This window comes from Streptomyces sp. STR69 (assembly GCF_024519455.1).
Taxonomy (GTDB): domain Bacteria; phylum Actinomycetota; class Actinomycetes; order Streptomycetales; family Streptomycetaceae; genus Streptomyces.
In genome coordinates, this window is sequence record NZ_JALJRY010000004.1 from 169,914 (window position 1) to 226,607 (window position 56,694).

The 56,694-nt window shown below is 70.6% G+C and carries 50 protein-coding genes and 1 riboswitch (2 of these 51 running past the window's edge); of the genes, 14 read left to right on the forward strand and 36 right to left on the reverse strand.

Features of this window, described 5'->3' with window-relative positions; translation table 11 throughout:
• On the reverse strand, positions 1–996 hold the 5' portion of the coding sequence (locus tag OC490_RS09210) for an MBL fold metallo-hydrolase (RefSeq protein WP_262057347.1). It extends 219 nt beyond the left edge of the window; 996 of the gene's 1,215 nt are visible here — the first part of the coding sequence; its start codon is at positions 994–996; its stop codon lies beyond the left edge, outside the window.
• Positions 997–1,251: 255 nt separating this feature from the next.
• Between OC490_RS09210 and OC490_RS09215 the strand changes: the two genes are divergently transcribed.
• Positions 1,252–2,430 carry a Glu/Leu/Phe/Val dehydrogenase dimerization domain-containing protein gene (locus OC490_RS09215; protein ID WP_262057348.1) on the forward strand — a complete coding sequence of 393 codons (1,179 nt, stop codon included), beginning with the start codon at positions 1,252–1,254 and terminating at the stop codon, positions 2,428–2,430.
• 44 nt (positions 2,431–2,474) lie between these two features.
• Positions 2,475–3,089, forward strand: a complete 615-nt coding sequence (locus OC490_RS09220) for a TetR/AcrR family transcriptional regulator (protein WP_315986665.1) — start codon at positions 2,475–2,477, stop codon at positions 3,087–3,089.
• Between the two features lie 92 nt (positions 3,090–3,181).
• Here OC490_RS09220 and OC490_RS09225 read toward each other — a convergent pair whose 3' ends face one another.
• The 4 genes from OC490_RS09225 to OC490_RS09240 form a co-directional block, all read right to left on the reverse strand.
• Complete coding sequence (locus tag OC490_RS09225) at positions 3,182–3,967, reverse strand: SGNH/GDSL hydrolase family protein (RefSeq protein WP_262057578.1); 786 nt, start codon at positions 3,965–3,967, stop codon at positions 3,182–3,184.
• Positions 3,968–4,157: 190 nt separating this feature from the next.
• On the reverse strand, positions 4,158–5,081 hold the full coding sequence (locus tag OC490_RS09230) for a M23 family metallopeptidase (protein ID WP_262057349.1): 924 nt from the start codon (positions 5,079–5,081) through the stop codon (positions 4,158–4,160).
• Positions 5,082–5,085: 4 nt separating this feature from the next.
• Positions 5,086–5,248, reverse strand: a riboswitch (cyclic di-AMP (ydaO/yuaA leader).
• A 301-nt stretch (positions 5,249–5,549) separates the two neighbouring features.
• Positions 5,550–7,622, reverse strand: coding sequence for an alpha-galactosidase (locus OC490_RS09235; RefSeq protein ID WP_262057350.1), 2,073 nt, complete (start codon positions 7,620–7,622; stop codon positions 5,550–5,552).
• Positions 7,623–7,743: 121 nt separating this feature from the next.
• Positions 7,744–10,890, reverse strand: coding sequence for an AfsR/SARP family transcriptional regulator (locus OC490_RS09240; RefSeq protein ID WP_262057351.1), 3,147 nt, complete (start codon positions 10,888–10,890; stop codon positions 7,744–7,746).
• Positions 10,891–11,048: 158 nt separating this feature from the next.
• Between OC490_RS09240 and OC490_RS09245 the strand changes: the two genes are divergently transcribed.
• Both OC490_RS09245 and OC490_RS09250 read left to right on the forward strand, forming a co-directional pair.
• Positions 11,049–11,342 carry a winged helix-turn-helix transcriptional regulator gene (locus OC490_RS09245; RefSeq protein WP_262057579.1) on the forward strand — a complete coding sequence of 98 codons (294 nt, stop codon included), beginning with the start codon at positions 11,049–11,051 and terminating at the stop codon, positions 11,340–11,342.
• Positions 11,343–11,465: 123 nt separating this feature from the next.
• Positions 11,466–12,494 (forward strand): zinc-binding alcohol dehydrogenase family protein, encoded by a 1,029-nt coding sequence (locus OC490_RS09250; RefSeq protein WP_262057580.1) that lies wholly within the window; start codon positions 11,466–11,468, stop codon positions 12,492–12,494.
• A 383-nt stretch (positions 12,495–12,877) separates the two neighbouring features.
• Here the strand turns inward: OC490_RS09250 and OC490_RS09255 are convergent, their stop codons facing one another.
• The 5 genes from OC490_RS09255 to OC490_RS09275 form a co-directional block, all read right to left on the reverse strand.
• Complete coding sequence (locus OC490_RS09255; RefSeq protein WP_262057352.1) at positions 12,878–13,810, reverse strand: catalase family peroxidase; 933 nt, start codon at positions 13,808–13,810, stop codon at positions 12,878–12,880.
• A gap of 181 nt (positions 13,811–13,991) precedes the next feature.
• Complete coding sequence (locus tag OC490_RS09260; RefSeq protein WP_262057353.1) at positions 13,992–14,567, reverse strand: sigma-70 family RNA polymerase sigma factor; 576 nt, start codon at positions 14,565–14,567, stop codon at positions 13,992–13,994.
• 177 nt (positions 14,568–14,744) lie between these two features.
• Positions 14,745–15,011 carry an anti-sigma factor family protein gene (locus OC490_RS09265; RefSeq protein WP_262057354.1) on the reverse strand — a complete coding sequence of 89 codons (267 nt, stop codon included), beginning with the start codon at positions 15,009–15,011 and terminating at the stop codon, positions 14,745–14,747.
• A 44-nt stretch (positions 15,012–15,055) separates the two neighbouring features.
• A complete protein-coding gene (locus OC490_RS09270; RefSeq protein ID WP_262057355.1) occupies positions 15,056–16,450 on the reverse strand; it encodes an FAD-binding oxidoreductase in 1,395 nt (464 codons plus the stop codon).
• Positions 16,451–16,603: 153 nt separating this feature from the next.
• On the reverse strand, positions 16,604–19,720 hold the full coding sequence (locus OC490_RS09275) for a BTAD domain-containing putative transcriptional regulator (protein WP_262057356.1): 3,117 nt from the start codon (positions 19,718–19,720) through the stop codon (positions 16,604–16,606).
• A 137-nt stretch (positions 19,721–19,857) separates the two neighbouring features.
• Here OC490_RS09275 and OC490_RS09280 point away from each other — a divergent pair, with 137 nt between their 5' ends.
• From OC490_RS09280 to OC490_RS09290, 3 genes are all read left to right on the forward strand, one after another.
• Positions 19,858–20,154, forward strand: a complete 297-nt coding sequence (locus tag OC490_RS09280; protein ID WP_262057357.1) for a Dabb family protein — start codon at positions 19,858–19,860, stop codon at positions 20,152–20,154.
• A 109-nt stretch (positions 20,155–20,263) separates the two neighbouring features.
• Positions 20,264–21,058: an SDR family NAD(P)-dependent oxidoreductase gene (locus OC490_RS09285; RefSeq protein WP_262057358.1), complete on the forward strand. Its 795-nt coding sequence runs from the start codon at positions 20,264–20,266 to the stop codon at positions 21,056–21,058.
• Between the two features lie 134 nt (positions 21,059–21,192).
• Positions 21,193–21,990 (forward strand): tyrosine-protein phosphatase, encoded by a 798-nt coding sequence (locus tag OC490_RS09290; RefSeq protein ID WP_262057359.1) that lies wholly within the window; start codon positions 21,193–21,195, stop codon positions 21,988–21,990.
• 18 nt (positions 21,991–22,008) lie between these two features.
• On the opposite strand, the gene OC490_RS09295 is transcribed toward OC490_RS09290, so the two are convergent.
• The 20 genes from OC490_RS09295 to OC490_RS09385 form a co-directional block, all read right to left on the reverse strand.
• The gene (locus OC490_RS09295) at positions 22,009–22,134 is read right to left on the reverse strand and encodes a DUF6126 family protein (protein ID WP_262057360.1); all 126 of its coding nucleotides are present in this window, start codon (positions 22,132–22,134) and stop codon (positions 22,009–22,011) included.
• Positions 22,131–22,763 carry a helix-turn-helix domain-containing protein gene (locus OC490_RS09300; RefSeq protein WP_262057361.1) on the reverse strand — a complete coding sequence of 211 codons (633 nt, stop codon included), beginning with the start codon at positions 22,761–22,763 and terminating at the stop codon, positions 22,131–22,133. The genes OC490_RS09295 and OC490_RS09300 overlap by 4 nt, the downstream gene beginning before the upstream one ends.
• 60 nt (positions 22,764–22,823) lie before the next feature.
• Positions 22,824–24,209 carry an aspartate aminotransferase family protein gene (locus OC490_RS09305; protein WP_262057362.1) on the reverse strand — a complete coding sequence of 462 codons (1,386 nt, stop codon included), beginning with the start codon at positions 24,207–24,209 and terminating at the stop codon, positions 22,824–22,826.
• Positions 24,206–26,113, reverse strand: coding sequence for a 1-deoxy-D-xylulose-5-phosphate synthase (gene dxs / locus OC490_RS09310; protein ID WP_262057363.1), 1,908 nt, complete (start codon positions 26,111–26,113; stop codon positions 24,206–24,208). The genes OC490_RS09305 and dxs overlap by 4 nt, the downstream gene beginning before the upstream one ends.
• Before the next feature lie 26 nt (positions 26,114–26,139).
• A complete protein-coding gene (ispG, locus tag OC490_RS09315) occupies positions 26,140–27,297 on the reverse strand; it encodes a flavodoxin-dependent (E)-4-hydroxy-3-methylbut-2-enyl-diphosphate synthase (protein ID WP_262057364.1) in 1,158 nt (385 codons plus the stop codon).
• A gap of 4 nt (positions 27,298–27,301) precedes the next feature.
• Positions 27,302–28,324: an adenosyl-hopene transferase HpnH gene (gene hpnH, locus OC490_RS09320; protein ID WP_043671446.1), complete on the reverse strand. Its 1,023-nt coding sequence runs from the start codon at positions 28,322–28,324 to the stop codon at positions 27,302–27,304.
• Positions 28,325–28,329: 5 nt separating this feature from the next.
• Positions 28,330–28,971 carry a 1-hydroxy-2-methyl-2-butenyl 4-diphosphate reductase gene (locus OC490_RS09325; protein ID WP_262057365.1) on the reverse strand — a complete coding sequence of 214 codons (642 nt, stop codon included), beginning with the start codon at positions 28,969–28,971 and terminating at the stop codon, positions 28,330–28,332.
• On the reverse strand, positions 28,971–30,986 hold the full coding sequence (gene shc, locus OC490_RS09330) for a squalene--hopene cyclase (protein WP_262057366.1): 2,016 nt from the start codon (positions 30,984–30,986) through the stop codon (positions 28,971–28,973). The genes OC490_RS09325 and shc overlap by 1 nt, the downstream gene beginning before the upstream one ends.
• Positions 30,987–31,098: 112 nt before the next feature.
• Positions 31,099–32,232, reverse strand: coding sequence for a polyprenyl synthetase family protein (locus OC490_RS09335; protein ID WP_262057367.1), 1,134 nt, complete (start codon positions 32,230–32,232; stop codon positions 31,099–31,101).
• A complete protein-coding gene (gene hpnE, locus OC490_RS09340; RefSeq protein WP_262057368.1) occupies positions 32,232–33,662 on the reverse strand; it encodes a hydroxysqualene dehydroxylase HpnE in 1,431 nt (476 codons plus the stop codon). Before hpnE ends, OC490_RS09335 begins: the two co-directional genes overlap by 1 nt.
• The gene (locus tag OC490_RS49540) at positions 33,659–33,781 is read right to left on the reverse strand and encodes a DUF6380 family protein (RefSeq protein ID WP_381253466.1); all 123 of its coding nucleotides are present in this window, start codon (positions 33,779–33,781) and stop codon (positions 33,659–33,661) included. The genes hpnE and OC490_RS49540 overlap by 4 nt, the downstream gene beginning before the upstream one ends.
• Complete coding sequence (gene hpnD, locus OC490_RS09345; protein WP_200710412.1) at positions 33,781–34,731, reverse strand: presqualene diphosphate synthase HpnD; 951 nt, start codon at positions 34,729–34,731, stop codon at positions 33,781–33,783. The genes OC490_RS49540 and hpnD overlap by 1 nt, the downstream gene beginning before the upstream one ends.
• Positions 34,728–35,660 carry a squalene synthase HpnC gene (gene hpnC / locus OC490_RS09350; protein ID WP_410098599.1) on the reverse strand — a complete coding sequence of 311 codons (933 nt, stop codon included), beginning with the start codon at positions 35,658–35,660 and terminating at the stop codon, positions 34,728–34,730. Before hpnC ends, hpnD begins: the two co-directional genes overlap by 4 nt.
• A 356-nt stretch (positions 35,661–36,016) precedes the next feature.
• Positions 36,017–36,823, reverse strand: a complete 807-nt coding sequence (locus tag OC490_RS09355) for an ABC transporter ATP-binding protein (protein WP_262057369.1) — start codon at positions 36,821–36,823, stop codon at positions 36,017–36,019.
• Positions 36,816–37,745, reverse strand: coding sequence for an ABC transporter permease (locus OC490_RS09360; protein WP_262057370.1), 930 nt, complete (start codon positions 37,743–37,745; stop codon positions 36,816–36,818). Before OC490_RS09360 ends, OC490_RS09355 begins: the two co-directional genes overlap by 8 nt.
• Positions 37,746–37,894: 149 nt before the next feature.
• Positions 37,895–38,767, reverse strand: coding sequence for a glycosyltransferase family 2 protein (locus OC490_RS09365; RefSeq protein WP_262057582.1), 873 nt, complete (start codon positions 38,765–38,767; stop codon positions 37,895–37,897).
• A gap of 5 nt (positions 38,768–38,772) precedes the next feature.
• Positions 38,773–39,552, reverse strand: a complete 780-nt coding sequence (locus OC490_RS09370) for a CDP-alcohol phosphatidyltransferase family protein (RefSeq protein ID WP_262057371.1) — start codon at positions 39,550–39,552, stop codon at positions 38,773–38,775.
• Positions 39,530–40,591: an iron-containing alcohol dehydrogenase family protein gene (locus OC490_RS09375; RefSeq protein ID WP_262057372.1), complete on the reverse strand. Its 1,062-nt coding sequence runs from the start codon at positions 40,589–40,591 to the stop codon at positions 39,530–39,532. The genes OC490_RS09370 and OC490_RS09375 overlap by 23 nt, the downstream gene beginning before the upstream one ends.
• Positions 40,579–41,331 carry a phosphocholine cytidylyltransferase family protein gene (locus OC490_RS09380; RefSeq protein ID WP_262057373.1) on the reverse strand — a complete coding sequence of 251 codons (753 nt, stop codon included), beginning with the start codon at positions 41,329–41,331 and terminating at the stop codon, positions 40,579–40,581. Before OC490_RS09380 ends, OC490_RS09375 begins: the two co-directional genes overlap by 13 nt.
• Positions 41,328–43,112, reverse strand: coding sequence for a CDP-alcohol phosphatidyltransferase family protein (locus tag OC490_RS09385; protein WP_262057374.1), 1,785 nt, complete (start codon positions 43,110–43,112; stop codon positions 41,328–41,330). Before OC490_RS09385 ends, OC490_RS09380 begins: the two co-directional genes overlap by 4 nt.
• Positions 43,113–43,558: 446 nt before the next feature.
• Here OC490_RS09385 and OC490_RS09390 point away from each other — a divergent pair, with 446 nt between their 5' ends.
• Positions 43,559–44,503, forward strand: a complete 945-nt coding sequence (locus OC490_RS09390; protein WP_262057375.1) for a cation diffusion facilitator family transporter — start codon at positions 43,559–43,561, stop codon at positions 44,501–44,503.
• 200 nt (positions 44,504–44,703) lie between these two features.
• Entirely contained in the window at positions 44,704–45,297 is a 594-nt protein-coding gene (gene idi, locus OC490_RS09395) for an isopentenyl-diphosphate Delta-isomerase (RefSeq protein ID WP_093630369.1), read from the forward strand.
• A gap of 9 nt (positions 45,298–45,306) precedes the next feature.
• Here the strand turns inward: idi and OC490_RS09400 are convergent, their stop codons facing one another.
• Positions 45,307–45,819, reverse strand: a complete 513-nt coding sequence (locus tag OC490_RS09400) for an ATP-binding protein (RefSeq protein WP_262057583.1) — start codon at positions 45,817–45,819, stop codon at positions 45,307–45,309.
• A 204-nt stretch (positions 45,820–46,023) separates the two neighbouring features.
• On the opposite strand from OC490_RS09400, the gene OC490_RS09405 reads away from it, so the two are divergent.
• Positions 46,024–46,773 (forward strand): enoyl-CoA hydratase/isomerase family protein, encoded by a 750-nt coding sequence (locus tag OC490_RS09405; RefSeq protein WP_262057376.1) that lies wholly within the window; start codon positions 46,024–46,026, stop codon positions 46,771–46,773.
• 86 nt (positions 46,774–46,859) lie between these two features.
• Here OC490_RS09405 and OC490_RS09410 read toward each other — a convergent pair whose 3' ends face one another.
• Positions 46,860–46,985, reverse strand: a complete 126-nt coding sequence (locus tag OC490_RS09410) for a hypothetical protein (RefSeq protein ID WP_262057377.1) — start codon at positions 46,983–46,985, stop codon at positions 46,860–46,862.
• 114 nt (positions 46,986–47,099) lie between these two features.
• Between OC490_RS09410 and OC490_RS09415 the strand changes: the two genes are divergently transcribed.
• Entirely contained in the window at positions 47,100–47,969 is an 870-nt protein-coding gene (locus tag OC490_RS09415) for an SCO6745 family protein (protein WP_262057378.1), read from the forward strand.
• Positions 47,970–48,040: 71 nt separating this feature from the next.
• On the opposite strand, the gene OC490_RS09420 is transcribed toward OC490_RS09415, so the two are convergent.
• A complete protein-coding gene (locus OC490_RS09420) occupies positions 48,041–48,775 on the reverse strand; it encodes a DUF6585 family protein (RefSeq protein ID WP_262057379.1) in 735 nt (244 codons plus the stop codon).
• Between the two features lie 198 nt (positions 48,776–48,973).
• Here OC490_RS09420 and OC490_RS09425 point away from each other — a divergent pair, with 198 nt between their 5' ends.
• A complete protein-coding gene (locus tag OC490_RS09425; RefSeq protein ID WP_262057380.1) occupies positions 48,974–51,358 on the forward strand; it encodes a Tex family protein in 2,385 nt (794 codons plus the stop codon).
• A gap of 105 nt (positions 51,359–51,463) precedes the next feature.
• Positions 51,464–52,099 carry a DinB family protein gene (locus tag OC490_RS09430; RefSeq protein WP_262057381.1) on the forward strand — a complete coding sequence of 212 codons (636 nt, stop codon included), beginning with the start codon at positions 51,464–51,466 and terminating at the stop codon, positions 52,097–52,099.
• Positions 52,100–52,115: 16 nt separating this feature from the next.
• Here OC490_RS09430 and OC490_RS09435 read toward each other — a convergent pair whose 3' ends face one another.
• The gene (locus OC490_RS09435) at positions 52,116–53,759 is read right to left on the reverse strand and encodes an ABC-F family ATP-binding cassette domain-containing protein (RefSeq protein WP_262057382.1); all 1,644 of its coding nucleotides are present in this window, start codon (positions 53,757–53,759) and stop codon (positions 52,116–52,118) included.
• A gap of 48 nt (positions 53,760–53,807) precedes the next feature.
• Positions 53,808–54,833 carry an oxidoreductase gene (locus OC490_RS09440; RefSeq protein WP_262057584.1) on the reverse strand — a complete coding sequence of 342 codons (1,026 nt, stop codon included), beginning with the start codon at positions 54,831–54,833 and terminating at the stop codon, positions 53,808–53,810.
• An 84-nt stretch (positions 54,834–54,917) separates the two neighbouring features.
• Between OC490_RS09440 and OC490_RS09445 the strand changes: the two genes are divergently transcribed.
• Positions 54,918–55,877: an NAD(P)/FAD-dependent oxidoreductase gene (locus OC490_RS09445; RefSeq protein ID WP_262057383.1), complete on the forward strand. Its 960-nt coding sequence runs from the start codon at positions 54,918–54,920 to the stop codon at positions 55,875–55,877.
• Between the two features lie 66 nt (positions 55,878–55,943).
• Here the strand turns inward: OC490_RS09445 and OC490_RS09450 are convergent, their stop codons facing one another.
• Positions 55,944–56,694: the 3' end of a Xaa-Pro dipeptidyl-peptidase gene (locus OC490_RS09450; RefSeq protein WP_262057384.1), read on the reverse strand. 1,202 nt of this gene lie beyond the right edge of the window; only the last 751 of its 1,953 coding nucleotides appear in the window; its start codon lies beyond the right edge, outside the window; its stop codon occupies positions 55,944–55,946.

Consider the following 56,694-nt stretch of genomic DNA (forward strand, 5'->3'; position numbering starts at 1 on the left):
GGTCCACTCGCCGGGCTCGGCCCACGCGTGCAGCGCCAGATTGAACGTGGCCCAGTGGATGGGCAGCAGCACCCCGTGCGCCTGCCCGCCCTGGAGGTCCAGGTGGGCGCGCATGCCCTCCTCGGGCGTCATGTGGATGTCGGGCCAGAACTCGCTGTAGGCGCCGATCTGGATCATCGTGGCGTCGAACGGGCCGTGCGCGGCGCCGATGTCCTTGAAGCCCTCGAAGTAACCGGTGTCGCCGCTGTGGTAGATCCGGTGCTCGTCACCGGCGACGACCCAGGAGGCCCACAGGGTGTGCTGGGTGTTGCGCAGGCCCCGGCCGCAGAAGTGGCGGGCCGGGGTCGCGGTCAGGGTGAGGCCGCCGACCTTGGTCTCCTCGTTCCAGTCCAGCTCGCGCAGCCGGTCCGGTGAGACACCCCAGTGCTCCAGGTGGGCGCCGACACCGAGCGGCACGGCGAAGAGGGTGTCCGTGTCGGCCAGCGCCTTGATCGAGGGCATGTCCAGGTGGTCGTAGTGGTCGTGCGAGATGACCACGACGTCGACGGGGCCGAGAGCGGCCAGCGGCAGGGGTACCGGGTGCAGCCGCTTGGGGCCGGCGAACGGGAAGGGGGAGCAGCGCTCGCCCCAGACCGGGTCGAAGAGGACCCGGTGGCCGTCGATCTCCGCCAGCACGCTGGAGTGGCCCATCCACGTCAGGCGCAGCCCGGTGGCGGCGGGCTTGGCCAGGTCGGCGAGCGTGGTGGCGTGCACCGGCAGCGTGCCGTCGGGGGCGCGGCGGACGCGCGCCTCCTTGTCGAGGTAGGCCTTGCCCATCTCGCGCATCGTGCCGCCGGACGGGCGGACGTTCGTGTTGCCCCCGGGGTTCTGGAAGACCCCGTCCTTGAAATGGGGCGATCTGCGGATGCGCGCCAGGCGCTCGCCGCTCGGGTCCGCGCCGAAGGCCGCGGGCTGCAGCGCGCGGAGCCCGGAGCTCAGGGTACGGATTCCGGTCACGATGCCTCCAGGTGGAGTCGGTCAGGCTTTCCATTATGGTCGACCCCTGTGACAACGCCGGTGCATCGGCTTCACGGGGCCGTCATTCCAAGGAAAGACCAAAGTTCCACGCCCGGGGTTGACGCCGCGGACCGGAATTCGATCTTCCGTTGACAGGACCCGGCACCACTTCCGATACTGACTCGCCGTTCAGTACCCGCCGTCCGGTACGCGCTTCGCCACTTGCCCTGTCGGCCGACGCCGCGAGGAGTCCGTATGACCACCCCCTTGATGTCGCTCACCTGGACCGACCACGTCACCGGCCGCCGGGGCTTCCTGGTCGTCGACCGGCTGGTGCGCGGGGTGTCCAGCGGCGGACTGCGGATGCGGCCGGGCTGCACGCTCGACGAGGTGGCAGGGCTGGCCCGGGGCATGACCATGAAAGAGGCGCTGCACTACGACCCGGAGGGCCGGTACATCCCCCTGGGCGGCGCCAAGGGCGGCATCGACTGCGATCCCCAGGACCCGGTGTCGTACGGCCTCCTCGTGCGCTACCTGCGCGCCATGCGGCCGTACATCGAGAGCTTCTGGACGACGGGTGAGGACCTCGGGCTCACCCAGGACCTGGTCGACCGGGCCGCCGCGGAGGCGGGGCTCGTGTCGTCGATCCAGGCGGTGTATCCGCTCCTCGACGACGAGGCCGCGGCGCGGCGGCGGCTCGCGGACGCGTTCGCGGTCGAGGTGGACGGGATCGGTCTCGACGAGCTGGTCGGTGGCTGCGGGGTCGCCGAGTCGGTGCTCGCGGCGCTGGACCGGGTGGGCGTGCCGTACGCGGGGACGCGGGTCGCCGTGCAGGGTCTGGGCACCATGGGCGGGGCCACGGCGCGGTTCCTCGCGCGCGCGGGGCTGACGATCGTGGCCGTCGCCGACGTCAAGGGCACGGTCGTGAACCCGGCCGGGCTCGACGTGGACGCGCTGCTCGCGGCGCGGGACGCGTACGGCACCGTGGACCGGTCCGTGCTGCGCCCCGGCGACCGCGAACTCCCGGGTGGGGACTGGCTGTCCGTCGAGGCGGAGGTGCTGGTACCGGCGGCGGTGTCGTACGCGGTCGACACCACGAACCAGGGGGCGGTCACCGCGCGCTGGATCGTCGAGGCGGCCAACATGCCGGTGCTGCCGGAGGCGGAGGAGCTGCTGTCCGCGCGCGGAGTCGTCGTACTGCCGGATGTCGTCGTGAACTCCGGGACGAACGCCTGGTGGTGGTGGACCCTGTTCGGCGACATCGGTGCGGACGCGGACGAGGCGTTCGCCCACACCCGGCGTTCGATGCGCGCCCTGATCGAGCTGATGCTGGCCCGCGCGGAGGCCGACGGGACGACACCGCGCGCCGCCGCACACGCGATCGTCGCCGACCGGCTGCCGGTCATCGCGGAGCGGTTCGGCTGGTACCGGTGAGGCACGGGGCAACAGCTTCGCGGACCACGGAATAGGGTGGCCGCGTGGCGAGAGTGCGGTTGGGCGTGGCGGAGCGGCGTGCGGAGTTGTTGCGGGCCGCCGTCGAGCAGATCGAGGCGCGGGGTGTGGCGGCGGTCAGGATCGCCGACGTGGCCTCGGCGCTCGGAGTGAGCAACGCGCTGGTGCTCTATCACTTCTCGACCAAGGAGAAGCTCGTCGCCGCCGCGTTCACCTTCGCCGCCGAGGACGATCTCGCGCATCTGCGCAAGCTGCTCGGCCGCCGTACGACCGCGCTGCGCCGGCTGCGGGCGGCGGTGCGCTGGTACGCGCCGACCGGGCAGGCCAAGGGCTGGCGGCTGTGGATCGAGGGCTGGGCGGCGGCGCTGCGCGAACCCGCGCTCCTGGAGGTGACGCGCGATCTCGACCGGCAGTGGAAGCGGGCGCTCGCGGAGGTCGTCGCCGAGGGAGTGATCGCGGGCGAGTTCCACTGCGCGGACCCGAACGCGGCGGCCCTGCGCCTGACGGCCCTCCTGGACGGACTGGCCGTACAGATGACGGCGTACGGGGGCGCCGTGTCGCGGACGCGGGCCCTGGAGTGGGTCGACGAGGCGCTCGCGCGGGAACTCGGCCTGGAGCGGGCGGCGTTGACCGCTCCCTGAGACGGGCGGAGTTCCCTGGCGCAGCGGAACGGCCTGCGGTCGCTCTCAGACCCCGGGCACGTCCCCCTTCGCGCAGCGCCCCTGCCGCTCCGTCAAGCGACCGACTCGATCCGCATCTTGATGTCGTCGGGCGACAGCGCGCCCTTGGCCTCCACGTGGTCGCCGGAGGACTCGCCGCGCAGTCGGCGTCCGATCCACGGCACCAGGTACTCGCGCGCCCAGTGCACGTCGTCGCGGCGGATGTCGAGCGTGCCGCGCGGCGGCAGCGGTGGCCAGGGCTGGTCCGGGTCGGCCGGGACCTCGACGCCCAGGACCTGACCGGCGCGGAGCGCCACGCGCGTGTGCCCCTCGGGAGAGAGGTGGAGCCGGTCGCCGTCCCAGGCCCGGCGGTCCTGGACCGTCTTGAGGGACCACAGGTCGAGCACCGGGCAGCCGTAGCGGTCGGCGATGGCCCGCACATGTCCGTTGTAGGTGGCGATCTTGCCGCGCAGGTGCTTGAGCACGGGCACGTTGCGCGTGTCGAAGCCGGTCGTCACCAGGACGGAGCCGACGGCGGAGGTGAGGTCGGCGACCGCGCGTTCGAAGCGCTCGGCGACCTCGTCGGGGTCGGTGCCGGGACGGATGATGTCGTTGCCGCCCGCGCAGAAGGAGACCAGGTCCGGGCCGATCTCCTTGGCCCGGGTGAGCTGGTCGGCCACGATCTGGTCGAGCAGCTTCCCGCGCACCGCGAGGTTGGTGTACTCGAAGTCGCCCTCGGGCCGCCGGTCCGCGAGCAGTACCGCGAACCGGTCGGCCCAGCCGACCATCGCCCCGTCGGGCCCGGGGTCGCCGACGCCCTCGGTGAAGCTGTCCCCCACCGCCACGTACGACCCGATCACTGATCTGTTGTCACTCTTCGAATCGTTAGCCACGGCAACCATAGTTCACCCTGGACTGTGACCTACGCGATCGTATTTTGGGGTTGACGGGCGGTGAGATAAGCCACTTGTAAAGGGTTGTCCAAAGTCGGAATAAGCCCCTGGCCAGGGGCGTTGACCCCGGGAACTGCCCCGCGCCGGGCCCCTGACGTCAGCCGACTGTGACGCCGTGCGAGCGGAGGTAGGCGACCGGGTCCACGTCCGAGCCGTAGTACGGCGTGGTCCGGATCTCGAAGTGCAGGTGCGGGCCGGTCACATTGCCGGTCGCCCCGGAGAGGCCGATCTGCTGGCCCTCGGTCACGGTCTGGCCGGCCGAGACGGACAGCTGCGACATGTGGGCGTACTGCGAGTACTCGCCGTCCGCGTGCCGGATGACGACCTCGTTGCCGTAGGCGCCGTCATAGGCCGCCGAGACGACCGTGCCCGCGGCGACCGCCTTGACGGTGGTGCCGGTCGGGACGACGAAGTCGACGCCCGTGTGATAGCCGCTGGACCACATGCTGCCCGCGACGTGGTAGCCGGTGCCGATGGTGCCGCCGGTCACGGGGAGGGTGTAGCCGCTGGACGTGCTGGTGGTGTCGGCGCTCTGCGTGGCGGTCGTCTTCTTCGACGAAGAAGACGAGGAGGAGGACGAAGAGGAGGAACCAGACGAACTGGACGACGAGCCGGACGACTTGCTCGTGCCCGTCGTGGCCTTCTCGCCGAGGGAGAGCTTGAGGCCCGGGTGGATCAGCGACGGGTCGGCGCCGATGGCCTCGCGGTTGTCCTGGTAGATCTTCTTCCAGCCGCCGGTGACGTCCTGGTCCTCGGCGATCTTCGCGAGCCAGTCGCCCGCCTTCACCGAATACGTCTTGACGCCCCCGGTCTTCGCGGTCGCCGCCTTCTCCGTCACGGCCTTCTCGACCACCGGAACCGACTGAACGGCCTTTTCCGGAGCGGAAGTCGATGTGGCGGCATGGGCACCGGCGGCCCCCATGAGCGGAAGGGCGAGCGCGGCGCCGCCGGTTCCGGCTACGGCTATCGAGCGGGTGAGGCGCTGGGCCTTGGGACGGCGGTGCTTACCCTTCGCGGGCATGACGAATTCCTCTCCGGCGCCTGCGGGGTGAGCTGTCGGGTGCGGGCTGGAGATGCCCGGCCGCGCGCTGGTCGCGGCTTTACCCCAAGCCCGTTCCGGAGACCGGAACAGGCGTCCTACCTGTGGGTCCCCCGCTCCTGCCGCATACGGGTGGGTGTGTGCGGAGTCCGGTCGGCGGCAGGATTGGGCGTCCGTCCGGATTGGTGGCGAACGTAAGCGAGGAAGACGCAAAGGGACAAGCAGGGGGTTCCACGGTTTTTCGTTTCCTGTGATCTCCTGTGGGAATTCACAGTCACCCTGCGTGAATTCCCACTCGACTTCTTCCTCAATTCCCCTGGAAAAGCATGTCAATTACGTGAACATGACGAGCGACGTACGGTCACGGATATGACGCTGCTCACGTACAACCCCTCAGGTTCCCTTATTCCAGAGCGAGTTGTAACGAAGGCTGCAATTCGGGCAGAAGGCTCAGATGCGACGCAGCCGGAGAACCGTCGCATCGAGGTCACCGCGCAGCCCGGTCCGCAGTCCGTGGTGCAACAGGACGGCACCCCGGTGGACTTCGCCCGTTTCGAGGCATTCGTACGATGCTGTCGGGTCGAGCCCGCGCAGCCGGAGCGCCGGTACCGGCTCGCCGTAGTGCTGCGCCTGGAGCAGGGCGAGGACGACGCTCTCGTCGCCGCGTGTGTACTGCACGGCACTCAGTCCGCCGGTCGGCGGGCGCAGCCGGTGGAGGTCGCCGTGCTGCACGAGCGGCCGGATCTCCTTGTAGAGGCCGATCCACTCGCGGGCCTCGGCGAGCTCCTCCTCGGTCCACTCCGAGAGGTCGCCACCCACGCCGAGCACTCCGGCCATGGCGCTCACGAACCGGAAGCGCAGGCTGCTGACCCGGTCGTTGAGCTGGGTGTTGGGGCTGTCGGTGACCCAGGCGGCCATCACGCGCGCGGGGTGGATCTGGCTGAAGCCGTGCTGGATGGCGAGCCGGTCGAGCGGGTCGGTGTTGTCCGAGGTCCACACCTGGTCCGTACGGCTGAGGATGCCGAGGTCGATCCGGCCGCCGCCGCCCGAGCAGGACTCGAAGGCCACACCGGGATGGGCCTCCCGCAGCCGGTCCAACAGGGCGTAGAGCGCGCGCACATGGTCGACCCAGAGGCGCTGCGGATAGGCGTCGCCGGGCCAGCCGGCGTCGGTGAAGCAGCGGTTGAAGTCCCACTTCACATAGTCGATGGGGGCGCTGGAGAGGAGTCCGTCGAGCTGCTCCCAGAGGTACTCCTGGACGTCCTCGCGGGCCAGGTTGAGGATGAGCTGATTGCGGAACTCCGTCCGCTTTCGTCCCTCTTGATACTGCACCCAGTCCGGGTGGGCGCGGTACAGGTCGCTGTCCGGGTTGATCATCTCGGGCTCGACCCAGATGCCGAACTGCATGCCCAGTGAGTGGACGCGGTCGGCGAGCGGCTTGAGACCGGCGGGGAAGCGGTCCGGGTTGGGGGTCCAGTCGCCGAGTCCGGCGCGGTCGCTGGTGCGGGCGCCGAACCAGCCGTCGTCGACCACGAACAGCTCGACGCCTGCCGCCGCCGCACGCTGCGCGAGGACCTCCTGCTGCTCCTCGGAGATGTCGAACTGCGTGGCCTCCCAGGAGTTGTAGAGCACCGGCCGGTCCTGGTCCGCGTCCGGGATGACGTACGTCCGCTGGTAGGCGTGCCAGGTGCGGCTGGCGCCGCCGAAGCCGGCGTCGCTCCACAGGGCCGCGAAGAGGGGCGTCGTGAAGGACTCCCCGGCCGCGAGGCTCAGCAGCCCGGACTCGTCGTACCCGGCGCCGCCGGTGATCTGAACGCGCGCGTCCGGGAGCTGGGCCACGGCGATCCGCCAGGACCCCGACCAGCCGAGGGCGCAGCCGTAGACCTCGCCGCGCTCCTCGGTCGCGTCGGTGTCGAGCGCGACCCAGGGGAGGTACTGGTGTCCGGTGTGGCCGCGGCGGCTGCCGATGACCTTCTCACCGTAGGTGAGGGGGGAGCGCACCAGCCGTGACTCGGCGGCCCAGCGTCCGTGCACGTGCGACAGCTGCCACTCCTCCCGGTCGGGCAGCGTCCAGGTGGCGGAGTCGGCGCGCAGCAGCTCCAGCGGCTCGGTCCCCTCGTTGTCGAGGACCGTCCAGCGTTCCACGACGTCGCCGCGCGTCCGGTAGTGCAGGGTGATCGCCAGTCCGCCGTCGCGGAAGCGGAGCCGCAGTTCGTCGCCGTCCGTGTCGTAGCGGTCGAAGGTCCACTCGGTGCCGCGCCGTTCCGGTGTGCGCACCGACAGGGCGGGGCGGACGAAGCGGGGGCCTCCCTCGACCGGGTACTCCTCGTGCCCGTCGAGCGGGGCCTCGAAGGAGGAGCCGCCGGGGAGCGGGCGGGCGGCGAGTTCCTCGGCGTCGGCGAGCGCGATGCGGGGACCCCAGTGGAGATGGAGCAGTTCGTCGCGTTCGGTGAGATGGACGGCGTAACTGCTCGTGGGTCCGGACAGCACCCACGTACGGCCGTTCTCGGCGGTCTCCAGCATCAAGTCCCTCACAGATTCGAACAAGTCCACTCAAGCGCCAACATCATCAATGGTGCGGGACCTGCGAGGCAACGCCTGTGGAGAAGTCATAACCTGTGGAAACCCGTGTCACGCGTCCGGGTCAGCGATGCCGGCCCGGTCCGGTCAGCACTCCGCTGAAGCCGGCCAGGACGGAGGGGTTGGCGGCGAGCCAGGCCCGTACCCGGTCCGCCCCGTGCCCGTCGGCCGGACCGGACCGGAAACAGGTGTCCAGGGTGTCGAGCAGGGCGCCGACCGCGCGGCGGGCCAGTGGCTCGCGCACCCGGTCGTGCGCCTTGGCGGCGCGGTCCCTCCACAGCCGTACCTCGTCGGCCGCCGTCGAGGCGGTGGGCGGGCCGAAGGCCGCGACGGCCACCATGCCGAGGGCGGCCATCGCTCTGCGGTCGAGCGGTGCCGTGGGGCTGTCCCAGACGCCGGCGAAGAACGTCCGGGCCTCCGGGAAGCGGTCCCCGTGGAAGGCGAGCGCTCCGCGCAGGACGGCCGCGGCGGCGCGCACATCGTCCGCGCCCACTTCGTCGGCGAGCCGCGCCACCTCCGTGAGCCGGTGCCCGGCCGTGCCGATCGCGCCCTCCCCGATGTCCAGGCACACGATCCGCAGCGCGGTGTAGGCGTAGAGGGCGCGTGCGCCGATGGAGCGCAGGACGAGGACCGCCTCGGTCCAGTGCTCGCGGGCCCGGTCGCGGAAGCCGCCGCTCTCGTCCGCGTCGCCGCAGAGCACGAGGGAGAACGCCCTCGCGTAGTCGTCGCCCGCGGCGCGCGCCGCCGCGACGGCGGTCCGGCCGTGGGCACGGGCGCCGTCGATGTCCCCGCGCTGGAGGCAGTACGTCGTCCAGTTGGTCTGGAGGACAGCGCGGTCCCAGTGGAAGGCGGTGCCCGCGATCCCGTTCTCGGCCCGTACGAAGAGTTCCTCCACGTCGTCGTGGCGCCCGCTCAGCATGGCGTGGAACGGTTCGTGACAGGCTCCCAGGACGGCGAGGTCGGGGTTCTTCGCCCGTCGGCACGTCACCTGGTACTGGTCGATGAAGAGGCCGGCCTCGGCGTGCCGGCCGACGACGTGACTGAGCCAGACGAGCCAGGTGAGCGCGCGGAAGAGCGCCAACTCGTCCGCCTCGGTGGGCTCCACGACGTCGTAGGCGCGCAGGCTGCGCCGGAGTCGGTCGATGCCCTCCTCCTCCCGGCCGGTGATGGTCCAGTAGTAGGCCCGTCCCGCTTCCAGGCCCAGCGCCTCGGCCGTTCTCGCCCGGGCCATCAGCAGGTCGGAGGCCGCCCTGACGTTGGCGGATTCCGCGGTGTGCCGGCTGATCCACTCCCCCTGGTCGCCGGGCGCGATTCCGCCGGCGCTGCCGTGCACGAAGCGCAGGGCCCACGCCATGAAGCGTTCCTCCGCCTCGGCCTCCCGCCCTTCGGCCCGAAGCCGGTCCAGCGCGTACTCGCGGACCGTCTCCAGCATCCGCAGCCTGCTGCCGTCGGGCGTTTGGACGGTGAACAGGAGGGATTTGTCGACCAGTTGGGCCAGCACGCGCAAGGTCTCGTGGCGGTCCGCCCCGGGGAGGGAGAGCGCCGTCTCCGCCGTGTCGAGGGAGCAGCCGCCTACGTACAGGGCGAGTTCGGTCAGCACCCGCTGCTCGGTGGTGTCCAGGAGGGCGTAGCTCCAGTCGAGGACGGCGCGCAGGGTGCGGTGCCGGGCGGGAGCGGTCCGCTTGCCCTTGGCCAGCAGGGTGAAGCGGTTGTCGAGGCGGCGTTCGATCTCGGGCACGGGCAGCAACCGCACGTGTGCGGCGGCGAGTTCGACCGCGAGCGGCAGGCCGTCGAGTCTGCGGCAGAGCGAACGGATGTCGTCCAGCACCGGCCCCTCCGCGCTGAAGGCCGGGTCGATCATGACGGCCCGGGTGCCGAACAGCTCGGCGGCCTCGCCGTCGGACATCGGCGCCAGCGGGAACAGTCGCTCGCCCGCGACGGCCAGCGGAGCCCTGCTGGTGGCCAGGACGGTCAGCGCGGGACACCGGCCGAGCAGGACCGCCACGAGCGGGGCAACCGTGTCGAGCAGGTGCTCGCAGTTGTCGAGCACGAGCACGGCCTGACGCTCCGTCAAGAATGAGGTGAGCCGGTGCACATAGTCGTGCGGCGGCTGGTCCGGCCGTACCGAGGCGTCCGAAAGGCCCAGGGCCGCGGCAATCGCCGGAAGGACATCCGTGCCGTCCGCCGCGGCCAGCTCGACCCACCACGCGGCGTCGTACGAGGACGTCATCGACGCGCAGGCCTCCAGCACCAGGCGCGTCTTGCCGACACCACCGGGCCCCACGACGGTCACCAGCCGCTCCCGCTCCAGGGCCGCACGCAATCCGTCGAGGTCCGCCCCGCGGCCGACGAACGGGCCGAGGGGATGGTCGGGCCCGCCCCGGCCGGGGGCCGGACGGGAGTCGACGGATGCCGGGACCAGACGTACGACGTTCCTGGCCGCCGTCCCGGGGGACCGGTCGCGGGCGAGCAACTCCTCGTACAGGGACCGCAGTTCCGGGGAGGGATCGACGCCCAGCTCGGAGCGGAGCAGCCTGCGGCCCGCCTCGTACACGTCCAGGGCCTCCGCGTGGCGCCCGCAGCGGTGGAGGGCGAGCATCAGGCATGCCCGGGACCGTTCGCGCAGGGGTGCGCCGGAGACAAGTGCCGTGAGTTCGGAGACCAGTTCGGCGGCGCGGCCTAGTTCGAGACCGGCGGCAGCCGCGTCCTCCCGTGCGCCCAGGCGCAGTTCCTCAAGGCGCAGCCGCTCGGCGTCGAAGACCCGGCCCTTCAGATCGTCCAGGGCGCGGCCCCGCCACAGCTCAAGTCCCTTGCGCAGGACGCCTTCCGCGGTCCGGTACTCCCCCGCCGCCAGGTACTCGCGCCCCTCTCGGACCGCCGCCTCGAACCGGACCGTGTCGAGTTCGTCCTCCGGCGCCGGCACCAACTGGTATCCCCCGTAACGGGATTGAAGGCGCCGGTCCCCGCCGTGCGTCGCGAGGGCCGCGCGCAGCTTCGTCATCTGGACCTGGAGGGCGTTGACCGGGTCCTTCGCCCCGCGTTCCTCCCACAGTTCGTCGATGAGCGTGTCGCGGTGCACCACCGCTCCCCCGGCCAGCAGGAGCCGGCCGACGATCGCGCGGGAGACGGCACCCGGCAGAGCGACGGCACCGCTCGCGGCGGCGAGCTCCAGGCGGCCGAGGAGTCGGAAGTGGATGCCGTCATCGTTCATGTCTCGACCTTCGTGCACGTCGGCCACCGTACGGAAGCGGTGGCGGTTACCCGCAAGGGTTGCTGGTACCCGTTGGGTACCATCGCTGAATGACGAAGACTTCGAGCCTCTGCGACGACCCCAAGAGCGTCTACTTGGCCGCCTGCCCCTGCCGCGACATGCTGGATCTGCTGGCCAACAAGTGGAGCGCCCTCGCCCTGGGCGCCCTGGAGCCGGGCCCGCAACGCTTCGGCGCACTGCGCGCCCGGCTCCAGGGTGTGAGCCCCAAGGTTCTCACCCAGACACTGCGCCGTCTGGAGGACTACGGCCTGGTCGACCGCCGGATCTACGCCGAGGTGCCGCCCCGTGTCGAGTACAGCCTGACCCCGCTCGGCCTGGACGCCTGCGCGCCGCTCGCCCACCTGCGAACCTGGGTGGAGCAGAACATCGACCGTTTCCCCGACGCCGCCTGATCCGACCTGGACACTTCCCGATGGGAAGTAGGCTCCCTTGAAGGTTACTACCTCCCGATGGATACCGTTCGGAGCGTGGCCGCGGCCCTTCACCGGCCACCGCACGAACCGAGGAGATCCATGATGAGCGTGACCCCGAAGACGATGCCCGCAGTCGGCTACCTCAAGAGCCTGCCGGTCGACGACGACGAAAGCCTGCTGGACCTCGAACTGCCCGTCCCGGAGCCAGGTCCGCACGATCTGCTGGTCCAGGTCGAGGCGATCGCGGTCAACCCGGTGGACTACAAGGTCCGGCAGGGCAACGACCCGGGCGGCGAGCCCAAGGTGCTGGGCTGGGACGCCGCCGGCACGGTCGTCGCGGTCGGTGACAAGGTGGAGCTGTTCGCGGTCGGCGACGAGGTCTTCTACGCCGGCGCGATCGACCGGCCGGGCACGAACTCCCGCTTCCACGCCGTCGACGAGCGCATCGTCGGCCGCAGGCCCACCACGCTCTCCTTCGCCGAGGCGGCGGCACTGCCGCTGACCGCGATCACCGCCTGGGAGGGCCTGTTCGAACACCTGGGCCTGCGCCAGAGTCCGGAACAGACCGGCACACTGCTGGTGACCGCGGCGGCCGGCGGGGTCGGGGCCGTGGTGACCCAGCTGGCCCGGGCCCTCACCGGCCTGACCGTGATCGGTACCGCCTCCCGCCCGGAGACCGTGGAGTTCGCCCGCAGTATGGGCGTGACCCATGTGGTCGACCACCATCAGCCCCTGCCCGCACAGGTGGCCGAGGTCGCGCCCGGCGGGGTGGAGTACATCTTCGGCACGGCCGGTACGGACCGGAACCTCGCCGCGTACGCCGAGATCCTCAAGCCGTTCGGTGGGCTGCTCGCCATCGACGACTTCGGTGCCGTGGAGATCGGTCTGCTGAAGTCGAAGAGCATCTCCTTCCACTGGGAGTTCATGTTCACCCGCTCCCTGTACCGGACCCCGGACCAGGCGGTGCAGCACCACATCCTCGGCGAGATCGCCCGGCTGGTGGACGCGGGCAGCCTGCGGACCACGGCCACCCGGGACCTCGGCACGATCAACGCCGCACATCTGCGCGAGGCGCACCGCATCCTGGAATCCGGCGCCGCCATCGGCAAGGTGACGCTCACCGGATTCTGATCCGGGTGTGAACCTCCTCCTTCCCCGTCCCGTTTACCAAGCGGACGGGGAAAAGGCTTTCTCGTAACCACGGAAAGGTGACGAGCATGCGGGTCATGAGGTTCACGCCGGAGCAGCGCATCGATCACCTGCTCCGCTGGGCGGCGGAATGGAACGGGACGCGACGGGGACGAAGTATGTGGGCCTACTCGCTCAGCCTCGGGGGCTCCCATGCCCTGCTGAACGACTGGGTCAACAACGAGCGGCTCATGGATCTCCTCACCTCCGAGGAGAGGAGATCGGTACATGAGGCACGCGAGCGGGCGAGACAATAGCCTTCCCCAGTATTCCGAAGAGCGACGGGCACCGGATGTCTCCGGTGCCCGTCGCTCTTCCCGTCCTGTTCAGCGATTCCCGCTGCGCCTGCGGTACGACTCGGCGTACGCCCGGGCGCGAAAGGTGAGCACCGGGTCGTCGGAGAGTTCTATTCCGGCGGTGACCCGGGTGGGGTCGAACCGCTGCGCGGCCCAGTAGTCCTGGTCGTCGACCGGCGCGGTGATTTCCAGGCGTCCGGCGGTGATCTCCTTGCGCCGCTCCGGCCAGGCGACGGCGGGGTCGTGCGTCGGATCGTCCTCCTCGGCCGGCTGGACCTGGAGGGTGAACGCCAACGGGCCCTGCCGCAGGCGCTGGTGGAGTTCCTCGGTCAGGTACTGGTCCTGGCGGCCGGCCGCCTCCTCTGCGGACAGTTCCGCGCGGCCGGCCTCCGGCTCCCAGCGGTACCGCACCGGCTGCCTGTTGCCCGCCGCGTCGGTCCAGACGAACGCGTGGATCGCCCAGTAGGCGGCGGTGCCGTAGCCGACCGGCACCGGTGGGCGCTGGGTGACGGCCTCGGCCAGGTGCGGATGGGCGGCGACGTGGGCCTGCACCCTGCTCATGTCTGGTTCCCCGGTGGCGGGGTCCGGCCGCAGCGCCTCGGTCAGTTCGAGGAACTGTCCCGGGGTGGAGGCGACGAACAGCGGCACCGTCATCGCGACGAGATCGGTGTCGCCGCCGTTCGGCAGCTGGAACCGGACCGCCATCCCGCGGGCCACCGGCGCGGTGTCGCGTGAGCGCGGATTCCCCTCCGAGTTGGAGAACCGCACGATCACGGGGGTCGGCCGGTCCTGGAGGTGGGCCGCCGTGGTGAGGCCCGCCGCGTCGCCGGTCGGGGTGAAGGTCGCCTTGCAGCAGACGCCCCGCGCGCCGGAGCGCCGGTGTCCCGGATACAGCCCGTGCATGCGTTCCATGCTGTCGACGACCTGCTCGGCGGTGGGCAGATCTGCGGGGATGCTCGACATGTCGTTCCTCCACGACGGAAGTGAGATACCGCCAACGCGGTGCCGGAGCGCCGCCGGGGACCGGACGGGACGGCGGGCCCCGAGGCGTGGGACGAGCCGCTCGCCGAGGCCCGCCACGTTCCGGTACACGAGGAGGGCCGTGGAAACGGTTCACGCACCCGAGACACACTCCCGGCACCGTCTACGGGGTGTAGCCCCGCTCCGCCAGCGCGGCCCGAAGTGCCTTGAGGGCCAGGTGAGTTCGGGACTTGACCGTGCCCGGCGGGATGCCCAGCATGCTCGCCGTGCGGGCCACCGACTGGTCCAGGAACTCGACGTGGACGAGGATCTCGCGATGCTGCAGCGTCAGGTCCGCCAGCGCCTCGCGCACGATCTTCCTGGTGAGCGCCGGGTCCACGTGTTCCGGACCCGGCAGCTCCTGCAGCGCGCTGTCGACCGTCTCCGGAGGGCGGGCCTGCCGGGCGCGGTAGCCGTCGATGACGAGGTTGCGGACCACGGTGACGAGCCACGGCCGGATGCCCTCGGCCCCCGGGTCCAGGATCTCGGCGTGCTGCCAGGCGCGCAGGACCGCCTCCTGGACCAGGTCCTGGGCCTGGTAACCGTCGCCCCGGAGCAGTCCGGTGGCCACTCTCAACAGATAAGCGCCGTGCTTGTCGTAGACGGCCCGGATGAACGCCTCGTCCCGCGCCCGGTCACGCGTCCCGTCGTCCTGGCAGCCCGGCCGGATGTCCCGGATCGCTGTGCTGTGTTGCCTCATTGCCACGTTCCCCCAGTGCGCCGTGGGTCCTGTGCGGCGCACCAATTCGTTGAAAGCTGAACGGGGAAACCTTGGGAGGGGCCTCTTGCCGGCCGCTTGATGTCCGCTGTCCTCGCCCGCGCCGCCGAGGACAGTCGCGGGAAAGGAAAAGGACAGCGGGCACGCGCGCGTGCCGGGTCACTGCTGACGGGGTACGGGCGGCCCCTTGGCCAGGGCGGCCCGGACCGCCGCCTCCCGCAGTTCGAACAGTCGGCCCGACCAGTCGCCCAACAGCTCCTCGTCGGGCAGCAGTCGGACGGCGGCGAGCGCGGTGCGGATCTCGTCCACCTCACCCGCGCAGCCCGGGCACGCCCGCACATGGCGGCCGACACGTGCGGTTTCCCCGGGATCGAGGGCCGCCATGGCATAGGCGGCCAGTTCGGTTGTCTCCTGCTCGCATCTCACCGCGGTCTCCAGCCTGCCGACGCCGTCCGTCCCTCGGTCCCCGTCTATTCCGGGGTGATGGTGTGGTTGTTGACCCGGAAGAGGTTCCGCGGGTCGTACCGCCGCTTCAGGCGGCGCAGCCGGGCCAGGTCGGCGGCGGTGAACACATTCTCCGCCCGGTCGTCACGACCGGCGAAGTTCGTGTACGTGAGACCCGTGGACCACGGGCGCAGCCGCTCGACCATCCCGCCCAGCATCGCCGTACCGGCCTCGACTACCTCCGGCGGACCCACCGTCGCTCCCCACACGTTGAACACCGCGTCCCGCGCGGCGACGGGAGCAGCCACGGCCGGCCGGACCGCCAGCGCCCCGCCGAGATGCCTCAACTCCAGCACCGTGACAAGACCCCCGGCGGCCACCTGGGCACTCTCCACCAGGGAGTCGACGGCGGCGGACGGCAACTCGGCCAGCAGGACGCCCTGTTCCTCGTACGGGAAGGGTTCCGCCGGATCGGTGTGCACGAGGGCGTACGCGCCGTAGGGGTGCCGGGCGATCGTGTCGAACATCCCCGCACCGATGGCCCGGAACGGGGCGATGAGCTTCTCGGCGTCCTCGTCGGTGCCGAGATGGGTCACCCGGACGTGGGCGAGGAACCGGCCGCGCAGCGGTTCGGGCACCTGCGGGACCGGCGGGAAGTTCAGCAGCGCCACCGAGCAGGTGAAGGCGTCGGGAGCGTCGCGGACCACCTCGGGGAAGGCGCGGAGCACGGCCTCGACGTCCTCGGCGGGGAAGTAGATGCCGCCGCCGTAGAAGGAGGTCACCGGGAAGAGGCCGATCTCCAGTGCGGTCACCACACCGAAGTTGCTGCGTCCGCCGCGCAGACCCCAGAAGAGGTCCGGTTCGGCCTCCGGCGACACCCGGCGCAGTACGCCGTCCGGCGTGACCACCTCGATCGCCACGACATGGTCGGCGGCCCAGCCGTAGGACCGGCCCAGGAACGGGCTGAGTCCGCCGCCGAGGGTGAAGCCGACGACCCCGACGTCCGGGCTGGACCCGTTCAGCGGTGCGAGCCCTTCCTCCTGAGCCGGTCCTACGACGTCCGACCAGCGCGCGCCCGCGCCCACCCGGGCCACTCCACGCTCGATATCGATGTCGACCGCGCGCATCGCACCCGTCGTGACGAGCAGGAAGCCTTCCTCGGCCGGGAACGGCTGGTGTCCGGTGGCCATGACCCCGACGGGCAGGTCGTGCGCGCCGGCGAAGGCGACCGCGGTCTCCACATCGGCAGCGCTGCCGGCCGCGACGACCAGAGCGGGCCGCTGCCGCGACCGCAGGTTGAACCCCGCGACCGCCTCCTCGTAGCCCGCGTCGCCCGGGACGAACACCGATCCCCCGATCCGGTCGGCCAGTTCGGTGACGGCTTCTGCGCCGACAACGGTCCGGCCCTGGTACTCGGTCATGCTGCTGTGCCTTTCGTCGGAGCGTCGGCCACCCGGAAAGCAGGCGGAAACGGCTCCCCGACGCGACCGGATGCCGTCCGATGGCTGCTACGGCGCACACTCCGAAGAGGTTCACGGCGTGCGCGTGCCTGCGTGACGAAAGTTCGAAGGCGGTCAGCAGAAGGCGGCGAGCACCGAGGGGCCACCGGCGAGCCAGGAGCAGACCTGGTCCGGGCCGCCCTGCCCGCCCGCCCTGGACCGGCGGTGGGCGTCGAGCCGGTCCAGCAGTACGCCCACCGCGTGCCGGGCCAGCGGCTCCAGCAGTCCGCCCTGGGTACGGCGGGCCCGGTCGGTCCACGTCCGCGCGTCGGCGGCGGGGCCCGGCGGACCGAACGTCGCCAGGACCGCGAGTCCTACGGCGGAGACCGCCCTGCGGTCGGCCGGTGCCGCCGGACAGTGCCAGACCCCGTCGAAGAGCCTCGCCGCGTCCGCGAAACGGCCGTCCTGGAAGGCCAGCACTCCGCGCAGGTTGGCCACGGCCGCCTGGAGGTCGTCCGCACCGAGTTCGTCCGCGAGCCTGCTCACGTCCACGAGCCGCCCCTCGGCGGTGGCGAACTCCCCCTCTGCGATGTCCAGGCAGGCCAGTCTGAGCACGGTGTACGCCCAGCGGGTACGCGCCCCGACGGCCCGCAGGATGCGGGCCGCCTCGGTCCACTGCTCGCGGGCGCGGGCACGGAGGCCGTCGCTCTCGTCCGCGTCGCCGCAGAGGGTGAGGGAGAAGACCCGGGCGAAGTCGTCCTCGGCCGCACGTGAGGCCGCCACGGCGAGCAGACCGTGCCGACGGGCCCCCTCGACGTCCCCCCGCTGCAGGCAGTAGGTCGACCAGTGCGTCTGCAGGACCGCCCGGTCCCAGTGGAATTCCGTGTGCGCCACGGCGGTCTCCGCCACGGCGAATCGTTCCTCCACGTCGTCGCGCCCGTCGAGCATCGCGTGCAGCGCGTCGTAGCAGAGGCCCAGGATCACGAGGTCGGGGCTCTTCGCGTGCTGCCAGACCGCCATGTGCCGTTCCCCATAGGAACCGGCTTCCGTATGGTGCCCGGCGACATGGTTGAGCCAGGTGAGCCAGGCGATGGTGTGGAAGAGCGCCCACTCGTCCTCCTCGGTGGGCTCCGAGGTCCGCCGGCCGGCCGCGGCGTCGTAGGCGAGCAGGGTGCGGTGGAGGCGGTCGATGCCCTCCTCCTCCCGGCCGCTGATGAACCAGAAGTAGCCCAGTCGCGCTTCCAGCAGCAGCGCCTCGGCCTCCCTGGACCTGGCCGTCATCAGGTCCGACGCCGCCCGGATGTTGGCGGACTCCTCGGTGAGCCGGCGGGCCCACTCCTTCTGGGCGCGGGACGAGAGGCCCGCGCTGCCGTCGCGGACGAAGTGGGCGGCCCAGGCCATGAGCCGTTCCTCGGCGTCCGGTGCCCGGCCTTCCTCGCGGAGCCGGGCGAGCGCGTACTCGCGGACCGTCTCCAGCATCCGCAGCCGGGTCCCGTCGGGGGTGGAGAACGGGACGACGAGGGACTTGTCGACCAACTGCGCCAGTACGTTCAGCAGTTGGGCACCGTCGGCCCCGTGCAGCGCGGCGGCGGATTCCACCATGTCGAGGGAGCAGCCGCCGACGTAGAGGGCCAGTTCCGTGAACAGGCGCTGCTCGCCGGCGTCGAGCAGGGCGTAGCTCCAGTCGAGGACGGCGCGCAGGGTACGGTGTCTGGCCGGTGCGGTGCGGTCCCCCTTGGTCAGCAGGGCGAAGCGGTTGTCGAGGCGGGCCTCGATCTGCCGGACGGACAGCAACCGGACGTGCGCGGCGGCGAGTTCGACCGCCAGCGGCAGCCCGTCGAGCCTGCGGCACAGGGAGCGGATGTCGCGCAGCGCCGCCTCGTCCGGTGCGAAGGACGGGTCGATCATGGCGGCGCGGGCACCGAACAGGTCCGCGGCCTCCTCGTCCGCCATCGGCGCCAGCGGGTACAGCACCTCGGCCGGGACCTCCAGCGGTGCCCTGCTGGTGGCCAGCACGGTCAGCGCGGGGCACCGGCCCAGCAGCGTCGCCACGAGCGGGGCGACGGCGTCGAGGAGGTGCTCGCAGTTGTCGAGCACGAGGACCGCCTGACGGACCGTCAGGAACGAGGTGATCCGGTGCACGTAGTCGTGCGGCGGCTGGTCCGGCCGGACGGACGCGTCGGAGAGCCCGAGCGCGGCGGCGACCGTGGCGAGCGCGTTCGCGTCGTCGGCGGGGGCCAGGTCGACCCACCAGACGTTGCCCCGGGAGGGCTGCAGGAGCGCGCACGCCTCCAGCGCCAGCCGCGTCTTGCCGACACCGCCCGGTCCCAGTACGGTCACCAGCCGCTCGCGGTCGACGACCTCCCGCAGCGCGCCGAGCTCCTTGTGCCTGCCGACGAACGGGCCGAGCGGCCGGACCGGACCGCCTTCGCCGACCGCCGGCCTCACATCCGTACGCAGGGAGGACAGCGAGGACGGGCAGCCGGACGCGGCGGCCGGTCCTTGGAGAGCCGGGTCCTGGCGGATCATCGCGGTGTGCAGGGCGCTCAGCTCCGACTGGGGAACGGCACCGAGCTCGGACCTGAACAACAGGCGGCCCGTCTCGTAGATCTCCAGGGCCTCCGCGGTCCGCCCGCAGCGGTGCAGCGCGAGCATCAGGCGGGCCCGGGACCGCTCGCGCAGCGGTGCGAGGGAGACCAGGGCCGTCAGCTCGGGGACCAGCTCCCGCGCCCGGCCGAGTGCGAGACCGGCGGTCGCCACGTCCTCCAGAGCGCCCAGCCGCAGCTCCTCAAGACGGGTCCGCTCGGCTTCGAAGACCCGCCCCTCCAGACCGTCCAGGGCGCGGCCCCGCCACATCGCCAGCGCCGACCGCATCTCGCCCTCGGCCTTCTCCCACTCCTCCGCCGCCAGATGCTCACGCCCCGCCCGGACCGCCGCCTCGAACGCGGTTACGTCGATCTCGTCGTCCGGTCCCAGGACGATCCGGTAACCGCCGTGTCCGAACAGCAGGCGGGTGCCCTCACCGCCGGCCGTGAGCGCGGACCGCAGCTTGGCCATCTGGACCTGGAGCGCGTTGACCGGGTCCTTGGCCCCGCGCTCCTCCCACAGCTCCTCGATGAGGGTGTCGCGCCGTACGACGGCCCCGTGGGCGAGCAGCAGCCGCCCCACGATCGCCCGGGAGACGGCGCCGGGAAGGGCGATCGCGCCGTTGCCGTTCACCAACTCCGGGCGGCCGAGCAGTCGAAAGAGCATGGCCGTCATTCTGCCGTCGGCGGCCGACGGCGCCGAAAGGGCTTGTCGGCGCGTCGCTCCGGGAGGTGAACCGAGTCGCCGGACGCCGCGTAGACGTCCACGTCCACCGCAACGCGACGCCGACGGCAGGAGCGGAAATGATCCGGAACCTCGTCTTCTTCAAGCTGAACGACGGTCTCACCCGCGAATCCCCGGAGGTCGCGGAGGGCTTCGAGCTCGTGCGGAACCTGGAGCGCGAGATCCCCGAGATCCGGCAGTGGGAGGTGGGATGGCACGTGTTCGACGAGACACCCGTCTCCTACGACTTCGCCCTGAACAGCCTCTTCGACGACACCGCCGCCTTCCAGCGGTACTTCAACCACCCCGCGCACCTGGCCGCCATCGCCCACTGGATGGACCACGCGACCTGGGTGGTCGTCGACATGCATGTCTGAGGGGCCGGGCAGGAGCCGAAGTGGCGGGCCGGTCACCCTGCCGCCAGGCTGACGGCAGACGGACCGGCACGCCCAGGACGGACACACGCGACAAAGGGACTGGTTCCACATGCAGATCGACCTGACGGGACGCACCGCGCTGGTGACGGGTTCGACGCAGGGCATCGGCGCGGCGATCGCAGCCGGACTCGCGCGCTCGGGCGCCCGGGTCGGGGTGAACGGCCGGAACGAACAGCGGGTCGCGGAGGGCGTGGCACGGCTGGCGGCGGAGGTGCCCGGTGGCGCCTTCGTGCCCGTGGCCGCCGACGTGACGAACGAGGAGGGCGCCGCGCGTGTCCTGGAGGCGCTGCCGGAGGTGGACGTCCTCGTCAACAACCTCGGCATCTTCGGCGCCGCCGACCCGCTGGAGATCAGCGACGAGGAGTGGCGCCGCTATTTCGAGGTGAACGTGCTGGCCGCCGTACGACTGACCCGTATGTACCTGCCGGGCATGACGGGACGCGGCTGGGGCCGGATCCAGAACATCGCCAGCGACTCGGCGATCGTCATCCCGGCCGAGATGATCCACTACGGCATGTCCAAGACCGCGCTCCTGGCCGTCGGCCGCGGCTTCGCGAAGCAGGCGGCGGGCACGGGGGTGACGGTCAACTCGGTCATCGCGGGCCCCACGCACACGGGCGGTGTCGAGGACTTCGTCTACGAACTCGTCGACCGCGAACTGCCCTGGGACGAGGCGCAGCGCGAGTTCATGCGGAAGCACCGGCCGCAGTCCCTGCTGCAACGGCTGATCGAGCCAGAGGAGATCGCCAACATGGTCGTCTACCTCAGCTCCGACCAGGCCTCGGCCACGACGGGCGGCGCACTGCGGGTCGACGGGGGCTACGTCGACTCGATCCTGCCCTGACGACCTGATCCCGCCCCTCGGAAGAGACCCAGGTCAGGGCCTCGAAGGCATCCCGGGCAACGGCACGTATGTCGTATCGTCGACAGGGTGCCCGCCGGTGAGCCGCGTCGTCGGGCCGTGTGGGAGGAGCCCTCGTGACGCAGCAGATTCCGTCGACCGAGCCGGAGTTGTCCGGAGTGCGCAATTTCCGGGACGTGGGCGGGCTTCCGACGGCGGACGGACGGCGGGTGCGGCACGGCGTGCTGTTCCGCAGCGGCCATCTCGCGCACGCGACCGACGAGGACGCCGCGTTCCTGGACTCGCTGGGCCTGCACACGATCTTCGACTTCCGCAACGCGTCGGACCAGAAGCTGGAGGGCCCCGACGTCGAGCTGCCCGGCGTGCGCAATGTGAACCTGCCGCTGAGCGACCCGGCGGACGGCTCCGAGTTCTGGAAGATGGTCCGCGACGGCGAGATCGAGCAGCTGCGCGAGATCCTCGGCGACGGCAAGGCCGCGAACCGGATGATCGCCTCGTACCGCACGATCGTCACCCAGCGCACCGCCGAGCACTCCCGGGTGCTGCACGCGCTCGCCGAGGACAGTGTCCCCGCGCTGATGCACTGCGCGGCGGGCAAGGACCGCGCGGGCCTGTCGATAGCCGTGACGCTGCTCGCCCTGGGCGTGGAGCGCGAGGCGATCGTCGCCGACTATCTGGAGTCGAACGCCAAGCACCGCCGCTACAAGGTGCGCCGCAGCGACTCCTCCTCGGCCGGTTACTCCCCCGAGGTGATGGAACTCCTCAGCCCCCTCTTCGACGCCCGCGCCGAGTATCTGACGGCGGCCTTCGACACCGTCGAGGAGACCTGGGGCAGCGTGGACGCCTACCTGGAACAGGGGTTGGGAATCACCCCGGAGATCCGGGAGCGGCTGCGCGAGCGCCTGCTCGACTGAACTCGCGCCCGCGGCGGGCTACTTGGCGCCCACGGAGAACAACAGGTAGATGAAGGCCGCGAAGAGGTGGCCGACGGCGATGTAGATGAGAAGCCGTACCCACAGGGCACGGGGGAACCTGTCCTCGATGTTGTTGTCGCTCATGGTGTGTCTCCGGTGATCGGGCCCAGGCACAGGGTGGCCGTGGGACTCTGCAGCAGGGTGTGCACGAACAGGACCTCGACGCCGTCCTTGTCGGCGGCGGCGAGCCGGTGCGGGGTGAGCGAGTCGAAGTGCGCGCTGTCGCCCGGCGCGAGCAGGTGCGCGGTGTCGCCGAGGCGCAGCCGCAGTCGCCCGGTGAGGACGTACAGCCATTCCTCGCCGGGGTGCACCCGCACGATGTCGCCCTGGGAGCCGTACGGGATACGGACGCGCAGCGACTGCATCCCGCGGCCCGGGGCACCGGCCTGCCAGTACGTCCAGCCGCCCGCCCGGGTCGGTTCCATGTCCGCGGCGCGGACGACGGCCTCCCGGTCGGTGACCGTCTCGCCGAGCAGATCCGAGACTGTCGTACCGTAGATACGGGCGAGCGCGAGCAGCATCGGCAGCGAGGGCTGGCGCTGCCCGGTCTCCAGTCGGGAGAGATGGGCGGGCGAGAGTCCGGCCGAGCGGGCGGCGGCCTCCAGGGTGAGGGAGGCGCGGCGGCGCAGGGCGCGGAGCTGGGGTGCGACGGTGGCCGGCAGGTCGTCGGCCGGTCCGGCCGGCGGTTCCGGCTCGGTCTCGGAGGAGCTCATGCCTCTATTCAGCCGGACTTTTGCCTCTGCGGCAATTTTCTTGCCACAGAGGCAAAAAGCCTAGCGGTTGGCCACTGCCTGCTTCACGAGCGTCCGGCTGAAGTCCCACATCAACCCGCCACCGCTGTGCGCGTCGTCCATCACGGCCGTGAAGGCCTCGACGAACCGGTCCACCTCGCGCTCGCCGATGATCAGCGGCGGGATCAGCTTGATGACCTCCAGGTGGTCGCCGGAGACCTGGGTGAGGATGCGGTGCCGCTGGAGCAGCGGTACGACCACCATCTGCGCGAACAGGCCCTTGCGCGCGGCCTGCAGCATGGTCCAACGGCTGCGCAGCTTCAGCGACTTGGGCTTCCCGAACTCGATGCCGATCATCAGGCCCCGGCCGCGTACGTCGGCGAGCAGTTCGTACTTGTCGACCAGCGCGGCCAGCCGGGTCCTCAACTGATCCCCGGTGGCACGGGCGTTGGCGACGATCTGCTCGTTCTCCATCACCGAGAGCACCGCGAGTCCGGCCGCCATGGCCTGGGCGTTGGACCCGAAGCTCGCCGAGTGGACCAGCACCCGGTCCATGGACGAGTAGACCTTCTTGAAGATCCAGTCCTTGCCGAGGGTGGCACCGACCGGCACATAGCCGCCGGACAGCGCCTTGGCCACACACACCAAGTCCGGCTCTACGCCGTCCTCGTGCTGGTATGCGTAGAAGTCGCCGGTGCGGCCGAGACCGGTCTGCACCTCGTCGGCGATGAGCAACGCCTTGTGCCGGCGCAGGAGTTCCTGCGCGGCGCGCAGATAGCCGGGCGGGGCCTCGTGGACGCCCTTGCCCTGGATCGGTTCGACGACGAGGGCGGCGACGTCGCCCTTCTTCAACTCCCGTGCCAGGGCGTCGAGATCGCCGAGCGGTACGGCGGTGTCCGGCAGCAGCGGGGCGAAGCCGTCCCGGAAGCCGTCCTCGCCGTTGACCGAGAGCGAGCCGGCGGTCAGGCCGTGGAAGGCGTGGTCGCAGTACAGGACGCGCGGCTTCCCGGTGGCGTAGCGGGCGAACTTGAGCGCGGTCTCGACCGCCTCCGTACCGCTGTTGCCGAAGAACACCCGGTCCAGGTGCGGGCTGTGGGTGAGCAGCTTCTCGGCGAGCAGGCCGGGCAGCGGCTGGCAGTCGAAGCGGGTGAGGTCGGCGAGCTGGGCGTCGAGGACGTCGTGCAGCGCCTTGCGGACGACGGGGTGGTGGCGGCCCAGGCCCATCACCCCGAACCCGGCGAGCATGTCCAGGTAGTCGTTGCCGTCCGCGTCCCAGAAGTAGGCGCCCTCGCCCCGCTCGTAGACCTTGTCGAAGCCGATGGTGTGCAGCATGCGCGGGAGCTGGTGGTTGAGGTACTTGGTGTGCAGCTCGTAGCGCTCGGCTCCGCGCTCGGCCAAGAGCGCGGTGAGGTCGAACTCCTTGGTCATTCGGGTTTCTCCTTGGCTGCGTGGCCGGTCGTGTCCTTGACCGCCAGGCTTGCGCTGATCCGTCCGGCGACCTCGACGGGTGTGAGGCCGATGTCGGCGAGCACTTCGCCGCGTTTGGCGTGCGCGAGGAACTGCTCCGGGATGCCGAACCGCCGTACGGGGACGTCGACTTCGGCATCACCGAGGGCCAGCGCCACGGCGGCGCCGACGCCGGAGGCCCGGCTGTTGTCCTCGACGACGGCGACGAGGCGGTGCTCGGCGGCGAGGCCGGGCAGCGCCGGGTCGACGGGTTTGACCCAACGGGGGTCCACCACCGTGCAGTTGATGCCACGGGCTTCGAGGAGTTCGGCGGCCTGGAGGCAGACGGGCGCCATCACTCCTACGGCGACGAGCAGCACCTCGGGGGTCCCAGCACCTCGGTGCAGGACGTCGAGGCCGCCCACGCGGTCGATCGCGGGGATCTCCGGGCCGACCGACTCCTTCGGGAAGCGGACGAGGGTCGGCGCGTCGTCGACGGCGACGGCTTCCCTTAGCTGGGCGCGGAGTTGGTCGGCGTCGCGCGGGGCGGCGATCCTCAGGCCGGGCACGACCTGGAGGATGGACATGTCCCACATGCCGTTGTGCGACGCTCCGTCGACTCCGGTCACCCCGGCGCGGTCCAGGACGAACGTCACCCCGCAGCGGTGCAGCGCCACGTCCATCAGGAGCTGGTCGAAGGCGCGGTTGAGGAAGGTGGCGTAGACGGCGACGACGGGATGCAGTCCGCCGGTCGCGAGGCCCGCCGCCGACACGGCCGCGTGCTGTTCGGCGATGCCGACGTCCCAGACCCGGTCGGGGAACCTCGCGGCGAACTTGCCGAGGCCGACCGGGTGCAGCATCGCCGCCGTGATCGCCACGACGTCCTCCCGCTCCTCCCCGATGCGCAGGATCTCGTCGCCGAACACGCTGGTCCAGGAAGGGCCGTTGGAGGGCACGAGGGGCTCGCAGGTGAGCGGGTCCATCACGCCGACGGTGTGGAAGTGGTCCTCCTCGTGGGCGAGGGCGGGTTCGTAGCCGCGCCCCTTCTCCGTGAGGCAGTGGACCAGGACCGGGCCGTGGAAGCGTTTCGCGCGGCGCAGCGCGGACTCGACGGCGCCGATGTCGTGTCCGTCGATCGGGCCGACGTACTTGAGGCCCAGGTCCTCGAACATGCCCTGCGGGGCGAACGCGTCCTTGAAGCCCTTCTTCGCGCCGTGCAGCGACTCGTAGACGGTGTTGCCGACGACCGGGGTGCGCAGCAGGACGTCCTTGCCCCAGGCGAGGACCTTCTCGTAACTGTCGGTCGTGCGCAGGGTCGCCAGGTGGTTGGCGAGCCCGCCGATGGTGGGCGAGTACGACCGTTCGTTGTCGTTGACCACGATGATCAACGGGCGGTCCTTGGCGGCGGCGATGTTGTTCAGCGCCTCCCAGGCCATGCCGCCGGTGAGCGCGCCGTCGCCGATGACCGCGACGACATGACCCTTCTCACCCTGTACCTGGCGGGCCTTGGCGAGGCCGTCGGCCCAGCCGAGCGCGGTCGAGGCGTGGCTGTTCTCGACGATGTCGTGCTCGGACTCCTCGCGCGAGGGGTAGCCGGACAGGCCGCCCTTTCCGCGCAGCTTCGAGAAATCCTGACGGCCCGTCAGAAGCTTGTGCACATAGCTCTGGTGGCCGGTGTCCCAGACGATGCGGTCGACCGGTGACTCGAAGACCCGATGGAGCGCGATGGTCAGTTCCACCACGCCCAGGTTGGGCCCGAGATGGCCGCCGGTCCTGGCCACCGCGTGCACCAGGAACTCCCTTATCTCTTCGGACAGTTCGCCGAGTTCCGCCTCGGACAGCGCCTTCAGGTCGCGTGGTTGACGGATGCTCTCCAGAATCGTCACGTCGGGCCCCCTTCGGTCCGTGCTGTTCAGCTCACGGTGACGGCCGGCTCCCCCGCCGCGACGCCGTCCTGCTCCATCTGCTCGGCGATCTTCATGGCCTCCTCGATGAGGGTCTCCACGATCTTCGACTCGGGCACGGTCTTGATCACCTCGCCCTTCACGAAGATCTGGCCCTTGCCGTTGCCGGAGGCGACGCCGAGGTCCGCCTCCCGCGCCTCGCCGGGTCCGTTGACGACGCAGCCCATGACCGCGACGCGCAACGGCACCTCCATGCCCTCGAGCCCGGCCGTGACCTCGTCGGCGAGCTTGTAGACGTCCACCTGGGCGCGCCCGCAGGACGGGCACGACACGATCTCCAGCCGGCGGGGCTTGAGGTTCAGCGACTCCAGGATCTGGAGACCGACCTTGACCTCCTCCACCGGCGGGGCGGACAGCGACACCCGGATCGTGTCGCCGATGCCCTCGCTGAGCAGCGCCCCGAAGGCGACCGCCGACTTGATCGTGCCCTGGAAGGCGGGCCCGGCCTCTGTGACCCCGAGGTGCAGCGGATAGTCGCTCTGCGCGGCCAGCAGCCGGTAGGCGTTGACCATCACCACGGGGTCGTTGTGCTTCACCGAGATCTTGATGTCGCTGAAGCCGTGCTCCTCGAAGAGCGACGCCTCCCACAGGGCCGACTCGACGAGCGCCTCGGGCGTCGCCTTGCCGTACTTCTGGAGCAACCGGCGGTCCAGGGAACCGGCATTGACCCCGATGCGGATCGGCGTGCCGTGGTCCTTGGCGGCCCGCGCGATCTCCTTGACCTTGTCGTCGAACTGCTTGATGTTGCCGGGATTCACGCGAACTGCCGCGCACCCGGCCTCGATTGCGGCGAACACGTACTTGGGCTGGAAGTGGATGTCCGCGATCACCGGGATCTGCGACTTGCGGGCGATGGTGGCCAACGCGTCCGCGTCGTCCTGCGTGGGGCAGGCGACGCGGACGATCTGGCAGCCGGACGCGGTGAGTTCGGCGATCTGCTGGAGCGTGGCGCCGATGTCCGACGTACGGGTCGTGGTCATCGACTGGACCGAGACGGGGGCCCCGCCCCCGACCGCCACCGGCCCGACCTGGATGCGTCGCGACACACGTCGCTCGGCGATCGGCCGGACCGGCATCTCGGGGACGCCCAGGGCTACGGCGGTCATGACGTCAGTCGCGGTTTCCGGCGACGGTCTCGCGCATGGCCCGCAGCGACTCCTTGAGGGAGCCCATGGTGGCGAGGACGGCGGTGGGCTCGTAGCCGCAGTGCGCCATGCAGTTGGCGCAGCGCGGGTCCTTGCCGCGGCCGTACTTGTCCCAGTCGGTCTCCTCGATCAGCTCCCGGTACGTCGGGACGTACCCGTCGCTCATCAGGTAGCAGGGGCGCTGCCAGCCGAAGAGCGAGTAGTTCGGGATCGCCCAGGCCGTGCACGGGAAGTCGACCTTGCCCTCCAGGAAGTCCAGGAAAAGCGGGGAGTGGTTGAGCCGCCACTTGCGCCGGTTGCCGCCCGCGAAGGCCTTCTTGAAGAGCTCGTGGGTCTGCGCGACGCCCAGGAAGTGCTCCTGGTCGGGCGCCTTCTCGTAGGCGTAGGCGGGCGAGATCATCATCTCGTCGACCTTGATGTCGTCGTTGAGGAAGTTCAGGACCTCGATGATGGTCTGCGGGGTGTCCGTGTTGAAGAAGGTCGAGTTGGTGGTGACCCGGAAGCCGCGCTTCTTGGCCTCCTTCATCGCCTCCACCGCCTCGTCGAACACCCCCTCCTTCGCCACGGACTCGTCGTGCCGCTCGCGCAGCCCGTCGATGTGCACCGCGAAGGCGAAGTACGGGGAGGGCGTGAACTTGTCGAGTTTCTTGCGCAGCAGCATGGCGTTGGTGCAGAGGAAGACGTACTTCTTCTTCGCCACCAACTGCCGCACGATCTCGTCGATCTGAGGGTGCATCAGGGGCTCGCCGCCCGCGATGGACACCATCGGCGCACCGGATTCGAGCACCGCCCCGACGGCCTGCGCCACCGGCATGCGCTGCTTGAGCACGCCCGCCGGGTGCTGGATCTTGCCGCAGCCCTCGCACTTCAGGTTGCACGCGAAGAGCGGTTCCAGCTCCACGATCAGGGGGAACTTGTCCCGCTTGCGGAGCTTCTGTTCAGCCAAGTATGTAGCGACCTTGATTGTCTGGCGCAGCGGCATGGCCATCTGGCTCACCTCCGAGGGAGCAGCAAGGAACGGTGCCATTCGAAAAAAGCGGGAAGAACGGAACGAAGAACGCGGAAAGCCGATATTCCACCGCGCACCGTGCCGATCCGGACGAGTTCATGTTCAGGAGCGTCCACGACCACCCGTACGGCCGCAACCGGGCGCGCGCCCGTACGCACGGCGCTCAGCAGCGTGGCCGCCGACTCCATGTCGACCGCGATTGCGCCGGTTGCGAGCAGATCCGACCGTTCCTGACCGCGGACGACGTGATCGGAGCCGACCAGGGGGCCGGTGTGGACGGTGCGTCCGGGCAGGGCCCGCACCAGTTCCTTGACGAGCAGTTCGGTGGCGACGCACGGAACGGTTCCGCGCGGATCCCGGGTCTCCTCGGCGACCACCAGGTCGCCGGGGTGCATCCCGGGGGCGAGTCCGGCGCAGAAGCCCGTGGCCAGTACGGCGGCCTCGGACAGCGCCGGGTCGGCGAGGCGCCGGGTGACGGCCTCTTCGGCCGCCCCGGGCCCCATGCCCGTCCGCAGGACGGTGACCTGCCCGCCGGCGCCGGAGCGGTCGCCGGTGCGCAGGGCGAGGTGCTCGATGCCGAGCGCGCAGGCGATCAACAGCGGCAGAGCGGCGGGCCGGGTGCTCATCAGCCCCCCTTGGTCGGGGAAACGGCCGGGGAGACGTTCTGGCTGAACGGTTCTCCGTGCACGAAGCGCCCGAGCGCGGTGAGCGGGAAGACCTGCCGGTAGAGGTGGTAGTTGATGGAGAAGTCCCACGGGAAGCCGGTGCCGGTGAAGTAGGGCTCGTCCCAGGAGCCGTCCTCCCGCTGGGTGGCCGCGAGCCATTCGATGCCGCGCTCGACGGCCTTGGAGTCCTTCTCCCCGGCCGCCAGCAGGGCCATCAGCGCCCAGGCCGTCTGTGAGGCGGTCGAGGCGCCCCGGCCGCTCCACTCCTTGGCGTACTTGTAGGAGCGCAGGTCCTCGCCCCAGCCGCCGTCGTCGTTCTGCACGGTCTCCAGCCAGGTCACCGCGCGCCGGATCGCCGGGTGCGAGCCGGGGATCCCGGCCGCGGCGAGGGCGGGTACCACGGACCCTGTGCCGTATACGTAGTTGACGCCCCAGCGGCCGAACCACGAGCCGTCCGGCTCCTGTTCGGCGAGCAGCCACTCGATGCCGCGCCGGGTGCGCGGGTCGTGGGCGAGGCCCTCGACGGCGAGCATCTCGACGACGTGCGCGGTGACGTCCGCCGACGGCGGGTCGATGACCTCGCCGAAGTCGCAGAACGGCAGCCGGTTGGGGAAGGGGCTGGTGTTGTCGACGTCGAAGGCGCCCCAACCGCCGTTCTTGGACTGCATTCCGAGGTTCCAGCGGACTCCGCGTCCGACGGCCCGGTCGAGGCGTTCCGGGTCGTGATGTCTGACCCGGCGCAGCGCGAGCACGACCTCGGCGGTGTCGTCGATGTCGGGGTAGTTGTCGTTGTGGAACTCGAACGCCCAGCCACCGGGCGGCAGTTGGGGTCGTTTGACCGACCAGTCACCGGGGCGGACGATCTCCTCCCCGAGCATCCAGTCGGCCGCCTTGACCAGTTGGGGGTGGTCGGCGGGCACGCCCGCGTCGGCAAGGGCGATGGTCGCGAGGCAGGTGTCCCACACCGGGGACTGGCAGGCCTCGATCATCCGGGCCCCGTCCTCGCGCCAGATCGCGAACCGGTCCAGCGACTCAAGTCCCGCGCGCATCACGGGGTGTTCGAGGTCGTAGCCCAGCAGGTGCAGGGCGATCACCGAGTACACGGCAGGCGGCTGGATGCCGCCCCAGCAGCCGTCGTTCTCCTGCCGCTCGATGATCCAGCGCGCGGCCGTGTTCATCGCGTTCCTGCGCAGCTTGCGCGGTGCGACCTTGCGGTAGAGGTGCAGCGCCTTGTCGAGGCGTTGGAAGGCGCCGTCCCAACTCGCCACCTTGGCAAGGGGCTTGACCGGGTTCGGGTTGTCCGGGTCGGTGTGGAGTTCGTCGAGGGGGAAGGGCGCGGGCCGTACCGGCCGCTTCGCGGAGACCACCGTCAGCGGCACGATGGTCTGGCGGGCCCAGCATCCGAAGTCGTAGATGTTGAGGGGGACCCAGGTGGGGAAGTAGATGAGTTCCGGCGGGAGTTCGGGCAGGTCGTCCCACTTCCACCAGCCGAACAGGGCGAGCCAGATCCGGGTGAAGACCCGCGCCGAGGCGATGCCGCCCCGCTCGCGGACCCAGGCGGACGCCTTCGCCATGTGCGGGGCGTCCGGCGCGTCACCGGCCAGCCGGAGGGCGACGTACGCCTCGATCGTGGTGGAGAGTTCGCCCGGGCCGCCGTAGAAGCCGGCCCAGGTGCCGTCCTCGCGCTGCTCGCCGCGGATGAAGAGTGCGGCGGCCTGGGTCGTCGACTCGTCGCGGATGCCCAGGAACTGACGGAGCAGCAGATCCTCGGCGTCCATCGTGACGTTCGTGTCGAGGTCGCCCTTCCACCAGCCCTGGGCGTCCTGCTGCGAGAGGAGGAAGTCGGTGGCGCGTTGTACGGCGAGTGCGGCGGCGTCGTGCACCCCGGCCGCCACGGGGGTGTTGATGTCGGTTTCGCTGGCCGCGGCAACACGGGGCTGCATGGCCCCGGTGCTTCCGTCGGTCGTCGCTGTCATGGCTTCCCCTTCGTGCAGTGGCATGTCTCTGCTGTGGGTCCGCCGTCGGCCGGTACTCGTATCTCCGCAGCACCGGCCGGCGACTACGCGAGGGCTATTCGACCGATAGTGATCATCTCTTTCGTACGACGACGAAGTCGGCGAGTGCCGTGAACTGCGCCCGAACCCGGTCGGGCATGGCGATGGCGTCCAGGACCTCGATGGCGATGGTGTGCTGACGGCGTGCCTCTTCGGCGGTCCACTCGCGACCGCCGGCCTCCTCGATGAGCGCGGCGCGGGCCGCGAACTCCTCCTCGGAGAAGTTCTCGAAGTCGCTGCTCTTGGCGTCGGCGGCGAGGATCTCGCCGAGCCGCTCGGAGGCGGGCCCGCCCGCCGCGAGCGCCGCCACCACGGGCAGGGACTTCTTGCGCTGGCGCAGATCGCTCCAGGTCTGCTTTCCGGTGGACTCCGGGTCGCCCCAGATGCCGAGGAGGTCGTCGACGGCCTGGAAGGCCAGGCCGAGGTGGTGGCCGTACTTCTCCAGGACGTCGGCGGTGCGGTCGTCCGCACCGCCGAGCACGGCCCCGATGGAGGAGGCGCAGGCGAGCAGGGCGCCGGTCTTGTTGCCCTCCATCTCCAGGCACTCCTCGACGCTGACGCGGTCGCGGTGCTCGTAGGAGATGTCCTGCGCCTGGCCGTCGATGAGGGCGCGGGTCGCGGTGGTGAGGCGTCGGGTGGCGCGGCCGGCCTCGACGGTGCCGAGCTCCAGCAGGACCTCGTTGGCGAGCGCGAACAGGGCGTCGCCGACCAGGATGGCCTGCGCGGGGCCGTGCACCTTCCACACGGTGTCGCGGTGCCGGCGCTGTTCGTCGCCGTCCATCAGGTCGTCGTGCAGCAGCGAGAAGTTGTGGACCAGTTCGACGGCGACGGCACCCGGGATACCGACCTCGGGCGCGGCACCGGTGACCTCGGCGGAGAGCACGGCGAGCGCGGGGCGCACGGCCTTGCCGCCGTCGCCGGCGGCCGGGTTGCCCTCGGCGTCGATCCAGCCGAAGTGGTAGGCGGAGACGGTGTCCATCGGCGGTGCCAGACGGTCCACTGCGGCCCGCAGTACCGGTGTGGCAAGGGTCCGGCCGCGCTCCAGGAGCGCGGACACGTCCACCGCGGTCCTCGCAGCGGCCGTCTCGGCCGGGGGCACAGTGGGCACAGTCTCTCCTCTTGTCGCGGTACCGGGGGTGCGGGGGCCTGCCGCGCGCTCGTCGAGCATCAGGCCGCCTCCTCGAACTCGAAGAGCCGATGGGGGCGGGGCCGGCCCAGGGCAGCGAGCGCGGCGTCCGCCGCGCTCACCCCACTGCGGACCGCACTTTCCATGGTCGCGGGCCACCCGGTGGCGGTCCACGCTCCGGCCAGGTACAGGCCGGGGGCCTTGGTGCGGGCGCCGGGCCGCAGCCGTCCGACGCCGGGGGCGGGAGCGAACGTCGCCGTGCGCTCCCTGGTCACGAAGAAGTCCCTCACCTCGGCGCCGCGCGCACCGGGCAGCAGCCGTTCCAGCTCGGGGAGGTAGCGCTCGCGCAGTTCGGCGACGGTCTCGTCGATCTCGTCGTGCGCGGCGGACTGGGACAGGGCCAGGTACTGGCCGTCCTTCAGCCCGGACGCGTCGGTCCGGTCGAACACCCACTGCACGGGGCTGCCGAGCGCGGCGAAGAAGGGCCGGGCGAGCACCTTGCGGTCGTAGACGACGTGGACGTTGAGGATCGGCGCGGTGTCGATGGCGAGCAGCCGCTCAGGGGCGTCGAGGGCACCGTCGGGCAGCAGATCGTGGGCCTCGCGTTGGGGTACGGCGAGGACGACGGCGTCGGCCTCAAGGGTCTCGCCGGGAACCTGAACGCTCCAACGCCCGTTCTCGTCAGTAGAGATGGAGGTGACGCGTGTACGGACTTCGGTGCGCACGCCCGCGGAGTCGAGCGCCTTGCGGGCCAGCCGGTCGTGCAGTTCACCCAGCGGGACATGGGCCCAGCCGATGTCGGCCGCGCCCGGGTCGGAGAGCAGACCGGTCTTGAACACCATCGCGGCCAGCGCCAGCGAGGAATCGCCGGCCACCGCGTTGAGGGTGGCGACCCCCACCAGGTCCCACAGTGCCTCGACGGCACGCGCCGACTGACCGTGCGCGGTCAGCCAGCTGCCGAAGTCCTGCGTGTCCAGGGCCGGGTCGTTGAGGTCGAGCGCTTTGAGCGCGAGTGCGGCACGGCCGACTTTGACGCGCTCGGCGAGCGAGAGATGCGGGTAGGTCGCGAGGCTGCGCCCGAGATGCAGGGGCACGGGCAGTGCGTCGCGCCGCAGTCTGCCGAGTCTGCGTCCCTCGGGGCGGTTCGCGTCGAGTACGGGCACGTCGAGACGATCCTGCAGCGGAGACAGCGCCGTGCCCTCGATGCGGTCGAGGAACCAGCGGTAGGCGGTGCAGCAGCGCAGATACACATGCTGTCCGTTGTCGACGGTGAGATCGCCGCGCTGGAAGGAGAAGGCGAGTCCGCCGAGCCGCGGCCGGCCTTCGAGCAGGGTGACGCGGACTCCGGCGTCGGCGAGCGCGAGCGCGGTGGTGACGCCGGCCAGCCCGCCGCCGACCACGACGGCATGCCGGCCGCCTCCTGCACCCGGTTTGTCCGAGGGCAGCCCGTCAGGCTGCGTCCCGTCGCTCATCGTGCACTCCCCCCTGCGTACCCGCCGTGGCAGGTCGTTGCAGTCAGGGACGCGACTTCGCACCGGAGGGTTGCGTGCCGCATTTCTCCGGTGACATCACCTTGGCCCACTTTGTCCATCAGGTGCGCCTCCTGAGGGTCCTGCGCGTGACGTGGCGGGTGTCCAGTCCGGACAGGCCGCGCACGGCGACGTAGGCCTTCTCGCGGCCGGGCAGCGAGACCCGGCCGCGCAGCACGGCCTCCGGCTCGCGCTCGATGCGGTCCAGGAGGCGGCGGTAGATGCCGGCCATGGCGGCGACACAGGCGCCGCTGCGGCGGTCGAGCATGGGGAGCAGCCGGTAGCCCTCGGCGAAAAGGGTGCGGGCCCGGCGCACCTCGAAGTGCACGAGACCCGCGAAGTCGGAGCCCTCCGGCGGGGTCGGCCCGTTGAACCCGGCCGAGCAGCCGAATTTCGCGAGGTCGTCGGCGGGCAGATAGGTACGGCCGCCCTCGGCGTCCTCGCGGACGTCTCTCAGGATGTTGGTGAGCTGGAGCGCGAGCCCCAGCGTGTCGGCGTACTCCGAGGCGCGTTCGGAGCCGCGCGCCCCCGCCTCCGTGCCGAACACGCCGAGCGAGAGCCGCCCGATGGCGCCCGCGACACACCGGCAGTAGACCTTCAGGTCGTCCCAGGTCTCGTAGGTCTCGCCCTGGACGTCCATCAGGACTCCGTCGATCAGCTCGTCCAGGCCGCCGAGCGGGATCGGGAAGGCCTCGGCCGCGTGCGCGAGGGCGACCGCGACCGGGTCGGTGTCGTCCTCCTCGACCTTGCCTTCGCGAACCCGGGTCAGCAGCGCCCGGGTGTCCTCCAGCCGCGCCGACTTCACCTCGGTCGCCAGCGTGCCGTCGCCGATGTCGTCGACACGCCGTGAGAAGGCGTACAGCGCCGACATGGCGCGGCGCTTCGGCGTGGGCAACAGTCTGATGCCGTACGCGAAATTGCGCGCCTGTTGTCCGGTGACGGCCTCGCAGTAGCTGTAGGCGGCGAGTACCGGCGCGGACATGTGCGGTGCAGACTCCACGGTCCGGATCACCCCTCTCCTCGCAGAGTCACGCCCACCTCACGCAGCAACTGGATCTTGCCGGGTTTGGGCGGGCCGGGAAGTACGTCGTATTCGGCGGCGACGATCGCTCGGACCGCCGCCCGTCCCCCCGCCACGAACCCCGCGAGCAGCAGCTTCAATCTGCCGTGGACGCTACCCACCAGGGGGGCGCCTTCATTCAGGAGATCGCGGGCGCGTTCTGCTTCGTATGCAACCAGTGCGCGCACCGATGCGCCCGCGGAGGGCGTGGCGAGATCCGCTTCCTGGACGTGAAAGCGCTTCATGTCCTGGGCGGGCAGGTAGATGCGATCGCGGCCGAGGTCCTCGGTCACGTCCTGAAGGTGTTCGACGATCTGCAGTGCGGTGCAGATCGCGTCGGAGAGCCGGACCCGCTCGGGGGTCTCGGTGCCGGTGACACCGAGCACGAGGCGGCCGACCGGGTTCGCGGAGAGTTCACAGTAGGCAAGGAGATCGTCATAGGTCTCGTAGCGCGTGACGAGCTGGTCCTGCCGGTTCGCCGCGATCAGGCCGAGGAAGGGCTCCGGGGTGAGCGCGCACCGGCGGACGGTCGGCTGGAGGCGGCGCAGCAGGGGGTGGTGCGGGGTGCCGTCGAAGACCCGGCGCAGATCGGCCTCGAAGGCGTCGAGAAGGACCACGCGGTCCTCGGCGTCCTCCGGCGACACGCCTAGCAGCCTCGCGTCGGCGCCGCCGGGGGCGAGATCGCCGTCGCCGATGTCGTCGACGAGGCGGGCGAATCCGTAGACCGCCATGAGGTCGGTGCGCCACGCCCTGGGCAGGAAGAAAGGCGCCACGGGGAAGTTCTCGCCCGCGGCCTTGTCGAGTGTGCCGCGCTCCGGATCACCGGTGGCGGCGGTGCCGCTTCCCGTCACCGCTCGCTGCCAGGGGCGGGGACGGCGCATGCTTCGGTGAGCTGGGGAGTTTCCGTAGCCATTGCCGTCACATCTCCCGTTCTACACTGCCGACCCAATACACACTATTTCGGACACGCCGCCCAGTCGTCCGCACGGTGACCCGGATAAGGGTGTCGCGCATTATCGCCCCACTTGCCGCTATTCGGCACCGGTACAGCTTACGTTGTACAACGCAGCGAGCTTCCTCGGGGTGTCCTGCACATCACAACAACACACCGATTGGCGTCAAGATTCCTTGGGCCGGGCCGAGTTGACGTTTCCTTTGCAGACGCGGGGCCCCGCCGGAGCAGTTCCGGCGGGGCCCTGGGAAGCGTTCCGGGCTTTTGCGCCCCTGTACGAGTGGACTACTTGCCCGAGAACTTCTCGTACTCCTTGATGACCTCGTCGGTCGGCCCGTCCATCCGCAGTTCGCCGCGTTCCAGCCACAGCACCCGGTCGCAGGTGTCGCGGATCGACTTGTTGTTGTGGCTGACCAGGAACACCGTGCCCGCGGACTTGCGCAGTTCACGGATGCGTTCCTCGGAGCGGACCTGGAACTTGCGGTCGCCGGTGGCCAGCGCCTCGTCGATCATCAGGACGTCGTGGTCCTTGGCGGCGGCGATGGAGAAGCGCAGCCGGGCCGCCATTCCGGAGGAATAGGTGCGCATGGGAAGGGTGATGAAGTCGCCCTTCTCATTGATCCCGGAGAAGTCGACGATGTCCTGGTAGCGCTCCCTGACCTGCTCGCGGCTCATGCCCATGGCTAGACCGCCCAGGATGACGTTCCGCTCGCCGGTGAGGTCGTTCATCAGGGCCGCGTTCACTCCCAGCAGTGAGGGCTGGCCGTTGGTGTAGACCCGGCCGCTCTCGGCCGGCAGCAGGCCCGCGATGGCACGCAGCAGGGTCGACTTGCCGGAGCCGTTGGAGCCGATCAGGCCGACGGCCTCGCCCCGGTAGGCGACGAAGGAGACGCCCTTGACGGCGTGCACCTTGCGCACCCCGCGCTCCTCGCCGCGCTTGACTATGCGGCTGAGGGCCGAGGTGGCGCTGCCCTTGCCGGTCTTGGCGCCGTGCACGCGGTAGACGATGTGCAGTTCGTCCGCGATGACGGTGGGGATCAGTGCCTCCGGGGTCCGATCCACCGGGTTCTGCTCGACGCTGGGCTCAGCCACGGCCGTACCTCTCCTCCGCCTGCCAGAAGTACACGAAACCGCCGGCGAACAGGACCACGGCCCAGAAGGTGGCGATGGCCCAGACGTGCGGCGGGAGATTCGAGGAGCCGTAGCCGTCGATGAGCGCGAAGCGCATCAGGTCCATGTAGATGGCGGCCGGGTTCACCTGGAGCAGGCGGACGAACACCTCGGAGCGGCCCTCCATCATCTTGCTGATGGAGAACATGACGCCGGACGTGTACATCCAGGTGCGCAGGATGAACGGCATCAGCTGGGCGAGGTCAGGCGTCTTGGCGCCCATCCGCGCCACGATCAGCGCGAGCCCGGTGTTGAAGAGGAACTGCAGCAGCAGGACCGGGAGGATCAGCAGCCACGACAGGCTCGGGTAGCTGCCGAAGCCGACCACGATGAGGAACAGCACGGTCATCGAGAACAGCAGCTGCTGGAGCTGCTGGAGCGCGAAGGAGATCGGCAGCGAGGCGCGCGGGAAGTGCAGGGCGCGCACCAGGCCGAGGTTGCCGGAGATCGCGCGGACGCCCGCCATGATCGAGCTCTGCGTGAAGGTGAACACGAAGACGCCCGTGACCAGGAACGGGATGTACACGTCCCGCGACATGCCCCGGCTGGCCTTCAGGATGACGCCGAAGATGAAGAAGTAGACGGCCGCGTTCAGCAGCGGGGTTGCCACCTGCCAGAGCTGGCCCAGTTTCGCCTGGCTGTACTGAGCCGTCAGCTTCGCCTGGGAGAAGGCCAGGATGAAGTGACGTCGCCCCCAGAGCTGGCGGACGTAGTCGACAAGTCCGGGGCGGGCGCCGCTCACGGTCAGCCCGTACTTGGCGGCGAGCTGCGGCGCCGTGAGGCCTTCGTCGGGCGACGGGCGCGGGCTCACCGCGACTCCGCCGTCATGCGTTGTCTCACTCAAGGGTGGAAGCCTTCATGTTCGGATGCGTCTTACGATCGTCTTGCGTTCGTCTTACGGAATTGTGCTACAGGACGCGACACGTATCCGCCGCCGGACCCGTTCGAGGGGCGTCCGCGCGCCGAGCGCGCGGTCACGCACCGTCGGGCCTCTCAGATCACGGGGGGCCGGCCCAGTCGGGTCAGCCGCCACACCGTACGCCACTTCATGGGCCTGCGCGGTCCGCACGGCGTGGTCCAGCCCTCCTTGAACCCGCCGAACCAGGCCTGCAGGGCCGGCCGCGAGGGGCGGCGCAGGAGGGTGAGCAGCAGCCACACCCCGAGGTAGACGGGGACGAGGGGGGCGGGGAGGTTGCGGCGGGCCAGCCATACGCGGTTACGGGCGACCATGCGGTGGTAGACCGCGTGCCGGGAGGGGGCGGTCGTCGGGTGGTACAGCACCATGTCGGACCGGTAGTCGATCATCCAGCCCGCGTCGAGGGCCCGCCAGGCGAGATCGGTCTCCTCGTGGGCGTAGAAGAACTCGTCCGGGAGGGCGCCGACCTCGGCGAAGACCTTGGTGCGGACGGCGTTGGCGCCGCCGAGGAAGGTGGTGACCCGGGAGGAGCGCATCGGGTCGGAGGCGCGCAGCCGGGGGACGTGGCGGCGCTGGGTGACGCCGGTGTCCGGGTCGGCGATGCGGAAGCTGATGATGCCGAGCCGGGGGTCGGCGGTGAAGGCCTGCCTGCACAGCTCGGCGGTGTCGTGCTGGGCGAGCAGCCCGTCGTCGTCGAGGAACATCACTATGTCGACATCGCGACCGGCGGGCCCGAAGGCGTCCAGGCCGATGTTGCGGCCACCGGGGATGCCGAGGTTCTCGGGCAGTTCCACGGTCCGGACGCCCTCGGGGACGTCCGGAACGGGCGAGCCGTTGCCGACGACGACCGCCTCGACCCGGTCGCCGTCCTGCTTGGCGACCGAGTCGAGCAACGCCCGTAGTTCGTCGGGCCGGTTGCCCATGGTGATGATCACCGCACCGACCTTCATGCCGCTCACTTCAGCCTGCTCGACGCAAGGATCGACACCAGGTGCAGCAGGGTCTGGAGCAGCGCGACACCGGCCAGTACGGCGACACCGAGCCGCGAGTAGAACAGGTCGCCCCGGACCTGGTCCACGATCGCGAGGACCAGGATCAGCAGGGACGCCTCGATGCCGAGGATCAGCCGGTGGAACTTGAAGGCGGCGGCGGCCCGCCGGGCCAGCGCCATCCCGGAGGACCGCATCTCGGCCGCGGACTCCTGCACCGGTGCCTTGCCGGTCTGGTGCCGGGCGACCCCGACCAGGTCGGTCTCGGCCTTGATGAGGATCGCGCCGAGCGCGGCCAGCGTGCCGAGGAAGGCCCACAGCCAGTCGATACGGCCGCTGCCCCACAGGTCGGCGGCGCGCAGCCCGAAGCCGACGAGCACGGCGGCGTCGGTGAGATAGGCGCCGACCCGGTCGAGGTAGACCCCGGCAAGGGAGTACTGCTTGCGCCAGCGGGCGATCTCGCCGTCGACGCAGTCCAGCAGCAGATACATCTGGACGCACACCACGCCCAGTACGGCGCCCGTGATCCCCGGCACCAGCAGCGCCGGGGCGGCGAGTACGCCGAAGACGGTCATCAGGTACGTGAGCTGGTTGGGCGAGACCCTGGTGTTCACCAGGTAGCGGTCGACCCGCAGGGACACCTCACGCATGTAGAGGCGTCCCATCCAGTGCTCACCGCTGCGCCGGTCCTTCACCCCTGCGGGGTGGACGACGGGACGGAGTTCAGCTACCGATGGCCTTGACATAGTCGGCGTACTTGTCCTTGATCTGGTCGGTTTTCAGGTCGAGGTGTTCGAGGATGGTGTAGCGGCCGGGGCGGGTCTCCGGAGCGAACTCCACAGCGCGGACGAACTCGTCCACCGTGAAGCCGATCTCCTCCGGCAGCACCGGCAGTCCGTGCCGGCGCAGCACCTCGGCCATGTAGGCCGATTCCTCGTGGGCTCCACGCAGGTACATCGCGAAGGCCGCGCCCAGTCCGCACTGCTCGCCGTGGGCGGCGGCGCGTTTGGGGAAGAGCAGGTCGAAGGCGTGGTTGATCTCGTGGCAGGCGCCGGAGGAGGGGCGGGAGTCGCCCGACACCGACATGGCGACGCCGGTGAGGACCAGCGCCTCGGCCAGGACCTGGAGGAAGCCGTCGTCGCCGACGCCACCGGGGTGCCTGAGGACCGCCTCGCCGGCCTGCCGCGCCATCGCCGCGGCGAGACCGTCGATCTTCTCGCCCTTGACCCGGTTGGCCAGTTCCCAGTCCGCGACCGCGGAGATGTTGGAGATGGCGTCGCCGATGCCGGAACGCACGAAACGGACGGGGGCCTCACGGATCACGTTGAGGTCGATGACCACCGCGATCGGGTTCGGCACACCGTACGAGCCGCGCCCCGCGTCGTTGTCGAGCGTCGCGACCGGCGAACACAGGCCGTCGTGCGCGAGGTTGGTGGCGACGGCCACCAACGGGAGACCGACGCGTGCCGCCGCGAACTTGGCGCAGTCGATGATCTTTCCGCCGCCGAGGCCCACGACCGCGTCGTACCGGTCGGCCTTTATGTCGTTCGCCAACCGGACCGCGTCGTCGATGGTGCCGCCGTCGACCTCGAACCAGGTGGCGCCGGGCAGGCTCGGCGCGATCCGCTCGCGCAGCCGGGCGCCCGAGCCGCCGCTGACGGCGATGGCGAGTTTGCCGGAGTGCGAGATGCGTTCGTCGGCGAGCACGCACGCCAGGTCGTCGAGGGCACCCGGGCGGATGTCCACGACGACGGGCGAGGGAATCAGCCGGGTCAGTACAGGCACGCGATCTCACGTCCCTTGGCCAGATCGTCGTGGTTGTCGATCTCGACCCACTTGACGTCGCCGATCGGGGCGACGTCGATCCGGAAGCCGCGGTTGACGAGTTCCTGGTAGCCGTGCTCGTAGAACTGCTGCGGGTCGGTCTCCCACACGGTCTTGAGCGCGTCGGCCAGCTCGGGGGTGGCGTCGCCCTCGATGAGGGTGACGCCGATGTACTCGCCGGTGGCCTCGGCGGGGTCCATCAGCTTGGTGATCTTCGTCATGCCCTTGGCGGGATCGACGACGACCTTCATCTCCTCGTCCGCAAGCGACTTGACGGTGTCCAGCGCGAGGATGATCCGCTTGCCGTCGCCGCGGGCGGCGAGCAGCGTCTTCTCGACGGAGACCGGGTGGACGGTGTCGCCGTTGGCGAGGATCACGCCGTCCTTGAGGGCGTCACGTCCGCACCACAGGGAGTAGGCGTTGTTCCACTCCTCGGCCTTGTCGTTGTCGATGAGGGTGAGCTTGAGGCCGTACTTCGCTTCGAGGGCCGCCTTGCGCTCGTACACGGCCTCCTTGCGGTAGCCGACGATGATCGCGACCTCGGTCAGACCGATCTCGGCGAAGTTGCCGAGCGTCAGGTCCAGAACCGTGGGTTCGCCCTCTATGCCCGCGGGCCCCACCGGCACCAGAGCCTTGGGAAGGCTGTCGGTGTAGGGGCGCAGACGCCGTCCGGCGCCGGCCGCCAGCACGAGGCCGATCATGCGGGTTCTCCTTCATCGTGTACGGCGGGCGCCCCTGCGGACACCCAGAAGCGGATGCTCTCGAAGAGCACCAGCAGGGCCACGGCCACGGCGAGGACCGTGAGCGCGACCGTGAACTGCGACGCGGTGAGCGCGGCGGCGAGAACGGTGACGAGCAGCGTCCGCCCCTCCTGCCCCCCGATGGCGCGCACCAGCCAGGCCGGGGGCGCCCCGGCGTTGCCGCGAATGCGGTACACCGTGTCGTAGTGATGGTAGGCGACAGCGGCCACCAGTCCGAAAGCCGCAGGAAGTGCTCCGTTTACCTCCGCTTTAGCCGCAAGGACCAGGACGGTGCAGTATTCGGCCGCCCGGAAGAGCGGGGGGACCAGCCAGTCGAGGGCGCCCTTGAGGGGGCGGGACAAGGCCTGGCCGGCGGTGAGCGCGTAGACGAAGGCCCCGGCCACAGGGGCCCAGGTGACGCCGGAGAAGAGGGACACCGCGAGGATCGCCGTACCGGCGAGCGCGATCAGGAGCGGGGCGCCGAGACGGCCGGGGTTGACGCGGGCCACGAAAGAGGCGAGCGGTCCGTTGTCCGCGAGGTCCGCCAGTGCCTGCGCCGCCCGGTCCGTCCGCCGCGCCTTGCGGGTCAGCGAGCGCAGCACCCGGCCCGCCGCCGTGTACGTCGCCGCGAAGGCGCAGCCGACGAGAAGGACGTAGAAGGTGATCCGGGGTGTGGTCACAGCCGTGAGGACGGCGATCATCGCCCATCGTTCGCCGATGGGCAGGACTATCATCCGGCGCACCCAGACCGTCCAGCCGACGCTGTCGAGCTTGTCGGAGAGGGCGGCGGTGGGGCTGGTGTTGGCGGTGGCGTCGTGGTTGGCCTCGTTGAAGGAGAAGTCCACGACGTGCCGGCAGGTCTGGAGGATCATCGCGCCGAGTGCGAGCGCCCATACGTCGTCGCCGCCCCGGGCCGCTCCCAGCGCGAGGCCCGCGTAGTAGGCGTACTCCTTGGCCCGGTCGAAGGTGGCGTCGAGCCAGGCGCCGAGCGTGGAGTACTGCAGGGAGTAGCGGGCGAGCTGGCCGTCGGTGCAGTCCAGGACGAAGGACGCGATCAGCAGGACACCGGCCGCGACGAACCCGGCGCGGGTGCCGGTGGCCGCGCAGCCCGCCGCGATCAGCGCGGTGAGCAGGGAAGCGGTGGTCACCTGGTTCGGGGTGAGGCCGCGGCGGGCGCACCAGCGGGCGAGGTAGCGCGAGTACGGGCTGATGAAGTGGGTGGTGAAGAAGCCGTCGCGGGACTTGACGGCCGACTTCAGGCGTACGGCCTCGTCGTCGACGGCGGCGACGGCCTGGCGTGCCTCGCTGCCGGCCTGCGCGTCGGCGGGGACCGTGGCGACGAGGCTGCCCAGCTCGGGGCGGTGCACGTCCGAGCCGTCGGCGTCGAGGGCGGTGACGATCCGGTCGGCGAGGTTGTCGAGGAGGGTCGTGCCGCCGCCGGCCGAGTTCTCACGGGCCATCGCGCGGGTCAGGGCCTGGCGGCCGGCCGGCTGCGCGGTGACGGCGCCCGGTACCGCGGCGAGCGGGAAGCGGGGGTCGGTGAGGCCGAGGCGCAGCGCGTGCCGGTGGCCGACGAAGCGGGCGTCCACGACGGCGACGCGCCGGTCGCCGGGAACGGCCGCCAGGAGCGTTTCCGCCTCGCTGGTGTCGGCGGCGATCCGGACGTCGAAGCCGAGCGAGCGCAGGTCGTCCTCGATCGACGATCCGGGGACCGGCTGACCGGTGAGGATGGCGGTCGACAACCGAACTCACTCCCTGGTGCCGACGCCTGGGCGCCGGTCATGTGCATGGTGGTGGCGCCCCTTGGGTGGCACCCGGGCGGCATGTCGGCAGAGGCTATCGGATGCTCTCAAGCCCGTGTTCACCGGCCGTTCATGGCCTGATCAACAGGGTCTGGTGGCGCCTCCGCCGAGATCATCATCAGGGATTCGGGCCCCGGCCGACAAACCGCACCTGCCAGAGCGGGCATGCCCGGACATTCCGCGGAGCCCACGACGGCGGTCCAGGCGTGCGGCCGTCGGCCGGGGCCGCCTTCCACTCCCTCCCGCAGGCACTCCGCGCCAGCCTGACCTGCGAGCTGTTTGCGCAGGTCAGGGCACATGACAACGGTGTTCAGTGCCGCGTTGCCCTATACCCCCCACCCGTAGTTCACTGTGGTTCCGGGCAGTCATCAGGAAGGCGGTGTCCCATGGGGGCAGGGCACGACCACGGGTATTCCCCTGCGCAGGGCGCTCCCGCCACCGGTACGGCCGCCGCGGTGTACCGGGGCACGCTGCGGGTCGCGCTGGGGATCACGCTCACCGTGATGGTGGTCGAGGTGGTCGGCGGGCTGCTCGCGGACTCCCTCGCGCTCATCGCGGACGCGGCCCACATGGCGACGGACGCGCTGGGCCTCGGCATGGCGCTGCTCGCCATCCACTTCGCCAACCGCCCGGCGGCCGGGAACCGCACCTTCGGCTACGCCCGCGCGGAGATCCTCGCCGCGCTCGCCAACTGTCTGCTGCTGCTCGGCGTCGGCGGCTACGTCCTGTACGAGGCGGTTCAGCGGTTCGTCGCGCCCGCCGCCACCGAGGGCGGACTGACCGTCGTGTTCGGTCTCATCGGCCTGCTCGCGAACATGATCTCCCTCACGCTGCTGGTGCGCGGCCAGAAGGAGAGCCTGAATGTGCGCGGCGCGTTCCTGGAGGTGGCCGCCGACGCGCTGGGCTCCCTCGCGGTGATCGTCTCGGCCGTGGTGATTCTGACCACGGGCTGGCAGGCGGCCGACCCGATCGCCTCGCTCGCCATCGGCCTGATGATCGTGCCGCGCACGCTGAAGCTGCTGCGCGAGACCCTCGACGTACTCCTGGAGTCGGCACCCAAGGACGTCGACATGCGGGAGGTGCGCGCCCACATCCTGGCCCTGGACGGCGTCGAGGACATCCACGATCTGCACGCCTGGACGATCACCTCGGGGATGCCGGTGCTCTCCGCACACGTGGTCGTCGGCTCGAACACGCTGAACGCCACCGGCAACGAGAAGATGCTCCACGAACTCCAGGGCTGCCTCGGCGACCACTTCGACGTGGAGCACTGCACCTTCCAGCTGGAGCCCGGCGGGCATGCGCAGCACGAGGCGAGGCTCTGTCACTGACGGCTGACAGAAGCCGACGGAATCCGATGGAAATCGACCAGGTCGGACGGAACGCAACCGTCCGGCGCACACCCATGTCCACACACCCATAGCCCCACCCCCGGACGGTTCCCCCGTCGCCGCGCCGGGCACGATGAACTGCCGGGAGTGCCGGATTCGTACGGCAGACTTGGCTCTGAAGACCGATGTGAAGGATGGGTATGCCGATCACACCTGCCACCGCGACGCACACCTCGTCGAACGGCACCGCCGAAGCGATCCTGCTCGAACTGGTCGACGAGAACGGCGTGACGATCGGCACCGCGGAGAAGCTCTCCGCCCACCAGCCACCGGGGCGGCTGCACCGCGCCTTCTCCGTCTTCCTCTTCGACGAGCAGGGCCGCCTGCTGCTCCAGCAGCGGGCGCTCGGCAAGTACCACTCCCCCGGCGTGTGGTCCAACACCTGCTGCGGTCACCCCTACCCGGGCGAGGCGCCCTTCGCGGCGGCGGCCCGGCGGACGTACGAGGAGCTGGGGGTGTCGCCGTCGCTGCTCGCCGAGGCGGGCACGGTGCGCTACAACCACCCGGACCCGGACTCGGGCCTGGTGGAGCAGGAGTACAACCACCTCTTCGTCGGCATGGTGCAGTCCCCGCTGCGGCCGGACCCGGAGGAGGTGGGCACGACCGCGTTCGTGACCCCCGCCGAGCTGGCGGAGCGGCACGCGAAGGACACCTTCTCGTCCTGGTTCATGACGGTGCTGGACGCGGCCCGCCCGGCGGTCCGCGAGCTGACGGGCCCGTCCGCGGGCTGGTGACCGCCCGTCCTACGGCACCCGCGCGACGGTGAGCGGCAGCGCGGCCCAGATCACCTTGCCGCCGCTCGCCGTGTGCTCGACGTCGCACACGCCGCCCGCCTCCCGGGTCACCTCGCGCACCAGGAGCAGTCCCCGGCCACCGGTCTCGTCATGGTCGGCCACCAGGGCGGTCGGGCGGTAGGGGTGGTTGTCCTCGACGGACACCCGCACCCATTCGGCGCCCACGGCGACCTCCACCGCGAGTATCGGCGACAGCAGCGCCGCGTGCTTGACCCCGTTGGTGACCAGCTCGGAGACGATCAGCAACAGCCCCTGCAGCAGGTCGTCCGTCAGGGGCACACCCTGGCGGAACAGCAGGTCCCGTACGGCGTGCCGCGCCTGCGGGACGGAGGCGTCGACGGCGGAGGCGGTGAACCGCCAGACTCCCTCGTACGGCAGCGGACCCGGCGCGGCGGGGGCCGGGGGATCGTCCCCGACGCCGCCTTCTGGGCGGGGGCCTGCCCCACGCCCATCGTTCTCCATCGTCCGGTCGCCACCCTTGCGCTCGATTGTCACCACCCGACGAGTGTTGGCAACGACCCGCTCCGCCCCCTACGACTGAACAGAAGTCAGCAGTTTTCGGGTGTATTACGACCGCTTCCGCCCGGTACGGTCGCGTGTCGGACCGCTCGTGCTCCGATCGTGCCGACTTCGCGAACTCTTCCGGTTGTACGTAGCATCCAGCGAATGGAGCCCCGCCTGCTGCACGAGGTCACCGACTCGGTCGCCACCGTCGTCATCCACCACCCCGGCAAGCGCAACGCGATGACCGCCGCGATGTGGCGCGCGCTGCCGCCGCTGCTCGACACCCTGGCGGCCGATCCGGCCGTACGGGCGCTGGTGCTGACCGGTGAGGGCGGGACGTTCTGCGCCGGGGCCGACATCTCCACGCTGCGGGAGTCGCCGGGTGAGGCGCAGGGGCTCGCGGTGCTCGCGGAGGAGGCGCTCGCGGCGTTCCCGAAGCCGACGCTGGCCGCGATCCGGGGTCATTGTGTGGGCGGCGGCGCGCAGTTGGCGGCGGCCTGCGATCTGCGGTTCGCGGAGCAGGGGGCACTGTTCGGGGTGACTCCGGCGAAGCTCGGGATCGTGTATCCTGCGTCCTCCACACGGCGGTTGGTGTCGCTGGTGGGTCCGGGGACCGCCAAGTACCTGCTGTTCTCGGCCGAGTTGATCGACGCGGAGCGGGCGCTGCGCACCGGGTTCCTCGACGAGCTGCTGCCCGAGGGCGAACTCGGCAAGCGGGTCGCGGAGTTCACCCGGGTGCTGGCCGCCCGCTCGCGGCTGACGCAGGCCGCGGCGAAGGAGTTCGCCAACGGGCGTACGGACAGGGACGGTTACTGGGCCGAGCAGGCGCACGGCAGCGACGACACCGCGGAGGGCGTCGCCGCGTTCCTGGAACGCCGCGAGCCACGCTTCACCTGGACTGCGCGAGGATGAAACGGCTCTTGGCCCGGAACTCCTCGACGAGATGCGCGGGCGCCTTCCGCGGGGAGCCCGCGTCGTAGGGCGGTTGCGGGTCGTACTCAGCGCCACGTCCCGGCCGAGGTCCTCGCGGACGCGTCGGCGAGGGTCGAGTCCGGTACGAGGGTCAGGCCGGCGACGTCGAGGCTCAGCGCATCGCCGAAGAGGACCACCAGGACCGTTCGCATACCGCCGATTCTTCGCGCTCCCCCGCAGTGGCCACAATGACGGGTACCCCACCTTTCCTGCCATCCGGTGCCCGCCACTGGAGACCGTACCGACCAGTCGGTAACGTGACCGTCATGACTACTGCCGCCGTCGATCCCCGTGCCGGGCGCCGCTGCCACAACGCGCTCAACTCCCTGCACGCCACGCTCTACTTCTCGCCCGACCTGGGGAGGGAACTGGCGGAGCTCGGGGTCACGGACTCCAGGGCCGTCAACTTCGCCGTACGGGCGGCGGCGCTGGGACGGGTCGGTCCCGGCGTGGTGGCGGCGACCTTCTACAACTACAAGTACGAACTCGTGGCCCGGCATGTGCCCGCCGTGTGGGAGATCGTCTCCCCGGAGCAGGCCCTGCAGGCACGCGCGCGTGCCGTCGACGCGACCCTGCGCCGGCTGCTGGACGACGACGTGGTCGAGTCGGAGGAGATGGCCGAGGCCGCGCGGCTGGCGCTGCGGGCCGCCGAGGCGTGCACGCGTGCCGCACGCCCCCTGTACGCCGCGCATGCCGATCTGCCGGTCCCGGAGGAGCCGCACCTCGCGTACTTCCACGCCGCGACCCTGCTGCGCGAGCACCGCGGCGACGGGCACCTGGCCGCCCTGATGTCCGCCGAGCTCGACGGCCTGGAGGCGGTGGTGACCCACACCGCGACCGGCAAGGGCATGACGCCGAAGTGGGTGTTCGGCACGCGCGGCTGGAGCCAGGAGGAGTGGGACGCCGCCGTAGGACGGCTCCGGGAGCGCGGACTGCTCGACGGGGACGGCGAGTTGACCGAGGCGGGCGTCGCGCTGCGCGCCGGGATCGAGACCGAGACCGACCGGCTGGACCGGGCACCCTACGAGCACCTGGGCGCCGAAGGGGTCGTACGGCTGACCGAGCTGGCGACCGGGTTCGCCCGGCGCGCGCTCGCCGCCGGAGCGTTTCCGGGGAGTCTGCTCGGCAAGAGCTAGCCGTCAGGCTGCCGCGGGACGGCACGGCGGCGGTGCCGGCGCTCTCCCGGCGAGCGGCGCGAGGAGCGGGCTCAGGAGCTGCGGTACTTGTCCACCATGGCCAGGAACACCTGAAGATTCGGGATGCTCTTGGCCATGGCGCGGGCCCAGAAAGCCGATTCGCCGGTCTTCGTCACCGCGACGGCGCCACCGGCGAGCTTGACCTGCCCCACCTGGGTCCAGGGCAGAACCTTCTTTCGGTGCGCGACGCCGGCGGTGGAGAGGTCGAACTCGCCGAAGTCCAGGACCTCGCCGTCCAGGAACGCCTGCTGTGCTGTGGCGCCCTGGGCCAGCAGTACCGCTCTCTGCATGGCCGGGGCCCAAGTGCGGGGTTTCTCGTAGAAGTTGGTGACCGTCACGCTCACCCCCGGGCTCGTCGCCACGCAGGTGTACAGGATCGGACCCGGTATGCCGTTGATGATCTTCTGTACCTGCTCCTCGTAGAGCCTGATCCGGTCCCACCGAACGGCCACCGTGCCGACGCCCGTCTCCTGGTCGGCGATCATGCCGTTCTCGAACAGGTGCAACCGCTTCGCCGCCTGTCGGGGGTTGAAGTCCGGGGTGCGGCGGAGCGCTATGTAGTAGAAGAACACGGCCGGCAGCACGAAAAGGCAGAACAGCATCGCGAGCGTCAGGTAGAACGACGACTTCACGAACCACCCGAACCGCTGGGGCTTGAAGGTGGCTAGCAGCGCGCCCAGTTCGTGCTGTGCCGCCAGTTCGGCGACGGCGGGGGACGGGGGTGCCAAGGGGACTGTCGCGGGCATGAGCCTCAACTTCGCTGGGAAAGGTGTCAGTTGTCTGTTGCCTGCTCATACCAGGCGATACCCGCAGCCTCTCCTATCACTGTTCCCACCGTCCAGAAGATCACTGAAAATCGACTCCGGGACGGCGCCCTGATCCCCGAGTGTCGGTGTCACCTGCCACAATTGCCGCGCAACCTCAGTGGAGAAGGCGGTACGGGCGTGACGACACCCCTCGTAGGGTCCATCGAAGGCAGGATCGCCGAGGAGCTCGGCGTACGGGAGCGGCAGGTGAAGGCCGCCGTCGAGCTGCTCGACGGCGGTTCGACGGTGCCCTTCATCGCCCGCTACCGCAAGGAAGCGACCGAGATGCTCGACGACGCGCAGCTGCGCACGCTCGAGGAGCGGCTGCGATATCTGCGCGAGCTGGAGGAGCGGCGGACCGCGATCCTCGAATCGGTGCGCGAGCAGGGCAAGCTCACCGAGGAGCTGGAGGCGCAGATCCGCGCCGCCGAGACCAAGGCGCGCCTTGAGGACATCTACCTCCCGTACAAGCCCAAGCGGCGCACCAAGGCGCAGATCGCGCGGGAGGCGGGGCTTGAGCCGCTCGCGGAGGGCCTGTTGGGCGACCCGAGCGTGGAGCCGCTGGCCGCTGCCGCCGCGTTCGTCGACGCCGACAAGGGTGTCGCCGATCCGCAGGCCGCCCTGGACGGCGCGCGGGCGATCCTCACCGAGCGGTTCTCGGAGGATGCCGACCTGATCGGCGAGCTGCGCGAGCGGATGTGGGGGCGCGGGCGCCTCGCCGCGAAGGTGCGGGACGGCAAGGAAGAGGCGGGCGCCAAGTTCGCCGACTACTTCGACTTCTCGGAGCCGTTCACCGCGCTGCCCTCGCACCGCATCCTCGCGATGCTGCGCGGCGAGAAGGAGGACGTCCTCGATCTCGTCCTGGAGCCCGAGGAGGACACCGAGGGGCCTTCGTCCTACGAGGGGATGGTCGCCCACCGCTTCCAGATCCTCGACCGGGGCCGTCCCGGCGACAAGTGGCTTCAGGACACGGTCCGTTGGGCCTGGCGCACCCGCATCCTGGTGCATCTCGGCATCGACCTCAGGCTGCGGCTGCGTACGGCGGCCGAGGACGAGGCGGTCAACGTGTTCGCGTCGAACCTGCGGGACCTGCTGCTGGCCGCCCCGGCCGGCACGCGCGCGACGCTCGGCCTGGACCCCGGTTTCCGTACGGGCGTGAAGGTGGCCGTCGTGGACGCGACCGGCAAGGTCGTCGCCACCGACGTCATCTACCCGCACGTCCCGGCCAACAAGTGGGACGAGGCCCTTGCCAAGCTGGCGCGCCTCTCCGCACAGCACTCGGTCGACCTGATCGCGATCGGCAACGGCACGGCGTCCCGCGAGACCGACAAGCTCGCCGGTGAACTCATCACCAAGCACCCGGAGTTGAAGCTCACCAAGGTGATGGTGTCCGAGGCCGGCGCGTCCGTGTACTCGGCGTCCGCGTTCGCCTCGCAGGAACTGCCCGACATGGACGTGTCGTTGCGCGGTGCCGTCTCCATCGCGCGCCGACTCCAGGACCCCCTCGCGGAATTGGTGAAGATCGACCCCAAGTCGATCGGTGTCGGCCAGTACCAGCACGACCTGTCCGAGGTGAAGCTGTCGCGTTCGCTGGACGCGGTGGTGGAGGACTGTGTGAACGGCGTCGGTGTGGACGTCAACACGGCCTCCGCGCCGCTGCTTTCACGCGTGTCCGGCATCACCTCCGGCCTCGCGGAGAACATCGTGTCGCACCGCGACGCCAACGGCCCCTTCACCTCGCGCACCCAGCTGAAGAAGGTGGCACGGCTCGGCCCGAAGGCCTACGAGCAGTGCGCGGGCTTCCTGCGCATCCGCGGCGGCGACGACCCGCTCGACGCGTCCAGCGTGCACCCCGAGGCGTATCCGGTGGTACGGCGGATGGTGAAGACGGCGGGCAGCGAGGTGGCATCCCTGATCGGCAACACGGCGGTGCTGCGGTCGCTGAAGCCGACGGAGTTCGTGGACGAGACGTTCGGTCTGCCGACCGTGACCGACATCCTGAAGGAGCTGGAGAAGCCGGGGCGCGACCCGCGGCCCGCGTTCAAGACGGCCACGTTCAAGGACGGCGTCGAGAAGATCTCCGACCTGGCGCCCGGGATGATCCTGGAGGGGGTCGTCACGAACGTCGCCGCGTTCGGGGCGTTCATCGACGTCGGCGTCCACCAGGACGGTCTGGCCCACGTTTCCGCGCTGTCGAAGACGTTCGTCAAGGACCCGCGGGACGTGGTGAAGCCGGGGGACATCGTCAAGGTGAAGGTGCTTGATGTCGACATCCCTCGGAAGCGGATCTCGTTGACTCTGCGGCTGGAGGACTCGGCCGAGGCGCAGGCCTCCGGCGGGGAGCGGCGACAGCAGGGCGGGGGTGGCGAGCGTCGGCAGCGGGGTGGACGTCCGCCTCAGCAGCGGCAGCAACAGGGCGGCGGCTCGCGCCAGGCTGCGGCTCCGCCGCCGGCCAACAGTGCGATGGCCGATGCTCTGCGCAAGGCGGGGTTGCTGGATCCCGGCAAGAAGGGCAAGCGCTGACGGTTTCGGCGGTCAGGTTGTGGGGAGCTGCGGGCGGGTGGGGGCCGGGCGCGCAGTTCCCCGCGCCCCTTCAGGGCGCTTGGCGCCCTGCTGCAGACTGGGCGCATGATCACACCGGACTTCAAAGCCGATCTCCGCGTTTTTCTTCAGGACGCCCGTGACGCTCTGCTGTGGAAGCTCGAAGGGCTCTCGGAGTACGACATCCGGCGGCCGATGACGCCGACCGGCACCAATCTGCTGGGGCTGGTCAAGCATCTGGCCGGGGCCGAGGGGTTCTACTTCGGCACGGTCTTCGGACGGCCCGTCTCCGCGCCGGAGTTGTGGATCGCGGGTGACGCCGAGCCGAACGCGGATCTGTGGGCGACGCCGGACGAGACGCGTGAGCAGATGGTCGGGGACTACCGGCGAGTGTGCGCTCACTCGGACGCGACGATCGAGGCGCTGCCCCTGGACGCGATCGGCCGCATCCCCGGCGAACGCGGCGCCGAACTCACCCTGCACCGCACCCTCGTCCACATGACCTACGAGACCTCCCGGCACGCGGGCCACGCCGACGTCGTACGGGAACTCGTCGACGGGACGGTGGGGCAACGGGCCGAGGGACCAAATGTGGCTCCGGGCAACGCGAGTTGGTGGGCGGAGCACCGGAACAGGGTGGAGCATGCCGCAAAAGAGGCCGAGCTTCAGCGCCCTGAAGGGGCGCGGGGAACTGCGCGACCAGCCCCCACCGGCCCGCAGTGAACCACGCTCCTGAACCTCACCGCTGCTCCGTCACCTTCCCGTCCGCCACCTCCAACCGCCGAGTCACCTGAACCGCGTCCAGCATCCGCCGGTCATGAGTGACCAACAACAGCGTGCCCTCGTAGGCATCGAGCGCCGACTCCAACTGCTCGATGGCCGGCAGGTCCAGGTGGTTCGTCGGCTCGTCCAGAACCAGGAGGTTCACCCCACGCCCCTGGAGCAGCGCCAGGGCGGACCGCGTGCGCTCACCCGGTGACAAGGTCCCCGCAGGCCGCATCACATGGTTCGCCTTGAGGCCGAACTTGGCGAGCAGCGTGCGGACTTCGGCCGGTTCCGTGTCCGGCACGGCCGCGCAGAACGCGTCGAGCAGGGACTCCTCGCCGTGGAACAACTGGCGTGCCTGGTCGACTTCGCCCACCAGGACACCCGAACCGAGCGCGGCGTGCCCCGCGTCCAAGGGGATACGGCCGAGCAGCGCAGCGAGAAGCGTCGACTTGCCCGCGCCGTTCGCACCGGTCACCGCGACCCGGTCCGCCCAGTCGATCTGCAGGGACACCGGTCCGAAGGTGAAGTCACCGCGCCGTACCTCGGCGTCCCGCAGGGTCGCGACAACCGCGCCGGAGCGGGGCGCGGAGGCGATCTCCATGCGCAGCTCCCACTCCTTGCGGGGCTCCTCGACGACGTCGAGGCGTTCGATCATGCGCTGGGTCTGCCGGGCCTTCGCGGCCTGCTTCTCGCTGGCCTCGCTGCGGAACTTGCGGCCGATCTTGTCGTTGTCGTTGTTCGCCTTGCGGCGGGCGTTCTTGACGCCCTTGTCCATCCAGCCGCGCTGCATCTGGGCACGGTCCTGGAGCGCGGAGCGCTTGTCGGCGTACTCCTCGAAGTCGTCGCGGGCGTGCCGGCGGGCCACGTCCCGCTCCTCCAGGTAGGCCTCGTAGCCGCCGCCGTAGAGGTTGATCTGGTTCTGGGCCAGGTCGAGTTCGAGGACCTTGGTGACGGTGCGGGTGAGGAACTCGCGGTCGTGCGAGACGACGACCGTGCCGGCGCGCAGGCCGGAGACGAAGCGTTCGAGGCGCTCCAGGCCGTCGAGGTCCAGGTCGTTGGTGGGCTCGTCGAGGAGGAAGACGTCGTAGCGGGACAGGAGGAGGGACGCCAGGCCCGCTCTCGCCGCCTGGCCGCCGGACAGGGAGGTCATCGGCTGGTCGAGGTCGATGGCGAGGCCGAGGGAGTCGGCGATCTCCTCGGCGCGTTCGTCGAGGTCGGCACCGCCGAGGTCGAGCCAGCGCTCCAGGCTCGCCGAATAGGCGTCGTCGGCGCCGGGTGCGCCGTCCACCAGTGCCTGGGTGGCCTCGTCCATCGTGCGCTGGGCCTCGGCGACGCCGGTGCGGCGGGCCAGGAACTCGCGCACGCTCTCGCCCGGGCGCCGCTCCGGTTCCTGCGGGAGATGGCCTACGGTCGCCGCCGGCGGGGAGAGGCGCAGTTCGCCCTCCTCCGGTGCGAGCAGGCCCGCGAGCATCCTGAGCAGGGTGGACTTGCCCGCGCCGTTGGCACCGACAAGGCCGATCACATCACCGGGGGCGACGACGAGGTCGAGCCCGGTGAACAGGGCGCGGTCGCCGTGTCCGGCGGCGAGATTCTTGGCGACGAGAGTGGCAGTCATCAGACCGCCGATCCTAATCGGTCCCCCTGCCCGCCCGCGCCGCGGATTTCAGCGGGCCATCGCCGCCACCAGCACGCTCCCCATGGTCCGGGCCACGACGAAGGACTCGCCCTTCACGGCCTTGGCGTCGAGGGCGATGCGATGGAGGCCGGGTTCCAGGACGCCGTCGAAGACGTCCTGGGTGTGGCTGCGATAGAGGCGGTCCAGCCGGTACGCGGTGACGCGCACCCGGCACGGGGAGGTGACCTCGATGCCCGCCTCGCCGTCGGCGGCGACCAGGCGGGTCAGCCGGTGCTGCTCGGCGGGGCGGCGGTCCAGGGCGTGTTCGATCTGGGCGACGAGAAGCGGGACGATGGGCGCGAGGCCGTCGACATACGCCACGTCGACCCCGGCACGCTCGAACTCGGCCCGTACGGCGGCCCGTTGCTCCTCCGTGACGGCCCGACCGAACGCCACGGCGCCGTAGCCGCGGAGTTCGTCGGCGGGGACATGGGTCGCGTCGCCGGTGGTCTCTGCGCCGATGCCGATGGCGCGGAGGGCGGCGGCGAGCTTGTTGAGGACGGCGACGCGGGCGCCGATGAGCAGGACGCGGCGTTTGGCGGCCGGGGGTTCGGTGCCGTCGATGAGGGCGTCGAGGGCCGTGCGGTATTCGGTGCCGGCGAAGCGGAAGGGCCCTATGCCGTGGTAGCCGTTGCGCTCCAGGTCGGCGTGTTCGTCGGTCTGCCAGGCGAAGTCGCGCCAGATGTAGTCGGTGCCGTCCCGTTCGATGACGGCGGTGACGGCTCCGCAGGCCAGGTCCGCGCACTCGGGGCAGCCGTAGATGATGTGGCGTCCGCCCTGCAGCGGTGGGTCGGTCTCCAGGAGGAGGCTGCGGACCTGGGCGGTGAAGATCGCGGGCGGGATGTCGGAGGCGAGCGGGGAGACGGCGTCCAGGTCGGCGAGCTGGAAGAGCAGCGGGCGGCCGTCGACGAGGAAGTCGACGAAGTCGCGGTGCACCTGGTAGCCGCCGTCCGCGAGGACTTCACCGGCGCGCATCGCCGGTGCCAGGCCGAAGGCCGCGTACGCGGCGGACATCGCGTGTTCGGCAGACATGCTGTGAGTATCCCCAGCACGATGCCGGTGTGAGCACGGCATGGTGTATTCCGCTACCGTCCGCGCATGGAGAGCGGTGTGAGTGGCGAAGTCATCGTGGTCGGCGGGGGCGTCATCGGGCTGACGACGGCCGTCGTGCTGGCCGAGAGTGGCACCCGGGTCCGGGTGTGGACGCGCGAGAGCGTCGAGCTGACGACCTCGGCCGTCGCGGGCGCGCTGTGGTGGCCCTACCGGATCGAACCGGAGGCGCTCGTCGGTGAGTGGGCGCTCCAATCGCTCGGCGTGTACGAGGAGTTGGCGGCGCGGCCCGAGGAGACGGGCGTACGCATGGTCGAGGGTGTACAGGGCGGGACGCGGCTGGACGAGCTGGGGCCGTGGGCGCGCCGGGTGCCGGGGCTGCGGGCGGCGCGGGCCGAGGAGTACGCGGGCGGCGGGCTGTGGGCACGGTTGCCGCTGATCGACATGTCGACCCATCTGCCGTGGCTGCGGGAGCGGTTCCTGCGGGCGGGCGGGACGGTGGAGGAGGCTTCGGTGACGGACCTCAGCGAGGTGCCGGCGCCCGTCGTCGTCAACTGCACGGGGCTGGACTCCCTGGACCTCGTGCCCGATCGCTCGATGCGGCCGGTGCGCGGTCAGTTGGTCGTGGTGGAGAACCCTGGGATCACGACCTGGTTCACGTCGGTCGACCACACGGCGGACACGTCCACGTACTTCTTCCCGCAGCCGGGCGGGCTGATCCTGGGCGGTACGGCCGAGGACGGCGCCTGGTCGATGACGCCCGACCCCGCGACCGCCGAGGCGATCATCGCGCGGTGCGCGGCGGTCCGGCCGGAGATCGCCGACGCCCGGGTCCTGGAGCACCGGGTGGGCCTGCGGCCGACACGGCCCGCGGTACGACTGGAGCGTCAAGTGCTGCGGGGCGGGCGGGTGTTGGTGCACAACTACGGTCACGGCGGGGGGGGAATCACGGTGGCGTGGGGATGCGCCGAGGAAGCCGCGGAGTTGGTACGGCTGCGGCTGGGCTGATCCTCACCGGTGTGCCCGGAGCGGGGCGGCGGAGTGTGTTCGCGCCGCCCCGCTCCGGAGCGGTGATCAGTTGCCGGGTACCCGCTGGGCGGCTGAACGGGGTGCCCGTACGCCGTCGAGGGTCGTGGCCGTGGGTGCCGTGGTCCTGACTCCCGCCGTGGCCTTCGCGAACGCCGACGCCCCGCCGACGAGCGGGAGTCGGGCCGACGTGCGGGACAGGGTGACGGTGAGGGTCGGGGTGGTGGACGGCGGGTCGATGAGGTCCCGGTCCGTGCCCGCGACGATCAGGGCGAGGCGGTGCCCGGCCGGGACGACGTGGTCGGTCGCCGCCAGGTCGAGCGTGATGGTGTACGCCTTGCCGGGGGTGAGCGGTGCGCCCTTCGTGTCGGAGGCGTGGTTGCCGAGGTCGGCCCAGCCGCGGCTGAAGACGTTGTAGTCAACTGCCGTGGTCTTGGCCTGGGTTGCCAGGAAGCAGGCGCTGTCCCCCGCCGTGCTCTCGCCCCAGCAGGTGCGGTTCGTGAGCGTGGTGATGCCCTCCGCCGAGTCGGCGTAGTCGCGGATGGTGTCGGGGCCCAGGTCGACCAGGACGGCGGAGAGATGGGCCGTGGCGGTGGTGGGTGTCGCCGTGATCGTCACCTTCGAGGAACCCGACAGCCGTAGGTCCTTCTTGAGCGGTCCGGTGACGAAACCGGCCTTGTCCGCCGTCGGTTTGTCGATCGCGGCGGCCCAGTCGGTCTCGCTCTCCTGCGGGTTGTCGGTGAACTTCTCGGTGCCGGTGCCCGTGGTGAGCCCGAGCGTGCCGACGCCGGCCTGGGTG

What these genes read in the sequence shown, in the direction of transcription:
- OC490_RS09215 (WP_262057348.1), top strand. Translation starts at nt 1,252, where the DNA reads ATGACCACCCCCTTGATGTCGCTCACCTGGACCGACCACGTCACCGGC.
- OC490_RS09230 (WP_262057349.1), bottom strand. Translation starts at nt 5,081, where the DNA reads ATGCCCGCGAAGGGTAAGCACCGCCGTCCCAAGGCCCAGCGCCTCACC.
- OC490_RS09235 (WP_262057350.1), bottom strand. Translation starts at nt 7,622, where the DNA reads ATGCTGGAGACCGCCGAGAACGGCCGTACGTGGGTGCTGTCCGGACCC.
- OC490_RS09240 (WP_262057351.1), bottom strand. Translation starts at nt 10,890, where the DNA reads ATGAACGATGACGGCATCCACTTCCGACTCCTCGGCCGCCTGGAGCTC.
- OC490_RS09245 (WP_262057579.1), top strand. Translation starts at nt 11,049, where the DNA reads ATGCTGGATCTGCTGGCCAACAAGTGGAGCGCCCTCGCCCTGGGCGCC.
- OC490_RS09250 (WP_262057580.1), top strand. Translation starts at nt 11,466, where the DNA reads ATGAGCGTGACCCCGAAGACGATGCCCGCAGTCGGCTACCTCAAGAGC.
- OC490_RS09255 (WP_262057352.1), bottom strand. Translation starts at nt 13,810, where the DNA reads ATGTCGAGCATCCCCGCAGATCTGCCCACCGCCGAGCAGGTCGTCGAC.
- OC490_RS09260 (WP_262057353.1), bottom strand. Translation starts at nt 14,567, where the DNA reads ATGAGGCAACACAGCACAGCGATCCGGGACATCCGGCCGGGCTGCCAG.
- OC490_RS09270 (WP_262057355.1), bottom strand. Translation starts at nt 16,450, where the DNA reads ATGACCGAGTACCAGGGCCGGACCGTTGTCGGCGCAGAAGCCGTCACC.
- OC490_RS09275 (WP_262057356.1), bottom strand. Translation starts at nt 19,720, where the DNA reads ATGCTCTTTCGACTGCTCGGCCGCCCGGAGTTGGTGAACGGCAACGGC.
- OC490_RS09280 (WP_262057357.1), top strand. Translation starts at nt 19,858, where the DNA reads ATGATCCGGAACCTCGTCTTCTTCAAGCTGAACGACGGTCTCACCCGC.
- OC490_RS09285 (WP_262057358.1), top strand. Translation starts at nt 20,264, where the DNA reads ATGCAGATCGACCTGACGGGACGCACCGCGCTGGTGACGGGTTCGACG.
- OC490_RS09295 (WP_262057360.1), bottom strand. Translation starts at nt 22,134, where the DNA reads ATGAGCGACAACAACATCGAGGACAGGTTCCCCCGTGCCCTGTGGGTA.
- OC490_RS09300 (WP_262057361.1), bottom strand. Translation starts at nt 22,763, where the DNA reads ATGAGCTCCTCCGAGACCGAGCCGGAACCGCCGGCCGGACCGGCCGAC.
- OC490_RS09305 (WP_262057362.1), bottom strand. Translation starts at nt 24,209, where the DNA reads ATGACCAAGGAGTTCGACCTCACCGCGCTCTTGGCCGAGCGCGGAGCC.
- ispG (WP_262057364.1), bottom strand. Translation starts at nt 27,297, where the DNA reads ATGACCGCCGTAGCCCTGGGCGTCCCCGAGATGCCGGTCCGGCCGATC.
- hpnH (WP_043671446.1), bottom strand. Translation starts at nt 28,324, where the DNA reads ATGGCCATGCCGCTGCGCCAGACAATCAAGGTCGCTACATACTTGGCT.
- OC490_RS09325 (WP_262057365.1), bottom strand. Translation starts at nt 28,971, where the DNA reads ATGAGCACCCGGCCCGCCGCTCTGCCGCTGTTGATCGCCTGCGCGCTC.
- shc (WP_262057366.1), bottom strand. Translation starts at nt 30,986, where the DNA reads ATGACAGCGACGACCGACGGAAGCACCGGGGCCATGCAGCCCCGTGTT.
- OC490_RS09335 (WP_262057367.1), bottom strand. Translation starts at nt 32,232, where the DNA reads ATGCTCGACGAGCGCGCGGCAGGCCCCCGCACCCCCGGTACCGCGACA.
- hpnE (WP_262057368.1), bottom strand. Translation starts at nt 33,662, where the DNA reads ATGAGCGACGGGACGCAGCCTGACGGGCTGCCCTCGGACAAACCGGGT.
- OC490_RS49540 (WP_381253466.1), bottom strand. Translation starts at nt 33,781, where the DNA reads ATGGACAAAGTGGGCCAAGGTGATGTCACCGGAGAAATGCGGCACGCA.
- hpnC (WP_410098599.1), bottom strand. Translation starts at nt 35,660, where the DNA reads ATGCGCCGTCCCCGCCCCTGGCAGCGAGCGGTGACGGGAAGCGGCACC.
- OC490_RS09365 (WP_262057582.1), bottom strand. Translation starts at nt 38,767, where the DNA reads ATGAAGGTCGGTGCGGTGATCATCACCATGGGCAACCGGCCCGACGAA.
- OC490_RS09370 (WP_262057371.1), bottom strand. Translation starts at nt 39,552, where the DNA reads ATGTCAAGGCCATCGGTAGCTGAACTCCGTCCCGTCGTCCACCCCGCA.
- OC490_RS09380 (WP_262057373.1), bottom strand. Translation starts at nt 41,331, where the DNA reads ATGATCGGCCTCGTGCTGGCGGCCGGCGCCGGACGGCGTCTGCGCCCC.
- OC490_RS09390 (WP_262057375.1), top strand. Translation starts at nt 43,559, where the DNA reads ATGGGGGCAGGGCACGACCACGGGTATTCCCCTGCGCAGGGCGCTCCC.
- idi (WP_093630369.1), top strand. Translation starts at nt 44,704, where the DNA reads ATGCCGATCACACCTGCCACCGCGACGCACACCTCGTCGAACGGCACC.
- OC490_RS09400 (WP_262057583.1), bottom strand. Translation starts at nt 45,819, where the DNA reads ATGGAGAACGATGGGCGTGGGGCAGGCCCCCGCCCAGAAGGCGGCGTC.
- OC490_RS09405 (WP_262057376.1), top strand. Translation starts at nt 46,024, where the DNA reads ATGGAGCCCCGCCTGCTGCACGAGGTCACCGACTCGGTCGCCACCGTC.
- OC490_RS09410 (WP_262057377.1), bottom strand. Translation starts at nt 46,985, where the DNA reads ATGCGAACGGTCCTGGTGGTCCTCTTCGGCGATGCGCTGAGCCTCGAC.
- OC490_RS09415 (WP_262057378.1), top strand. Translation starts at nt 47,100, where the DNA reads ATGACTACTGCCGCCGTCGATCCCCGTGCCGGGCGCCGCTGCCACAAC.
- OC490_RS09420 (WP_262057379.1), bottom strand. Translation starts at nt 48,775, where the DNA reads ATGCCCGCGACAGTCCCCTTGGCACCCCCGTCCCCCGCCGTCGCCGAA.
- OC490_RS09430 (WP_262057381.1), top strand. Translation starts at nt 51,464, where the DNA reads ATGATCACACCGGACTTCAAAGCCGATCTCCGCGTTTTTCTTCAGGAC.
- OC490_RS09435 (WP_262057382.1), bottom strand. Translation starts at nt 53,759, where the DNA reads ATGACTGCCACTCTCGTCGCCAAGAATCTCGCCGCCGGACACGGCGAC.
- OC490_RS09440 (WP_262057584.1), bottom strand. Translation starts at nt 54,833, where the DNA reads ATGTCCGCCGCGTACGCGGCCTTCGGCCTGGCACCGGCGATGCGCGCC.
- OC490_RS09445 (WP_262057383.1), top strand. Translation starts at nt 54,918, where the DNA reads ATGGAGAGCGGTGTGAGTGGCGAAGTCATCGTGGTCGGCGGGGGCGTC.